47 protein-coding genes and 1 tRNA gene (2 of these 48 running past the window's edge) are annotated in these 57,320 nt (G+C 68.7%); 33 read left to right on the top strand and 15 right to left on the bottom strand.

Annotated features, from left to right (window positions below):
- Positions 1 to 3,675: the 3' portion of a two-partner secretion domain-containing protein gene (locus ACFOD9_RS09935; RefSeq protein ID WP_379509923.1), read on the top strand. The gene continues 3,354 nt to the left of window position 1, outside the view; 3,675 of the gene's 7,029 nt are visible here — the last part of the coding sequence; its start codon lies beyond the left edge, outside the window; it ends in the stop codon at positions 3,673 to 3,675.
- A gap of 26 nt (positions 3,676 to 3,701) precedes the next feature.
- Positions 3,702 to 6,848, top strand: coding sequence for a CHAT domain-containing protein (locus ACFOD9_RS09930; RefSeq protein WP_379509922.1), 3,147 nt, complete (start codon positions 3,702 to 3,704; stop codon positions 6,846 to 6,848).
- Positions 6,849 to 6,962: 114 nt separating this feature from the next.
- On the opposite strand, the gene ACFOD9_RS09925 is transcribed toward ACFOD9_RS09930, so the two are convergent.
- A complete protein-coding gene (locus ACFOD9_RS09925; RefSeq protein WP_379509981.1) occupies positions 6,963 to 7,226 on the bottom strand; it encodes a PAAR domain-containing protein in 264 nt (87 codons plus the stop codon).
- A 145-nt stretch (positions 7,227 to 7,371) separates the two neighbouring features.
- Here ACFOD9_RS09925 and ACFOD9_RS09920 point away from each other — a divergent pair, with 145 nt between their 5' ends.
- The 16 genes from ACFOD9_RS09920 to ACFOD9_RS09845 all read left to right on the top strand — a co-directional run bounded on the left by ACFOD9_RS09920 (position 7,372) and on the right by ACFOD9_RS09845 (position 30,917).
- Positions 7,372 to 8,541, top strand: a complete 1,170-nt coding sequence (locus tag ACFOD9_RS09920; protein WP_379509921.1) for a type VI secretion system protein TssA — start codon at positions 7,372 to 7,374, stop codon at positions 8,539 to 8,541.
- A gap of 72 nt (positions 8,542 to 8,613) precedes the next feature.
- Positions 8,614 to 9,129 carry a type VI secretion system contractile sheath small subunit gene (gene tssB, locus ACFOD9_RS09915; protein ID WP_379509920.1) on the top strand — a complete coding sequence of 172 codons (516 nt, stop codon included), beginning with the start codon at positions 8,614 to 8,616 and terminating at the stop codon, positions 9,127 to 9,129.
- Positions 9,130 to 9,133: 4 nt separating this feature from the next.
- A complete protein-coding gene (gene tssC / locus ACFOD9_RS09910; RefSeq protein ID WP_379509919.1) occupies positions 9,134 to 10,627 on the top strand; it encodes a type VI secretion system contractile sheath large subunit in 1,494 nt (497 codons plus the stop codon).
- Between the two features lie 32 nt (positions 10,628 to 10,659).
- Positions 10,660 to 12,492: a type VI secretion system contractile sheath large subunit gene (tssC, locus tag ACFOD9_RS09905; protein WP_379509918.1), complete on the top strand. Its 1,833-nt coding sequence runs from the start codon at positions 10,660 to 10,662 to the stop codon at positions 12,490 to 12,492.
- Positions 12,493 to 12,498: 6 nt separating this feature from the next.
- Positions 12,499 to 12,969 carry a type VI secretion system baseplate subunit TssE gene (gene tssE / locus ACFOD9_RS09900; RefSeq protein WP_379509917.1) on the top strand — a complete coding sequence of 157 codons (471 nt, stop codon included), beginning with the start codon at positions 12,499 to 12,501 and terminating at the stop codon, positions 12,967 to 12,969.
- Positions 12,970 to 12,976: 7 nt separating this feature from the next.
- Positions 12,977 to 14,791 (top strand): type VI secretion system baseplate subunit TssF, encoded by a 1,815-nt coding sequence (gene tssF / locus ACFOD9_RS09895; protein ID WP_379509916.1) that lies wholly within the window; start codon positions 12,977 to 12,979, stop codon positions 14,789 to 14,791.
- Entirely contained in the window at positions 14,791 to 15,894 is a 1,104-nt protein-coding gene (gene tssG, locus ACFOD9_RS09890) for a type VI secretion system baseplate subunit TssG (protein WP_379509915.1), read from the top strand. The genes tssF and tssG overlap by 1 nt, the downstream gene beginning before the upstream one ends.
- Positions 15,895 to 16,074: 180 nt before the next feature.
- Complete coding sequence (gene tssH, locus ACFOD9_RS09885) at positions 16,075 to 18,720, top strand: type VI secretion system ATPase TssH (RefSeq protein WP_379509914.1); 2,646 nt, start codon at positions 16,075 to 16,077, stop codon at positions 18,718 to 18,720.
- Between the two features lie 86 nt (positions 18,721 to 18,806).
- Positions 18,807 to 19,283 (top strand): Hcp family type VI secretion system effector, encoded by a 477-nt coding sequence (locus ACFOD9_RS09880; protein ID WP_379509913.1) that lies wholly within the window; start codon positions 18,807 to 18,809, stop codon positions 19,281 to 19,283.
- An 87-nt stretch (positions 19,284 to 19,370) separates the two neighbouring features.
- Positions 19,371 to 21,224, top strand: a complete 1,854-nt coding sequence (locus ACFOD9_RS09875) for a type VI secretion system Vgr family protein (RefSeq protein WP_379509912.1) — start codon at positions 19,371 to 19,373, stop codon at positions 21,222 to 21,224.
- A 27-nt stretch (positions 21,225 to 21,251) separates the two neighbouring features.
- Entirely contained in the window at positions 21,252 to 21,866 is a 615-nt protein-coding gene (locus ACFOD9_RS09870) for a DUF6931 family protein (RefSeq protein WP_379509911.1), read from the top strand.
- A gap of 9 nt (positions 21,867 to 21,875) precedes the next feature.
- Entirely contained in the window at positions 21,876 to 23,351 is a 1,476-nt protein-coding gene (tagH, locus tag ACFOD9_RS09865; protein ID WP_379509910.1) for a type VI secretion system-associated FHA domain protein TagH, read from the top strand.
- A gap of 42 nt (positions 23,352 to 23,393) precedes the next feature.
- A complete protein-coding gene (gene tssK, locus ACFOD9_RS09860; RefSeq protein ID WP_379509909.1) occupies positions 23,394 to 24,737 on the top strand; it encodes a type VI secretion system baseplate subunit TssK in 1,344 nt (447 codons plus the stop codon).
- Positions 24,734 to 26,155 carry a type IVB secretion system protein IcmH/DotU gene (icmH, locus tag ACFOD9_RS09855; protein WP_379509908.1) on the top strand — a complete coding sequence of 474 codons (1,422 nt, stop codon included), beginning with the start codon at positions 24,734 to 24,736 and terminating at the stop codon, positions 26,153 to 26,155. The genes tssK and icmH overlap by 4 nt, the downstream gene beginning before the upstream one ends.
- Before the next feature lie 17 nt (positions 26,156 to 26,172).
- The gene (gene tssM, locus ACFOD9_RS09850) at positions 26,173 to 29,619 is read left to right on the top strand and encodes a type VI secretion system membrane subunit TssM (RefSeq protein WP_379509907.1); all 3,447 of its coding nucleotides are present in this window, start codon (positions 26,173 to 26,175) and stop codon (positions 29,617 to 29,619) included.
- Between the two features lie 251 nt (positions 29,620 to 29,870).
- Positions 29,871 to 30,917: an LLM class flavin-dependent oxidoreductase gene (locus tag ACFOD9_RS09845; protein ID WP_379509906.1), complete on the top strand. Its 1,047-nt coding sequence runs from the start codon at positions 29,871 to 29,873 to the stop codon at positions 30,915 to 30,917.
- 54 nt (positions 30,918 to 30,971) lie between these two features.
- Here the strand turns inward: ACFOD9_RS09845 and ACFOD9_RS09840 are convergent, their stop codons facing one another.
- Positions 30,972 to 31,622 carry a TetR/AcrR family transcriptional regulator gene (locus tag ACFOD9_RS09840; RefSeq protein WP_379509905.1) on the bottom strand — a complete coding sequence of 217 codons (651 nt, stop codon included), beginning with the start codon at positions 31,620 to 31,622 and terminating at the stop codon, positions 30,972 to 30,974.
- Positions 31,623 to 31,855: 233 nt separating this feature from the next.
- On the opposite strand from ACFOD9_RS09840, the gene ACFOD9_RS09835 reads away from it, so the two are divergent.
- Positions 31,856 to 33,088, top strand: a complete 1,233-nt coding sequence (locus ACFOD9_RS09835; RefSeq protein ID WP_379509904.1) for a cytochrome P450 — start codon at positions 31,856 to 31,858, stop codon at positions 33,086 to 33,088.
- Positions 33,089 to 33,135: 47 nt separating this feature from the next.
- Positions 33,136 to 33,498, top strand: a complete 363-nt coding sequence (locus ACFOD9_RS09830) for a limonene-1,2-epoxide hydrolase family protein (RefSeq protein WP_379509903.1) — start codon at positions 33,136 to 33,138, stop codon at positions 33,496 to 33,498.
- A gap of 131 nt (positions 33,499 to 33,629) precedes the next feature.
- On the opposite strand, the gene ACFOD9_RS09825 is transcribed toward ACFOD9_RS09830, so the two are convergent.
- Positions 33,630 to 33,706, bottom strand: a tRNA-Pro gene (locus ACFOD9_RS09825).
- A 218-nt stretch (positions 33,707 to 33,924) separates the two neighbouring features.
- Here ACFOD9_RS09825 and yajC point away from each other — a divergent pair.
- From yajC to secF, 3 genes are read left to right on the top strand one after another with little or no spacing between them, the layout of a single operon-like run.
- A complete protein-coding gene (gene yajC / locus ACFOD9_RS09820; protein ID WP_379509902.1) occupies positions 33,925 to 34,254 on the top strand; it encodes a preprotein translocase subunit YajC in 330 nt (109 codons plus the stop codon).
- 53 nt (positions 34,255 to 34,307) lie between these two features.
- Positions 34,308 to 35,915 carry a protein translocase subunit SecD gene (gene secD, locus ACFOD9_RS09815; RefSeq protein WP_379509901.1) on the top strand — a complete coding sequence of 536 codons (1,608 nt, stop codon included), beginning with the start codon at positions 34,308 to 34,310 and terminating at the stop codon, positions 35,913 to 35,915.
- A 14-nt stretch (positions 35,916 to 35,929) separates the two neighbouring features.
- Positions 35,930 to 36,907 (top strand): protein translocase subunit SecF, encoded by a 978-nt coding sequence (gene secF, locus ACFOD9_RS09810; protein WP_379509900.1) that lies wholly within the window; start codon positions 35,930 to 35,932, stop codon positions 36,905 to 36,907.
- Here the strand turns inward: secF and ACFOD9_RS09805 are convergent.
- Both ACFOD9_RS09805 and ACFOD9_RS09800 read right to left on the bottom strand, forming a co-directional pair.
- Positions 36,904 to 38,091: a glycosyltransferase gene (locus ACFOD9_RS09805; protein ID WP_379509899.1), complete on the bottom strand. Its 1,188-nt coding sequence runs from the start codon at positions 38,089 to 38,091 to the stop codon at positions 36,904 to 36,906. The two genes, secF and ACFOD9_RS09805, sit on opposite strands and share 4 nt — an antisense overlap.
- A complete protein-coding gene (locus tag ACFOD9_RS09800) occupies positions 38,088 to 38,663 on the bottom strand; it encodes a helix-turn-helix domain-containing protein (RefSeq protein ID WP_379509898.1) in 576 nt (191 codons plus the stop codon). The genes ACFOD9_RS09805 and ACFOD9_RS09800 overlap by 4 nt, the downstream gene beginning before the upstream one ends.
- 104 nt (positions 38,664 to 38,767) lie before the next feature.
- On the opposite strand from ACFOD9_RS09800, the gene ACFOD9_RS09795 reads away from it, so the two are divergent.
- On the top strand, positions 38,768 to 39,238 hold the full coding sequence (locus ACFOD9_RS09795) for a DUF6456 domain-containing protein (protein ID WP_379509897.1): 471 nt from the start codon (positions 38,768 to 38,770) through the stop codon (positions 39,236 to 39,238).
- A 7-nt stretch (positions 39,239 to 39,245) separates the two neighbouring features.
- Here ACFOD9_RS09795 and ACFOD9_RS09790 read toward each other — a convergent pair whose 3' ends face one another.
- Positions 39,246 to 41,039: an ABC-F family ATP-binding cassette domain-containing protein gene (locus ACFOD9_RS09790; protein ID WP_379509896.1), complete on the bottom strand. Its 1,794-nt coding sequence runs from the start codon at positions 41,037 to 41,039 to the stop codon at positions 39,246 to 39,248.
- 178 nt (positions 41,040 to 41,217) lie between these two features.
- Between ACFOD9_RS09790 and ACFOD9_RS09785 the strand changes: the two genes are divergently transcribed.
- The 3 genes from ACFOD9_RS09785 (at position 41,218) to ACFOD9_RS09775 (ending at position 43,679) form a co-directional block, all read left to right on the top strand.
- Positions 41,218 to 41,511: a PepSY domain-containing protein gene (locus tag ACFOD9_RS09785; protein ID WP_379509895.1), complete on the top strand. Its 294-nt coding sequence runs from the start codon at positions 41,218 to 41,220 to the stop codon at positions 41,509 to 41,511.
- Between the two features lie 102 nt (positions 41,512 to 41,613).
- Positions 41,614 to 42,291 (top strand): response regulator, encoded by a 678-nt coding sequence (locus ACFOD9_RS09780; RefSeq protein WP_379509894.1) that lies wholly within the window; start codon positions 41,614 to 41,616, stop codon positions 42,289 to 42,291.
- Positions 42,292 to 42,359: 68 nt separating this feature from the next.
- Complete coding sequence (locus tag ACFOD9_RS09775) at positions 42,360 to 43,679, top strand: sensor histidine kinase (protein ID WP_379509980.1); 1,320 nt, start codon at positions 42,360 to 42,362, stop codon at positions 43,677 to 43,679.
- Between the two features lie 40 nt (positions 43,680 to 43,719).
- Here ACFOD9_RS09775 and ACFOD9_RS09770 read toward each other — a convergent pair whose 3' ends face one another.
- Positions 43,720 to 44,061 (bottom strand): chorismate mutase, encoded by a 342-nt coding sequence (locus ACFOD9_RS09770; RefSeq protein WP_379509893.1) that lies wholly within the window; start codon positions 44,059 to 44,061, stop codon positions 43,720 to 43,722.
- 78 nt (positions 44,062 to 44,139) lie between these two features.
- Here ACFOD9_RS09770 and ACFOD9_RS09765 point away from each other — a divergent pair, with 78 nt between their 5' ends.
- Positions 44,140 to 45,156, top strand: a complete 1,017-nt coding sequence (locus tag ACFOD9_RS09765) for a polyprenyl synthetase family protein (protein ID WP_379509892.1) — start codon at positions 44,140 to 44,142, stop codon at positions 45,154 to 45,156.
- A 193-nt stretch (positions 45,157 to 45,349) separates the two neighbouring features.
- Here ACFOD9_RS09765 and ACFOD9_RS09760 read toward each other — a convergent pair whose 3' ends face one another.
- Positions 45,350 to 45,895, bottom strand: a complete 546-nt coding sequence (locus ACFOD9_RS09760) for a hypothetical protein (protein WP_379509891.1) — start codon at positions 45,893 to 45,895, stop codon at positions 45,350 to 45,352.
- Between the two features lie 70 nt (positions 45,896 to 45,965).
- On the opposite strand from ACFOD9_RS09760, the gene hrpB reads away from it, so the two are divergent.
- The 4 genes from hrpB (at position 45,966) to rmuC (ending at position 51,010) form a co-directional block, all read left to right on the top strand.
- A complete protein-coding gene (hrpB, locus tag ACFOD9_RS09755; RefSeq protein ID WP_379509890.1) occupies positions 45,966 to 48,407 on the top strand; it encodes an ATP-dependent helicase HrpB in 2,442 nt (813 codons plus the stop codon).
- Between the two features lie 66 nt (positions 48,408 to 48,473).
- Positions 48,474 to 48,752 carry an ETC complex I subunit gene (locus tag ACFOD9_RS09750; protein WP_379509889.1) on the top strand — a complete coding sequence of 93 codons (279 nt, stop codon included), beginning with the start codon at positions 48,474 to 48,476 and terminating at the stop codon, positions 48,750 to 48,752.
- A gap of 104 nt (positions 48,753 to 48,856) precedes the next feature.
- Positions 48,857 to 49,426: a peptide deformylase gene (def, locus tag ACFOD9_RS09745; protein ID WP_379509888.1), complete on the top strand. Its 570-nt coding sequence runs from the start codon at positions 48,857 to 48,859 to the stop codon at positions 49,424 to 49,426.
- An 81-nt stretch (positions 49,427 to 49,507) separates the two neighbouring features.
- Entirely contained in the window at positions 49,508 to 51,010 is a 1,503-nt protein-coding gene (rmuC, locus tag ACFOD9_RS09740; protein ID WP_379509887.1) for a DNA recombination protein RmuC, read from the top strand.
- A 154-nt stretch (positions 51,011 to 51,164) separates the two neighbouring features.
- On the opposite strand, the gene ACFOD9_RS09735 is transcribed toward rmuC, so the two are convergent.
- From ACFOD9_RS09735 to ACFOD9_RS09705, 7 genes are all read right to left on the bottom strand, one after another.
- Entirely contained in the window at positions 51,165 to 51,983 is an 819-nt protein-coding gene (locus ACFOD9_RS09735; RefSeq protein ID WP_379509886.1) for a TrmH family RNA methyltransferase, read from the bottom strand.
- Positions 51,984 to 51,987: 4 nt separating this feature from the next.
- Positions 51,988 to 52,260, bottom strand: a complete 273-nt coding sequence (locus ACFOD9_RS09730; RefSeq protein WP_379509885.1) for an HPr family phosphocarrier protein — start codon at positions 52,258 to 52,260, stop codon at positions 51,988 to 51,990.
- Positions 52,261 to 52,291: 31 nt separating this feature from the next.
- The gene (locus ACFOD9_RS09725) at positions 52,292 to 52,696 is read right to left on the bottom strand and encodes a PTS sugar transporter subunit IIA (RefSeq protein ID WP_379509979.1); all 405 of its coding nucleotides are present in this window, start codon (positions 52,694 to 52,696) and stop codon (positions 52,292 to 52,294) included.
- Between the two features lie 73 nt (positions 52,697 to 52,769).
- Positions 52,770 to 53,747 carry an RNase adapter RapZ gene (gene rapZ / locus ACFOD9_RS09720; RefSeq protein ID WP_379509884.1) on the bottom strand — a complete coding sequence of 326 codons (978 nt, stop codon included), beginning with the start codon at positions 53,745 to 53,747 and terminating at the stop codon, positions 52,770 to 52,772.
- A gap of 44 nt (positions 53,748 to 53,791) precedes the next feature.
- Entirely contained in the window at positions 53,792 to 54,208 is a 417-nt protein-coding gene (locus ACFOD9_RS09715) for an HPr kinase/phosphorylase (protein WP_379509883.1), read from the bottom strand.
- Positions 54,205 to 55,764, bottom strand: a complete 1,560-nt coding sequence (locus tag ACFOD9_RS09710; protein ID WP_379509882.1) for a sensor histidine kinase — start codon at positions 55,762 to 55,764, stop codon at positions 54,205 to 54,207. Before ACFOD9_RS09710 ends, ACFOD9_RS09715 begins: the two co-directional genes overlap by 4 nt.
- Entirely contained in the window at positions 55,757 to 56,524 is a 768-nt protein-coding gene (locus ACFOD9_RS09705) for a response regulator transcription factor (RefSeq protein ID WP_379509881.1), read from the bottom strand. Before ACFOD9_RS09705 ends, ACFOD9_RS09710 begins: the two co-directional genes overlap by 8 nt.
- Positions 56,525 to 56,791: 267 nt before the next feature.
- Here ACFOD9_RS09705 and ACFOD9_RS09700 point away from each other — a divergent pair, with 267 nt between their 5' ends.
- A protein-coding gene (locus tag ACFOD9_RS09700; protein WP_379509880.1) for a phosphoenolpyruvate carboxykinase crosses the window boundary here: on the top strand, positions 56,792 to 57,320 show its beginning. The gene runs 1,088 nt beyond the window's last position; only the first 529 of its 1,617 coding nucleotides appear in the window; its start codon is at positions 56,792 to 56,794; the stop codon falls past the right edge of the window.

Raw genomic sequence — 57,320 nt, 5'->3', positions numbered from 1 at the left:
GGCTCGCTGGCGCTGGCCGGCGCGCAGACGACCGGGGCCGGCGCGGCGCTGCAACTCACCACCACCGGGGCGGGCGGGGCCGATGTGACGAGCAGCGGTGCGCTGCTGGCCAGCGGCGACCTGACGATTTCGGCGCGCGGCAAGATCGGCATCGGCAATGCGACATCGACCGGCGGGCATATCGACCTGACGGCAATGTCCGGCCTGCTGTCGGCCGCCGCGCTCGATGCCGCTACCTCCGTCTATGCCCATGCCGCCACGTCGGGGCAGATCGGCGCGATCACGGCCGGCACCTTTGCGGACCTGCGCGCCAATTCGCTGATCTTCGGCGCGCTGGACCTGGGCACCAGCCTCTCGGCGGTGGCGGCGAACGGCAGCCTGGCCTCGGCGGGCGGGACGGTGGGCGGCGGAGCGACGATTTCGGCCACGCACACGATCCCCTCTGCCGGCACGGTGACCATCAACGCCCCGCTGACCGTGGGCACCACCGCGCCCGGAACGCTGCTGGTGAGCGCATCGGGCGATATCGCCGCGGCCAGCCTGCACAACCTTGCCGGCAGCGTCAGCCTCGTTTCCACCGGCGGGAGTGTGGGCGGACTGGCCCCGGCCAGCGCGCTTGACCTGGACGGCACCGGCGATGTCGCGGTGAGCGCGCTGCTCGATGCGCGCGTGGGCGCCGGCACGGCGACGGCCGGCACTTTCTCGCTGGTCGCCGGGCGCGACGCGGCCGGGGCAAGCCTGGTTGCAGGGGCCGACGTGGTGGTCGATGCCGGGCGTGATGCCAGCCTGGGCGCGCTTTCGGCCGGCGATGACGTGGACATCAAGGTGACCGGAACGGCCACCCTCGCCAGCGCGGTGACCACTGGCGCCGGGGCTGACGGCCCGGGCGAACCGGCGGCGCTGATCGGCCGGACCATCCGCCTGCGGATCGGCACGCTGGGCGGCGCGCTTGCCGGCGGCGGGCTGGTGGTGGGCGGGCTGACGGCAGCGGCGATCACCCTTGCCGCCGACCAGGGCGACATCCGCCTCGGCAGCCTCACCGCCCAGGCCGGCGACATCACCGCGACCGCAACCCTTGGTTCGGTGACGGGCCTGGCCAGCGGCTATGCGGCGCCCTCGGGCGGCCCCAGCCTGACCACCGCCGGCACCGTCATCATCGCCGATAGCGGCTCGATCGTGCTGGGCACGGTTTCGGCGCCGACCATCACCAGCAGCAACGTGGGTGCGCTCCAGATCGGCAATGCCCTGGTGGGCACGGCCACCCTGACCGCCTGGACCGACCTGGTGCTGGCCGCCGGCACGGCGAGCGGGGCGGTGTCCTTGCGGACCACCACGGGCACGGCGGGCGGCTTTGCCACGAGCGGAATGCTGGCACCCGGCTTCGGCGCGGCCAGTCTGGCCGCTTCGGCGGCGAACCGGCGGATCCAGGTCGATGCCCTGAACGGGGTCGCCCAACTGGGCGTGCTGGCGGCGGGCACGGGCGCGGGCGCACTGGCGGGCGACCAGCTGGCGGTGAACGCGAGGGCCATGACCCTTGCCAGCGGCTCGGCGGCGAACGGGGGCATGGCCTTGCGCGCCAGTACCGGCGGCATCGTGCTGGGCGCGGGCACGGCGCGCGGCAATCTTGTCGTCAATGCCCGGACCGATGCGGGCGTGACCAACGGCGCGGCGGCAACCGGCTCGCTGGTGATCCTGGCCGGCGGCAACGTGACCGCAGGGTCACTTGGCGCAGGGCGCGACGTTGCGGTGCGGGCCGGCGGCGATGCCGCGCTGGCCAGTGTCACGGCCGGCGACGACATCGATCTCCAGGCCGCCGGCACGCTGACCCTGGGCAGCGCCACGACCACTGCGGCGCCGGGCAGCGACGACAGCTTCGCCGCGCTTGATCCGGCCCAGGCCGGGACGGCCGGCGGCGTGGTGCCGGGCGCCGAGGACGCGGCTCTGGCGGGAAGCAATGTTCGCCTGCGCGCCGCAACGCTCGATCCGGCGCTGAGCGGGGGCGGGGGCACGGGGCTGATCGTCGGCACCGGCTCGGCCGGTTCGTGGAGCGCCAGCGCAGCGGTCGGCGACCTGCGGCTGGGCAGCCTGACCGCGACCACGGGCGACATCGCCTTGACGGCCACGCTGGGTTCGGTGACGGGCCTCGCCAGCGCCTATGCCGCGCCCACCGGCGGGGCCGCGGTAACCACGCCGGGCAAGTTCCTGCTGGGCATTTCCGGCAGCGGCGCGCTGGGCACGGTCAGCGCCGGATCGGTGACCATGCTGGGCGCGGCCAACAGCCTGCGGATCGGCTCGGTCACGGCCGGATCGCTTACCCTTTCCGCCACCAACACGATTGAGCTTGGCCGCGCCGCGATCACTGGCAGCGCGAATCTGGCTACCACAGGCGGGCCGGCGGCGGCCGATGGCCCGGGCGGGTTCGGTGGCGCAGGCCTTATGGCAACGGCGGGGAACGTGGCGGTGAGCGCGGCGAAAACCATCGCGCTAGCCGCGGCCACCGCCAGTTCGCCGACGGGCATGATCACCGTTGCTTCGGCCGGGATCGATCTGCAGGCGCAGGTTCGGGCCGGGCGCGTGGTGACCCTCGTCAACAGCGGCAGCGGGGGCACATTCGTCGGAGCGATCCCCGGTTCGCCCACGCCGCCGGGAGAACAGGCCGGCTATGTCCTGACCCAGGCCGAGATGGACCGGATCGAGGCGCCCACGGTGGAAGTCAATTCGCGCGGACAGGCGCTGCAACTGGGCGCCTATGCGATCGGGGCCAGTACCGGGCCGACCGCGCTGCGGTTCCTGGGGACCGGCGCCGTGGCGATCCTGGGCCTGGTTTCGGGAAGCGGGACCGGCGCGCTCCAGATCGGCGGGGCCAGCGGCTCGGCGCCCGATCCGCTCAACCCGGTGGACCCCGCCAGCCTGGCCGCCAGCATCGCGGGCCATGCCGCGGCCGGCAAGCTGATCGCCTTCGACCAGGGCACGGTCGATCTGCGGGCGCGGCGGATCACCTTCGCCTCGAACACGCTGATTGGCGACTATGCCGCGGCCAGCGATGCCCAGGCGGCGCTGGACGTGGCGAACCCCGGCTCGCTGCTCTATCTCGGGGCGGGGCTCGAACCGGGGCTGACCTATCTGAGCGCGCGGACCCTGCAGGTCAGCTATGCCGATTTCGCCCTGTTCCAGAACACCCAGGCCACGACAGGCGGCGGCGTGGCGCTCAACCAGCTGGCCACGCCCCAGCCAGGTGCGCGGGCGCTGGCCCTGTTCAGCACGGGCAACACCGGCACCAACAGCTTCGCCCTGTTCGGATCGATCAATGGCTTCGTCGGCCGCCCGGCGGGGCTGCTCCCCAATGGCGCGCTGGAGATCTACACCGTGACCGGGGCGAACCGGTTCATCCGGGTGCGCCAGGCCAATTCGCGGGTAAACGGCTGCGTGATCGGTTCGCCCGACAAGGGCTGCCTGATCATCGATGCCCCTCGGCCCGATCTCAACCTGCAGGACGAGCGCAAGATGCAACTGTTCGCCCAGGACGATGGCGACGGCGCGCTGATCAATCCCTTGGTCGGGCGCGGCAACGAAGGGCTGATCGTCGGCGTGGCCGATGCGCCCCTGGCCGTGCCTGCCGCTCCCGAGTGCAATCCGGCCGAGGCCGATTGCCCGGCGCCGCAAGGAGCACGGTAATGGGCGCGGCAGGCCAGGGATCGGGCATGAGCCTTCGCGCCGGGATCGCCCTGGCGGCCTCGGTTGCGCTGGGCGCGCTGGCTGCCGGCCCGGCCCGGGCGCGGAGCCTGGCCGACCATCAGGCGCCCGAACGCTTCGTTCTGGGAACCAACGGCACCTCCGACGTCTGCGTGGCGACCCGCCAGTGGACCCAGGGCAGCGGACCGATCCTGCGGGCCGAGGCCCAGCCCTTCGCGATCACCTGCAATGGCCTGGCCGCGGCCGAGGCCCAGGCCTATGTCAGCCCGGCGGGCGCGCCAAGTCCCGGCACCGACCTGTGCGGGGGCATGGTGACCGTAACCCTGGCCGGGATCGGCCCGGCCGAGGCGCGGCGCTGCTTCGACCAGCGGCTGGGCAAGCTGGCGATCGACCTGCGCTTCACCGTGAAGGGCCACACGTTTCATGGCGCGGCGGTGGAGCCGAGCCTGGGCGTTCTGGCTGCCGCACTGCGGGTGATCGTCAGGGGTGATCGGCCGCCGGCGCCCGGCGTTGCTCCGGCCAGCGGGATCGACCTTGCGGCCATTCCCGCCGCGCCCCAGGGGCTGGTCGTCACCCAGGGCGGAAACGTCACCCCCGAGGCGGCGTTGAGCGAGGGGCTGGCGGCGATGCAATCGGGCCGGATGCTCGATGCCTCGCGCATCCTGAACGACGCCCTCCGCGCCTTCGCCGGATCGGAGGCCGGCACCCGGATCGACCTGCGGCTGGCGGCGGGCCTCGCCGATTCCAACCTCAGCCAGTTCGAGCTGGCCGACCAGCACTTTGCCGTGGCCGGCGATCTCCTGCGCGCCAATCCGGGGATCGCGAGCGGTGCCCAGCGCGAGAAGCAGTTGCTGACCTATCGCGGGCTGCACCTGATCAACCAGCGCCAGTGGACCGAGGCGATCGCCGTCCTGACCAGCGGAGCGGCGAGCGACGAGACCGGGACCACGCTTGGCCCCGAAATGGTCAATCGCCTGAACGAGGAAGCCGCGGTCGGGCAGGACGCGCTGCAAAGCTCGCTCAGCGATGCCACGCTGCTGTCGCGCAACCTGGTCGAAGCGCAGCGCGACTGGGCGCTGAGCGTAGCCTATCTCGGGCTCGGCCGGGTGGCCGAGGCGGACCGGGCGCTGGATGCCGCCGCCGGCGCGGCGCGGGTTTCGATCCAGCGGATCGCGCCGGAGCGGATCGTGTGGATGCGCGCCGCGATCGAGCGGCAGAAGGGCCGGGTGCTCTCGCGCCAGGGGCGGATCGACCCGGCGCTGGTCCATCTCGACTGCGCGATCGCGGCCCTGCGGGGGCGCGTGCCCGCGGCGGGGGCGTGTGTGTTCGGCTCGGGCCGGCCGGTGCCCGATACCTACCAGAACGCGGCCCTGCTGGTCGAAACCCAGTTGGAGCGCGCCAGCATTGCCGCGCGCAGCGCTGGGCATTCGCCGGCCTCGGTGCTGCGCGACTATGACGCGGCCCTGGCCTCGCTCGCCAATCTCACCGGGGCGGGCTATGTCTCGCTCGCCTCGCTGGAACGCTATTTCGCGCTGCTGACCCGGGCGCCGGCCAGTGCCGAGCGTGACGAGGATTTCTTCCGCGCCATGCAGATGACCGGCGAGCCGGCCATCGCCCGCGAATACGCGCAGTTGCAGAAGGTGGTCTCGGCCAGCCCCGAAGTGGGCGACCTGCTGCGCCAGCGCAGCCTGCTGGAGCGCCAGCTGATCCGCCTGCGGACCGCGATCACCGATGCCGAGGGCGGCGATGCGGCCATGCGCGATCGTCTCGCCCAGGATCGCCAGGCGGCCGATGGCGCCCTGGCCGAGGTCAACGCGAAACTGCTCGCCACCAACGGCATCGGCGCCCTGCAGGATACCCCGGCCACCGTGGCCAGCATCCGCGCCGCGCTGGGGCCGGGCGAGGCCTATCTCAAGCTCGTCGCGCTGGACCAGGCGATGTTCGGCATCGTGATCGGCAAGGAGCAAACCGCGATCTATCAGGTCGGCCGGAGCCTGGCCGAGGTGGAACGCCTGGCCGAGCGGGTGCTGGCCAGCGCGCGGGCCGGCGAAGGGGTGATCCGGCCATTCGATGTCCAGGGCGCCGCCGATCTCTATGCGATGATCGCCGGGCCGGCCGCGGGCAACCTCGTCGCGGCGAGCCGGGTGATCTACAACCCGGCCGGAGCCTTGCGCCGCCTGCCGCTGGCGATCCTGGTCGATGATCGCGCCTCGGCCGCGGCCTACGGGCGGCAGCGGCTGAAGGGGGATTACAGCCAGGTGGCCTTCGTCGCCCGGCGCGCGGAGACCGCCGTGGCGCTTTCGCCCCGCGCCTTCCTGCGAAGCCGCCTCGACCTTGGTCCGTCGAATGCGCCCTTGCCCTTCCTCGGGCTGGGCGAGAACGCGGAAGCCGAGCCGGCGCCCTCGGCTGCGCTGGCCGCGCGGCGGATGCCGTTCGATTGTTCGGTCACCTATGGCGAATGGGCGCAGCGGATCGCCGGGGCGCGGCCGGTCAGTGCCCACGAGATCGGCGTGGCCGCCCGGGCGCTGGGCCTGGCCGACGCGCCCGAGATCGTGCGGGCCGATTTCACCGACGTGAACCTGGTGTCCGGCCCGGCCAGCACCCGGCTCGACCAGTACCAGATCCTCCATTTCGCCACCCACGGCCTGCCCGAGACCGAGGTGCCGATGGACCAGTGCGTGATGCGCCTGCCGCCGGCCCTGGTCACCACCCTGGCCGCGCCCGAGGCCGACGGCACGGTGGCCTCCGACGGGTTCCTATCCTTCGACGAGGTCGCGCGGCTGCGGCTCAACGCCAACCTGGTGGTGCTTTCGGCCTGCGATACCGCCGCCAGCGCCAGTGCGCGAACCGCGCTCAGGGCCGGGGTGGAAGGGTCCTCCCAGGCGCTCGACGGGCTGGTGCGCTCATTCATCGCCGCCCGGGCCCGTGCGGTCATGGCCACCTTCTGGGCCGTGCCGGCGATCCCGCAGAGCGATGACCTGATGGCCGCCTTCTACAGCGCGGGGCGCACCGGCTCGATCGCCTATGCGCTCAAGACCGCTCAGGGCGTGCTCGAAGCCCAGCCGCGCTTCTCCCACCCCTATTTCTGGGGCGCCTACTTCGTGGTGGGCGACGGGGCCAAGTCGATGCTTTCGCCGCGGGTCGCGGCACGATGAGGGAAAGGGGGACGGCTGCCGATGACCATGATCGCAGGGCCAGCCACAAGTCGCGCAATCCGGCGCGAAGATCGATGGGCGGCGATCGGCCGAGGGCCAGGCGCCCTGGCCGCGCTATCCGCCCACCATCACCGTGGGGCAGCCCAGCACCAGCACGCCGCCATGCGCGGTCAGGTCGCCAATGCGGGCCTGGGGCATATTCATGGTGATCACCGTGCCGCTGCCCTTGGCGATGGTATCGGGCGGACCGGCGCAGACGCACATATCCGAGACGCGCGCGGCGGGCAGGCCGCCGATCATGACCGTGGGCGCGCCGGGACCGGTGACCGGCCCGCCGACATGGGGCACCGTTCCGGTGACCATCGGGCAAGTGTGCATATCGGTCAATCGCGAGGCCGGGGGCATGATATCAGTCTCCGTGACAGCCTATTAGCATGGTTTCCAGTACGATACAAAAACAAGTGGAGTGTTTCTGCAAACCGGCTAGGTTCACGGCCAAGTAACGCGCGGATGGGGTGGTATCGTGCTGGTCGATGAAGAAAGGCGTGAGGCGCTGCTGGCGCCGATCTTCGAGAGCGTCGGGATCGACGGTCGTGAGGATGAGGGCGCGGCGGGCGATCTGCTGCGCGAGATCCGTTCGCAGCGCAAGGCGCTGGTCCGGCTCGAACAGGCCGCGGCCATGGTCGACGAGGATGTCGACATTCCCGAAGGCGCCTGGGACTGGGAAACCATCGGCGAGAACGCGCTCGACTATCTGGCGACCCACGGCAAGGACCTGGAAGCCGGGGCCGTGCTGATCGAGGCAGCCGCGCGCGGCGAAGGGCTGGGTGATCTGGCCGCCGCGCTGGAGGCCGTGGCCGACATGGTCGAGGCCTGGTGGGACCAGGGTCTGTTCCCGGTCGAGGATGATGACGGCGTGGAAACCCGCTTCCAGCCGCTCTCGGGGCTGAGCGGCGGGAGCCAGGACAAGGACGGCGCGCTGATCCTGCCCTTGCGGCGGCTGACGATCGCGCCGTCGGGGCTGCGACTGCTCGACAAGGTGCGCGGCGATGGCCTGATGGAGAGTTCGCAGTCGCTGTCCGGCGATGCCAAGGCCGCCAGGATGGAAGAGGCCCAGCAGGCCTATCATCGCATCACCGAGGCCGTGCGCCGCACCCCGGCCTCGCAGCTTGCCACCGTCGCGGCGACCGCGCAGCGCTGTGAGCAGGCCTGGCAGCGGATGATCGGCTTCATCGCCGAGCGAACCTCGCCGCGCCTGCCGGCCGCTTCGCGGCTGACCGACGAATTGCGCGGGCTTTCAGCCTGGCTTGCCTCGCTGGCGCCGGAACAGGCCGGCGCGGACGGCGTGGCCGCGGCCCCGACAGGCGATGCGGACGAAGGGGCGGCGCCAGCCGGCGGTCCAGCCGGAGGTAATGCCGGCGCTGCCGCGGGCGGGGGCTTCGTGGCCGGGCGGATCACCCGGCGCGAGGATGCCCTTGCCGCCGTGTCTGCCGCGGCGGATTACTTTCAATTGCACGAACCGTTGTCGCCGCTCGGCTCGACCCTGCGCGAGGTTGACCGACGCGCGCGATTGAGTCTTCATGACTTGTTAGCCGAATTAATTCCCGACGATTCGGCCAGGAACGACTTTTACTGGCGATCGGGTATTCGACCGCCAGCCCAGCCCAGTAATGATATCTGGGGTGATCAGTAATTTACGGGTCGGCGCCCGGCGCCAGCCCACCACGCGAGAACAGGCCAGCCTCTAACAGATCAGGAGACGAATATGTCGGACTCTGTGCATGACAAACTGAAGCGGGTCCGCAAGCCGCGGGTCCATATCACCTACGACGTGGAGACCGAGGGTGCTCAGGTGGTGAAGGAACTGCCTTTCGTCGTCGGCGTGATGGGGGATTTCTCGGGCGACAGCGCGGTCGCCAAGAAGTCGCTCAAGGAGCGCAAGTTCATCGATCTCAAGAAGGACAAGTTCGACCAGGTCATGGCGCGGATCGAACCGGGCGTGAAAATGAAGGTCGAAAACACGATCGAGAAGAACGGCAAGGAATTCGAGGTCAACCTCAAGTTCAAGTCGATGGACGATTTCGAGCCGGAAAAGATCGTCGAGCAGGTCGAGCCGCTTCGCAAGCTGATGGAAACGCGCAACCGCCTGCGTGACCTGATGGCCAAGGCCGACGGCTCGGAGCAGCTCGAAAGCCTGCTCGAACAGATTCTCGCCGACCAGGACAAGCTGGGCGAGCTGCAGAAGCAGCTTGGCATCGGCGGCAGCGATTCAGCGGAGTAAGATGATGGCCGACGGTGAAACCCAGGGCGCTGCCAGCGCCCAGACGACCACGCTCGACGCGACCACCAGCCTGCTTGACGAAGCGATCAGCGTCACCAAGCAGACCGAGCCGGGCCGCGTCGAGGAATTGATGCGGACGCTCGCCGAAGAAGCGATGAGCGGCACGGTCCAGTTCAACAAGAACATGACCGTGACCCTGCGCGAGGCGATCGCCAAGATCGACGAGCAGATTTCCGCGCAGCTCGCCGCGATCATGCACCAGGACAAGTTCAAGACCCTAGAAGGCTCGTGGCGCGGGCTCAACTATCTCGTCAAGAACAGCGAGATCGGCGAGAGCCTGAAGGTCCAGGTGCTCAACGTCACCAAGAAGGAGATCGCCAACGATCTCGCCAAGGCGACCGACTTCGACCAGAGCACCCTGTTCAAGAAGGTTTATGAAGAGCAGTTCGGCATGGCCGGTGGCCAGCCGTTCGGCGCGCTGGTCGGCGACTTCTACTTCTCCAAGAGCGCCGACGATGTCGAACTGTTGCAGAACATCGCCAGCGTGGCCGCCTCGGGCTTCACGCCGTTCATCTCGGCGGCGGACTCCAAGCTGTTCGGCATGGACAGCTACACCGAGCTGTCGAACCCGATGGACCTCAAGCAGCAGTTCGAGACCGCCGACTATATCAAGTGGAACTCGTTCCGCGCCTCGGAAGATTCCCGCTTTGTCACCCTGACCATGCCCAAGGTGCTGGCGCGCCTGCCCTATGGCGCGGATACCAAGCCGGTCGAGGCTTTCGCCTATGAGGAAGCCCCGCGCGAGCATGGCGCACCCAAGCCCATGGCGCATGACGACTATTGCTGGATGAACGCAAGCTATGCGCTTGCCGCGCGCATGACCGATGCCTTCGCCCAGTATGGCTGGTGCACCGCGATCCGCGGGGCCGAGGGCGGCGGCAAGGTTTCCAACCTGCCGACCCACGTGTTCCATTCCGACGACGGCGATCTCGATTCCAAGTGCCCGACCGAGATCGGCATTACCGACCGCCGCGAAAAGGAACTGTCGGACCTCGGCTTCCTGCCGCTGTGCCACTACAAGAATACCGACTATTCGGTGTTCTTCGGGGCGCAGACCACGCAGAAGCCCAAGAAGTACGACCGCCCCGAGGCCACCGCGAATGCCGCGATCTCGGCCCGCCTGCCCTATATCATGGCGACCAGCCGGTTTGCCCATTACCTGAAGGTGATGGCGCGCGACAAGATCGGCTCGTTCATGGAGGCGAGCGATTGCGAGGTCTGGCTCAACCGCTGGATCGCCAACTATGTCGACGCCACCGAGGGCGCCGGCCAGGAAGCGCGGGCCAAGTATCCGCTGCGCGAGGCGCGCGTGGAGGTGCGCGAGGTGGAAGGTTCGCCGGGGTCCTACTCGGCCATCGCCCACCTGCGCCCGTGGCTGCAGTTCGAGGAACTGACCACCTCGATGCGCCTGGTGGCGAGCATCCCCAAGGCCTCGTGAACGCCTGATCGCCGGAGCGGGCCAGACCTATGGTGGCCGACTGCGCCAAAAGTGCCGGTCCTTCCGGCGATGATGCCGGAAGGACCGGCCCGGCGCAGGACGGTCTGGCGCCGGGGCCGGGCGACTGGTCGATCGAGGGCGGCCCGCGCAAAGCTGCGCCAGGGGATTCCGGTGCGGTTTCCGGCGGCCTTGCCGAAGCGGATGGCCTTGTCGGTTCGCACGCCGAGCCCGGAACCGATGCCGGCCTTGCGGGCGACGCGGTATCGGCGGGAGGGCCGTCAGCAAGCGGCTCGGCGGCTGGCGACAGCGTGACCGGCGGGGACATGGCCGATGCGGGCTTGCCGGATCAGGACCTGGCCGAAGGCCCGTCGGATCCCGATGATCCGCTTGCCCTTGCGCTGGCCGCGACTGGGGATGCGGAAATAGCGGTCCTTTCCGGGGCCGCCGGCCTGGCCGCTGGCGAGGAACCGCCTCGCGCTGACGTTTTGCAGAATAGCTTCGGGAGGGCTGGTCCCGATCCGGCGGAGGCGGCGCGCCGCGCCGCGGTTCGCGCTTCGGCCGAGCGGCTGATTGCCGCGCTTGACCGGGCCTTGGGCGCGACGCTCGACGCCATCCTCCATCACCCCGAGTTCCAGCGCCTGGAGGCCTTGTGGCGCGGGGTCCACTGGCTGGTTTCCGGGCTTGAAGACCCGATGGTCAAGGTCCGCATCCTCGACGTGCGCTGGACCGAGATCGCCCGCGACCTCGAACGCGCGCTCGATTTCGACCAGTCGCGCCTGTTCGACCTGGTCTACAACCAGGAATTCGGGATGCCGGGGGGCGAGCCCTATGGCGTGATGCTGGTTGATCATGCGGTGTCGCACCGGCTTGGCCGGGAAACCCGGGTGGATGATATCGCCGTGCTGGAAAGCCTGGCCGACGTGGCGGCGGCGGCGTTCTGCCCGTTCATCTTCGGCGCCGATCCCACCGTGCTGGGGCTGGAGGACTTCGCCGAACTGGACCTGCGCCAGGATCTTTCCCCGACCTTGCAGGACCCGGCCTTCGCCCGCTGGAACCGGATGCGCGCGCGGCCCGACAGCCGCTTCCTCGGCGTGGTCATGCCGCGGTTGCTGGCCCGGCCGCTTCACCGCGGGCGTGACCATCCCCGGCTCGGCTTCGTCTATGACGAGGGCGCCGAGGGGGCAAACGATCTCCTGTGGCTCAACGGGGGCTTCGCGCTTGCCCATGTCGCCACCCGGGCGATGAGCCGCTACCGCTGGCCCGCCGCCATCCGTGGCACTGTCCCGCGCGGGGAAGGGGGGCTGATCGACGGCCCGGCCCGCCAGTTCCTGCCGAGCGACCGGGAAGGCCTGGTGGCCCGCTTCGCGGTGGAGAACGCCGTTTCGGAAGACCAGGAAGTGGCGCTCAACGAGGCCGGGATCATTGCCATCCGTGGGCTCCACCTCACCGGCATGGCCGCGTTCCTCAACCTGCCCAGCCTGCACAAGCCCCCGCGCTACGACAACGAGGCCGGCACCATGAACGCCAAGATGGGGGCCATGCTCAACTACATCTTCTGCGTGGCCCGCTTTGCCCACTACATCAAGGTCATGGCGCGCGACTGGGTGGGCAAGTACCAGGGCCGCGACGAGTGCGAGCAACTGCTCCAGACCTGGCTGAGCAGTTATGTCACCGGCAGCGACGATGCGACCCCGGAAACCCGGGTGCGCTATCCGCTGCGCGAGGGCCGGGTCAGCGTGGTCGAGATTCCCGGCAAGCCCGGCAGCTTCGGCTGCGAGGTGGCGATCCGCCCGCATTACCAGCTGGACCAGATCGCCTCGGAATTCCGCCTGACCACGGTGATCGCTTCAGGGCAGGGAGGCTGACGCGACATGGCCAGAGGCATCACCCACAGCCTGCTCGATCGCCTGGTCGACGATGAACCCGAACGCGCGATCGAGCCGGCCGAGAGCGACGCCCGGGCGCTCGAACGCTACAAGGTGGGCCTGCGCCGCGACCTGGAGGCCTTGCTCAATTCCAAGCGGCCCGACCTTGCCGCCTTCGAGCGCTATCCCGAGATCGAGCAGACCGTGACCGGCTTCGGCATCGCCGACATCAGCACCGAGGACTTGGCCACCCAGGGCGCGCGCGACCGGGTTCGGCGCATGGTCGCCCAGGCGATCCGCATCCACGAGAGCCGGCTGACCGATGTCGATGTCGAGATCGACGACGGGCCGACCTCCACCGGCATCCGCCTGCGGATCAGCGCCCAGCTGAGCCTCACCCGCGGCAAGGATACCGTGGTATACGAAGCCAATGTCCGGCCGGGCGACCGCGCCATTGCCGTTAGCCTGACAGGTTGAAACCGACGTGATCGACGAACTGATCGAATACTACCAGCGCGAACTGGCCTTCCTGCGGAACAACGCCGGGGCTTTCGCCGACGCGCATCCCAAGATCGCCTCGCGCCTGCGGATGACCCGCGAATCCCTGGAGGATCCGCACGTGGGCCGGCTGATCGAATCGGTCGCCTTCCTCAACGCGCGGCTGCGCCACAAGCTCGACGAGGACTATGCCGAGCTGTCCGATGCCCTGCTGCTGACGCTCTATCCCCACCTGCTCCAGCCGCTGCCGTCGCTGATGATCACCCGGCTCGAACCCGGCCCCGATCTCGACAAGCCCGCGCTGGTGCCCGCCGGCACCCAGCTGCTGACCGAGGATGTGGACGGCGAGCCATGCCGCTATCGGCTGTGCAGCGATGTCACCCTGCTGCCGCTGAAGCTGACCGGCGCCTCGATGATCGGCCCGCCGTTCGAAGGCCCGGCGGTGGGCATGGGCGCGGCGCGCGGATTGCTGCGCCTGACCCTGGAGACCACCCGGCCGGAAATCGCCATCTCCGCGCTGGAACTGGACTCGCTCAGGTTCTTCATCAAGAGCGATGCCCGCCGCGCCCAGATCCTGCTGGAGCAACTGGGCGCCAACCTGCTCGGCGTGGCCGTGGCGCAGAACCCGGCCGATCCGCGCGCGGTCCTGCTCGAACCGGGGGCGGTGCGCCTGCTGGGCCTTGACGAGGACGAGCTGCTGCTCCCCCAGCGCGAGACCGACCGCAAGACCTATGCCCTGTTGCAGGAGCATTTCGCCTATCCCCACAAGCACCTGTTCTTCGAGATTGCGGGCCTTTCGCGCCGCACTCTCGACCTTTCCGGCAACCAGCTGGAACTGTTCCTCTATTTCGACCGCCTGTCGCCCGAGCTTGAGCGGGTGGTCCGGCCCGACGATTTCGAGTTGTTCGCCGCGCCCGCGGTCAACCTGTTCGAGATGGATGCCGAGCCGATCCATCTCGATCATTCGGCGCTGGAATACCGGATCATTCCCAGCGCCCAGCGCGAGGACGCGATCGAGGTTCAGGCCGTGGGCGAGGTGATCCTCCAGACCGCCGGGGGCGAACGAATCCCGGTGCCCTCGCTCTATTCGCTCGAACCCGGCTCGCCCCAGCGCGGCTCGCAATACCATGCGGTCACTCGGCGCAGCAGCTTCAGTCCGGGCGGCGGCGATGACGTGTTTCTCTCCATCGCCGATCTCGGCGGCGAGCTTCTGGCCGACGAGACCGTGGTGATCCACACCGCGATCCTGGCCACCAACCGCGACCTGCCGGCGCGCCTGCCGTTTGGCGGCGGGCGACCCTACCTGTCGGTCGCCGGCACGATCAACGGGTTGGCCGGCGCCCATGCCCTGATGAAGCCCACCGCCACCCGCCGCCCGGCGCGGCGCAAGGCGGCGAACTGGAAGCTGATCGGCCAGCTCTCGCTCAATTACCTCAGCTTCGTGGGCGGTCCGGCGGGGGCCAAGGCCTTGCGCGAAGTCCTGGCGCTCTACGATGTCGTCGAAACCACCGAGAGCGCGCACCTGCGCGAGCGGCTGGTTGGCATCGCCGCGGCGCCGGGGGTGGCGCGGCTGCGGCTGCGCGGCCATGCGGCGCTGTCCTCGGGCATCGACGTGACCCTGGAGATCGACGACGACCGGCTTTCTGGCTCGGGTTCGTTCCTGCTATGCGCGGTGATCGAGCGGTTCCTCGCGGGGATCTGCGCGATGAACAGCTTCGTGCGGGTGTCGGCCCGCCTCCAGGGCGAGGCCGAGCCGTGGAAGACCTGGCGGCCGCGCATCGGCGACCGGCAACTGGTCTGATGGCGATGGGGCAGAAGGTCGCCGTCCTGTCGGACCGCCTGCGCCAACGGCTGCGCCGTGCCACCCTGCCCCAGGCCGCGCGGGTGGTGGAGGAACTGGCCGCACGTGCGGGCCGGCCGGCGGAAGTGGGCCACGATGCGGTTCCGTCAGAGGAACCGCTGCGCTTTGCCGCCTCGGAACGGATGCACCTGGTGGCCGGCGACCTGGCGCGGGTCGAACCGGCCGGCGAGGATGGCCGGGGCGCGCCGGTGCGCCTGGTGGCCAACGTGCTGGGCCTGGCCGGGGCCAGCCCGGCCCTGCCGGCGCCCTACAGCGAGATGCAACTGGCGCGGCGCCGGGCCAGGGACTGGTCGTTCGCCGATTTCCTCAACATCTTCGATCACCGCGCCCTGTCATTCTTCTACCGGATCGTTCGCAAGTACAGCTGGACCTTGCTGGCCGAGCGCGGGCGGCGCGGGGCGGGCGATCCCGTCCAGCAGTTGCTGGTGGCCTTGGGCGGCCTTTCGGTCGAAGGGCTGCGCGAGCGGCTCGACCTGCCGGATGCGGCCCTGGTCACGCTCACCGCCCATCTCGCCGACAGCCGGCGCAGCGCGCGCAGCGTGGAGACCATCCTGCGAACGGCCACCGGCCTGCCGCTGCGGGTGATCGAGGCCTGCCCGGTGTGGATGAGCGTGCCCCGGGCCGAGCAGACCCGGATCGGGCTGTGCGGCCAATTCGCCCAGCTTGGCGACGATCCGGCCGGGGATGGCGAGGGCGGCACGGGCGGACTCGGCGGGGCGGCGATGATCGGCGCCTCGGTGCTCGACGTGCAGCACCACTACACGGTGGAGATCGGTCCGCTGGGCTATGGCGAGCTCCATGATTTCTGTGCCCGGCCCGACAAGCGCCGGGTGCTCAGCCAATTGTGCATCCTGGCGGCCGGGCTGGAACAACGTCCCTCGCTCAGGCTGTTGATTCCGGTCGATGAAATTCCCGAGTTGCAACTGGGGCGGGAAGGTTCGGAGGCGTTGCTCGGTTGGACCACCTGGCTCGGCCGGCCGGAGGGGCGCGGGGGAATTGCGGCGGACTGTGCCATTCCGATCTCCGAGGCGGCAATCTGCTGAAAAAATCGTTTGAGCGGGGGTGAGGGTTCCACTAGTCTGCAGAAGTATTCGGTCGCATTTTTTGGTGGTCGGATGAGTGAGCAATTCACCATCCTCAATCCAGTCCCGCGAGGCGGCGCGTGATCTGCGTGGTCATACGCCTTTCGGGATTGCTTTGGCATTTGGGGGTGTGTGGGGCTGATGCAGTTCAACCTGAAAAGTCTGATCGGTCGGCTTGACGATACCTGCCGCGCCGCGCTCGAAGGGGCCGCCGGCCTGGCGCTGTCGCGCACCAATTACGATGTCGAGATCGAGCACTGGCTGATCAAGCTGATGGATCGGCAGACCTGTGACATCCCGCTGATCCTCTCTCATTTCGAAGTCGATGCCGGGCGGCTCGGGCAGGATATCCTGCGCCAGGTCGATCGCTTCAAGACCGGCAACGGCCGTGCTCCGGCGATCGCGCCCAACGTGGTCAAGCTGCTGCGCGAGGCCTGGCTGGTCGCATCGGTCGAATATGGCGCCAGCGCGGTGCGCTCTGGGCACCTGCTGGTCGCGCTCCTCGGGAATGACGAACTGGCCCGCGTGGCGCGCGATGCCAGCTCGCACTTCGCTAAGATTCCGCCCGAAACGCTCAAGGATGCCTTGGTCAAGATCACCGCGGCCTCGGAAGAGGCGGCTGGAAGCCTGGCCGCGCCCGCCGCGGGCGAGGGGGCTTCCTCCGGTGGCGGCGGCGGTTCCGGCGGGATCGCGTCGGGCGGCTCGCTCGACAAATTCTGCATCGATCTCACCCAGCAGGCGCGCGAGGGCAAGATCGATCCGATCTTCGGGCGCGATCCGGAAATCCGCCAGATCGTCGACATCCTCACCCGTCGCCGCCAGAACAACCCGATCCTGACCGGCGAGGCCGGGGTGGGCAAGACCGCGGTGGTCGAAGGTTTCGCCCTCCGGATCGTCCAGGGTGACGTGCCGGAGGCGCTGAAGAACATCCGCCTGCTCTCGCTCGACCTCGGGCTGCTCCAGGCCGGGGCGGGGATCAAGGGCGAGTTCGAGAACCGCCTGAAATCGGTGATCGAGGAGGTGAAGAAATCGCCCACCCCGATCATCATGTTCATCGACGAGGCGCATACCCTGATCGGCGCCGGCGGGGCGGAAGGCCAGAACGACGCGGCCAACCTGCTCAAGCCCGCCCTCGCGCGCGGCGAGATGCGGACCATCGCCGCCACGACCTGGGCCGAATACAAGAAATACTTCGAGAAGGATCCGGCGCTGACCCGGCGCTTCCAGGTGGTCAAGGTGGAGGAACCGGCCGAGGGGCTGGCCGTGGCCATGCTGCGCGGGCTGGTGCCGGTGCTGGAGAAGCACCACGGGGTGCGAATCCTGGGCGAGGCGCTGGAGGCGGCTTCAACCCTTTCGCATCGCTATATCACCGGGCGGCAGTTGCCGGACAAGGCGATCTCCCTGCTCGATACGGCCTGCGCCCGGGTGGGCATCAGCCAGGCGGCAACCCCGGCGCCGGTGGAAGACCTGGAACGCCAGCTTGGCCTGCTCGCGTCCGAAGTCGCCATGCTGGAGCGCGAGGCCAAGGGCGGGGCCGACGTGGCCGCCGCGCTGGAAGCCAAGGCGGTCGAGCGGGCCGATATCGAAGCCCGCAAGGCCGAACTGTCCGAGCGCTGGCAGACCGAGCTGGCCGCGGTCAACAAGGTCATCGCCGCGCGCGACGCGGTCACGGCAGCTGCCGCCGGCAGCCCCGAGGCTGAAACCGCCGTCGCGGCCCTGCGCGAAGCCCAGGCGGACCTGGCCCCGATCCAGGGCGAGACCCCGATGATCTTCGACGTGGTCGATCGCAACGTGGTGGCCGAAGTGCTGGCCGGGTGGACCGGGATTCCGGTCGGCCGCATGGTCAGTGACGAGATCCGTTCGGTGCTGTCGGTGGCCGATCAGCTGGCCAACCGCATCAAGGGCCAGTCCTACGCGCTCGACATCATCGCCCAGACCGTGCGGACCGCCCGCGCGGGCCTCGCCGATCCGCGCAAGCCATTGGGGGTGTTCCTGTTCTGCGGGACCTCCGGCGTCGGCAAGACCGAAACGGCCCTTGCCCTTGCCGAACTGCTCTATGGCGGCGAACAGAACGTCACCACCATCAACATGAGCGAGTTCAAGGAGGAGCACAAGGTCTCCACCCTGGTCGGCGCGGCCCCGGGCTATGTCGGCTATGGCGAGGGCGGGGTGCTGACCGAGGCTGTGCGGCGCAAGCCCTATTCGGTGATCCTGCTCGACGAGATGGAGAAGGCCCATCCGGGCGTGCAGGACGTGTTCTACCAGGTGTTCGACAAGGGGATGCTCAAGGACGGGCAGGGCCGCGACATCGATTTCAAGAACACGCTGATCATCATGACCTCCAACGCCGGGACCGACACGATCGAGGCGCTGTGCCGGGATGCCGAGGTCCTGCCCGATCCGGAGGAACTGGCCCAGGAACTGCGCCCGGCCCTGCTCGATTACTTCAAGCCAGCCTTCCTCGGCCGCGTGGTCACCGTGCCCTACTTCCCGCTGCCGCCGCACATCCTGCGCGAAATCGTGGTAATCAGCCTCGAACGCATTCGCAAGCGGATCGAGGCCAACTATGCCGCTACTTTCGGATGGGACGATGATCTCCTTGACGCTCTGGTGGCGCGGTGTACTGAAGTCGAAAGCGGGGCGCGCAATATTGAGAACATATTGAAGCGGGGGCTGCTGGCCGATCTGGCGGGGCAACTCCTCGAATTGCGTGCGGAAGGCCAGGATGTCAGCCATGTCCAGGTTGGCCCGGGCGCGGACGTTGACTACGCGATCACGATTACCTGACCTGCAAGTTATTGTTTTGGATCGATCATTACGGCGCTAGGTCATGAATTGGCCAATGCCCCGGGAAAGTACCGAAGGAGGAACATATGTCCATTTTCCTGAAGTTCGACAGCATCAAGGGCAGCTCGACCGACGCCAAGTTCAAGGACCAGATCGAGCTTCACAGCTTCCAGTGGGGCGCGGGCGTGGCCACCAGCAACTCGCATGGTGGTGACCGCACAACCGGCAAGGCCAGCGTTTCCGAGATCACCGCGACCAAGTCGGTCGACAAGTCGACCGAACTTCTGTTCAAGTCGCTGCTGCTGGGCAAGTCGGTCGGCAAGGGGCTGATTTCCTTCACCGCCACCAGCAATGGCGAGAACGTCGCCTATGCCACGCTGACGGTCGAGGAAGTGATCATCTCGGGCCTGAGCATGAGCTCGGGCGGTGGCAACGATATGCCGTCGGAATCGATCTCGCTGAACTTCACCAAGTTCGACTGGTCGTTCACCGGCCGCGATGCCAAGCAGGGCGGCAGCCCGACGCACCTGATCTACAGCATCATGGAATCCAAGCTCGGGTAAGTCTATGGATCAAGGCCCGGACTCGCCAGGCGGCGTGGTCCGGGCCAGCCCGCGGCCGGGCTGCCAGCGGATGCCACAAGGAACGCCATGGCAGAACATTTTCTCAATCTCCGCGAGCTCGCCGGCGAGCCGGTGGGCGATTATGCGCTGTTGAGCTTCCATGGCCGCGAAGCCATTTCCGAGCCCTATGAGTATACGATCGAGCTGCACACCCTGGCGCGGCCCGATCTGACCAAGTGGATCGGCCAGCTCGCCGAATTCGACGTCAGCCCGCAATATGGCCAGAGCCGGGTCTTCGCCGGACGGATCTATGCCGCGCGGATGATCAATGCCGATGGCAATCCGCGCGTGCAGGTCAGCATCGGCCCTGCCTGGCAGGCGCTGGCCTATACCCGTGGCACCCAGTTCTTCCAGGACCGCACCAGCATCGACATCCTCGATGCGATGACCACCGACCTGACCGGCTATGTGAAGAAGCTGAACGTCAGCCCGGCGCCGCCGGCGCGCGGCTATGCCGTGCGCTTCGACGAGAGCGAGCTGGCCTTCCTCGATCGGCTGCTGGCCCATGACGGGATCATGTATTTCTTCGAATATGACCGTCGGGCCGGCAATTTCCGCAACAAGATGGTCATCACCAACCAGCCGGCCGACTATATCGAGGTGGCCGGCGGCGCGATCCACAAGTCGGACGGTTCGCTCCATTCGCTCGAACGCCAGTTCACCGCCGCGCCGCGCGGATCGAGCCACGCCTCCTACAACCAGAACAAGCTCGACCAGCCGTTCATCAAGCCCGGCGTGTCGAGCGCGAGCTGGGGCGCGGTCTATTCCAGCACCTACGATACCCTGGGCCACGAGGCCAAGGCGCCCGGCGATCTCTCGACCCGCGCCACGGCCGAGGACCAGTACCAGGAGCAGATCGCCGACGTGGTCTCGGGCAACTCCACCGAGCCGACCTTCTGCGCCGGCGGGCGGGTGCAACTGCACGATGCCGGGATGCCGGTACCGCAGCGGGTGGTCCTGACCAGCGTGATCCATTCCGCCTTCGATGGCTGGGCGCTGCCCGATGCCGCGCCGTCGTCCTACAGCAACCGGTTCACCGCCATCGACGCCAACCGCACCTGGCGTCCCCCCGTAGGCCAGCCCGATCGCCACGCGCGCGGCCCGGTGCTGGGCCTGATCCAGGACGAGACCAGCGCGATGGGCCTCACCATCGTCGACGACCAGTGGCGCGTGCCGGTCAAGTTCCCCGGCACGCGCGAGTTCGATCGCAAGGGGAACAAGCATTACATCTGGCTGCCGGTCCAGCAGCAATGGGCGCATTCAACCCACGGGGCGCAGTTCATCCCGCGCATCGGCACCCAGGTGATCGTCGATTTCCTCTATGGCAATCCCGACCTGCCGTTCGTCGCGGGCACGCTCTACAATCCCGCGCAGCCCTATCCCTTCGACCCGACCTCGACCCCGACCCAGACCGGCTGGCGCTCGGTCACCGACGGCAATGGCGAGATCGTCCAGCAGTTCCGCTTCGAGGACAAGCCCGGCAAGGAGGAGATCTATCTCTCCACCGACCGCGACTATCGCCGCGAGATCAAGCACGACGATTGGGGCACGGTCGACAACAACCAGACGCTGGAGGTCAAGAAGGACCGCTCGCGCAAGGTGGGCGGCAAGGAGACCGTGGAGGTCACGGATACCCGCACGATCACGGTAACCGGCAAGAACAAGCTGGAATCGATGAACGAGATCGAGCTGGTCGTCGGGCCGTGCAGCATCAAGCTGACCACCTCGGGGATCGAGATCAAGGCGCCGCAGATCAAGATCAGCGCCGATGCCAAGCTGGAGATGCAGGCCGGCGGCCAGGCCACGCTCAAGGCGCCGATGACCCAGGTCAACGCCGATGCCACGCTCATCCTCAAGGGCGGCATGGTTTTGATCAACTGATGCCCGAAATCTGATATGACATCCGCCATGGCCACCGCACCCGCCATCCCCCTGCGCTTCCAGCGCGCCGAGTTCGAGAGCAAGGCCGATCTCTCGCCGCAGGGGCGGGCGGTGCTTGCCGCCAATCCGCATCCCACCCGGCTGATCGAAGCGCTTGGCGCGGCGAAGCTGGATCGCGATGCGGTCCATGCCCTGGCGCTGATGCTGCCGCACCGGCAGGTGGTGTGGTGGGGCTGCCTCGCCGCGCGGCTCCTGCCTGATCTTGACCGGCGCAAGACCGATCTGGCCGCCATCGCCGCGGCCGAGGCCTGGACCCAGAATCCCGCGCCGGCCCAGGCCGAACAGGCCGCCCAGGCCGCCGACCAGGCCGACCGCGACCTTGGCCCGGCCTGGGTGGCCACCGCCGCCGGCTGGGCCGGTCCCTCGCTCGCGCCGCGCGGCCAGTCGGCCGTCCCGCCGCCGCCGCACCTTCCGGGCACCGCCGTCCGCACCGCGCTGGTCCTGCTGATGCTCGAGCCGGCCCTGCAGGGCCGGGTCTCCCATGCCGACTGGCTGGAACTGGGCCTGGCCCTGATGCGCGGCGAAAACGGGTCAGCCGCGCAAGGGCAGCTGCGCCGCCGCCTGTTCGAGCCGGCAGCCTGACGCACGACCATGTGGACCCTGCTCCTATCCCGCGCCTCCGATCCGCCGGGCACCTATTTCGACCGCCGCCAGCTCGATGCCGGCGAGATGAAGATCGGGCGCAGCGCCAAGACTTGCGACATCGTCCTGCCCAACGACGATGGCCTGATCTCGCGCGAGCATTGCACCGTGCTGGCCAGCGGGCTTGATCTGTTCGTGACCGATACCAGCAAGAATGGGGTGGCGCTCAACGATCCGGCAGCGCGGATCGTGCCGCACCAGGCCGTGCCGGTGCGCCCGCATGACCGGCTGATCATCAACGATTTCGTGATCACTATCGTGACCGCCGCCGAAGGGGCCGGGGTCGGGCTGGTGGCGCCGCCGCCGCCGCCGGTGCCGGGGTTCGACGCGCCGCCCGCCGGGGGCCATGACGTTTGGTTCGATCCCCCCGCCGATCCGATCTGGCAGGATGGCCCCGGGCTGGGCGGGGGCATGGATGGCGGGCTTGGTGGCAGTTTGGGCGGCGGGCTTGGTGGCGGCCTGGGCGGCGGGGCGGTCCACGATTTCCTCGCCGGGGGCAATGCCTTCTTCGACGATCCGCTGGCCGGCGCCGGCGATTCGCGCCACCCGCCCGACTTCGGCTTTTCGCAAGGCATGGGGGAAGCCTTCGTCCGCCCGATCATGGCCGAACCGCTGCCCGGCGCGGCCGACTATGCCATCCCCGAGGACTGGGCGGCCACGCCGGTGGGCGGGGCGGCGCCCGACCCGTTCGGCACCCCCGATCCCTTCGCGCCCGATCCGTTCGGGGCGCCGCCTGCCGCCCCGCCGCCGGCGCCCGGTTTCCGGGCGGGCGATCCGTTCGCCGGCTTTGCCGAGCCACCCGCCGCGCCCCAGCCTGCCGTCCCCCCCGCCGGGGCCACCGCCGGGCAGCAGGGCGGGGCGGACTGGGCGGCCTTCCACGAAGGTGCCGGCCTCTCGCCCGAGGAGCTTCAGCTTCCCCCCGATGCGATGTATCGGCTCGGGGTGATGTACCGCCAGGTGGTCCTCGGCCTGTGCGACATCCTCCAGGACCGCGCGGCCTTCAAGGACGAGTTCCGGGTTGAGCGCACCCAGCTTTCCATCGGGCGCAACAATCCGCTCAAGCACCTGCCGGCGATCGATGCGGCAAAGGTGCTGATCGGCAAGTCCCTGCCCGGCTTCATGGACACCGAGGAGGCGGTTCGCACCTCGTTCGAGGACCTGAAGAAGCACCAGCTGGCCATGCTGGCCGGCGTCCAGCGCGCCCTGCTGGTGGCCTTCGACCGCCTGTCGCCCGCCGAGATCGAGAAGTTCACCGAAAAGGCCGCCGCCCACAAGAAGGGGCTGTTCGGCCACAAGCCCGATACCTGGGGAACCTATGTCACCGTGTTCGAGGCGCTCAAGCGCGATGCCACGTCGAATGCCAACGGCGTGATGAGCGTGGCCTTCCGCGAGGGCTATGAAAACTTCATGAAGCAACTACGGTAAGTTGGGTCCGGTTTTCGGGGCGCCACACGGGGGATTCTGGTTTTGACTTGGGAAAACAAGCCAGTCTGGTCGGAAGGGATGTTCCTGCGGCCGCAACATTTCCAGCAGTTCGAGCGCTTTGTCGGCGCCCAACTGGAATCTCGGGTGCGGCCGCTGGTTTCCCACGGCTATGGCCTGGCCGATCTCCAGTTCGCGCCGGGGCCGTTGCAGACCGGCAAGCTCCAGCTCGCGCGCTGCGCCGGGGTGTTCGACGACGGCACCCCGTTCCGCGTGCCCGAGGAAACCGCCGCCCCGCTCCCGCTCGAGATCACCCGCGACACGCGCGATTGCATCATCCACCTGTGCATCCCGGAAAGCCGGGCCGGCACCGCCGATGTCGCGCTCGATGCCTCTGCCCAGGCCGAGACCCGCTATCGCGCCGAGGAATTCGAGGCGGCCGATACCGTCTATGGCGGCGCCTCGCGGGTGCCGCTCAATGTCGGCCGGCTCCAGCTTTCGCTACGCTCGGAGGCCGAGGGGCTGGATGGCTATACCACCCTGCCACTAGCCCGCGTGGTTGAGCGGCGGGCCGACGATTCGGTCGTGCTCGATCCGGGCTTCATCCCCTGCGGGCTGGTGGTCGGCGCCAGTCCGGTCCTCTCGGGCTTCCTCACCGAGCTGGAAGGGATGCTCCACCAGCGCGGCGAGGCGATCGCCGGGCGGCTCGGCACGCCGGGCGCCAAGGCCGTGGCCGACATCACCGATTTCCTCATGCTGATGACGATCAACCGGGCCGAGGCGCTGATCAAGCACCTGATGGTCATGCCCGCGGTCCATCCGGCCGATTTCTACGGAATGCTCTGCGCGCTCGCTGGCGAGGTTTCGACCTTCACCGCCAGTTCCAACCGGCCCCAGTTCATGCCGCTCTATTCGCACCGCGAGCAGCGGGTCTGCTTCGATGCGGTCATGGCCGACCTGCGCCGCTCGCTCAGCAAGGTGTTCGAGCAGAGCGCGGTGGCCATCCCGCTCGAACAGCGCGCCTATGGCATTTCGGTCGGCCAGATCCAGGATCGCTCGCTGTTCACCACGGCCCAGTTCGTCCTCGCCGTGCGCGCCGGGGTCGATACCGAGCAGATCCGCGCCAACATCCCGCGCCGCGCCAAGATCGGCTCGGTCGAACATATCCGCGACCTGGTCATGCGCCAGTTGCCCGGCGCCGAACTCTATCCCATGCCGGCCGAACCCCGGCAGATCCCGTTCCGCGCGAACACGGTCTATTTCAGCATCAACAGCCGGCACGAGCAGTGGCAGGCCGTTCGCACCTCGGGTGCGGTGGCCCTGCACGTGGCCGGGGAAATCCCCGGCCTTGAACTCGAGATGTGGGCGATACGAGGCGCGCAGCCATGAGCGACGACAACGACGACGCCACCGTCTTTCGCCCCGGATCGGGCGGCGGGACGCCGGCCAGTGGGGTGCCAGGTGGTGGGGTGCCGTCCGGTGGGGCAGGGGCCACGCCGCCGCCGCCGGGCGCTCCGCAATGGGCGCCGCCGCCGCCGGCCGCCGGCTATACCCCGCCGTCGCCGCGCACGCTCCAGGCCGAGCCCGGCAATGCCCCTGTCGCGGAACTCAACTTCGCCGGGCCGGAGCCCGATCTCTATGGCCCGGAACCGCTGGTGGCCGCGGCCGGCCGGCTGATCCACCTTGCCAGCCACGTGCGGACCATGCCGATCGGCCCCGCGCTGGAGCCGCTGCGCCGGTTGTGCATTCAGGAGCTGGAAGCCTTCGCCAAGCGCGCCCGCGAGCTGGGGCTGGAGGCCAAGTCGGTCCAGCTCGCGCACTATATCCTGTGCGCCTTCCTCGATGATGCGGTGATGTCGACCCCATGGGGCGCCACCAGTCCGTGGTCGCGCCAGAGCCTGCTTGCCGCCTATCACAACGATACCCAGGGCGGCGATCGGATGTTCTCTTTTGCCGAACAGATGGAGCGTGATCCCGGCCGCGAGCCGCGGCTGGTCGAACTGCTCTATCAGTGCCTGTCGCTGGGCTTCGAAGGCCGCGCCGCGCTCGATCCGCGCGGGGCTTCGCTGCTGAATGACCGGCGCGCGCGGCTGGCGGCGCTGATCCAGCGCCAGCGCGGCGGCCAGCCGGCCGACCTTTCGCCGCAGTGGCGCGGCCAGGAGGTCTCGGCCGGGCCGTTCGCTCCCGCGATCCCGCTGTGGGCGATCCTCTCGGCCATTGCGGTGGTCGCCCTTATCATCTTTTCCGCCCTGCTGTTCCGCCTGTCGAGCAAGGCCGACGTGGCGATCGAGGGGCTGGACCGCGCGGTGGGCCACCAGGCGCCCGCCGCCCCGCCGCCCCCGCCGCAGAGCGCGACCCCGCTGTTCGAGCAGTTCCGGCAGATCCTCAAGCCCGACATCGATTCGGGCCGCCTCGAAGTGGTGCGCGAGGGCAACGAGATCGTCGTGCGGCTGCACAACCAGGGGCTGTTCGGTTCCGCCCAGGCCGAACCCGCCTCGGAATGGAGCGACACCTTCGGCCGGCTCGCCCAGGCGGCAAACCTCACCAAGGGGCCGATCCGGGTGGAGGGCCACACCGACGACCAGGCCATCCGCAGCCTGGCCTTCCCGTCGAACCAGGAACTGTCGGAGGCCCGCGCCCAGTCCGTGGCCGGCGCCATCGAAAGCGCGGGCCTGGCCGACAAGGGCCGCGTTTCCACCGCAGGCCTGGGATCCACCCGGCCGATCGGCGACAATGCGACCGATGACGGGCGGCGGGCGAACCGGCGCGTCGAACTGCGCGTCGCCAACGACATCGAGTGGCGCTGAGGCGCGGGAGCAGGGGCATGGACACGCTGAAAAACCTCTTCCGCAATCGCTGGTTCTGGCGGGTGATCGCCGCGCTCACCCTGGGCGTGATCGTCTGGTTCATCGGGCCGCTGGTTGCGATCGGCTCGTGGCGGCCACTGGGCTGGTGGCTGGCGCGACTGGTCTTCGCCCTGCTGCCGCTGGTGGTGGTCGGCGTCCTGGCCCTGCTCGCCCGGCGCAAGGCGCAGAAGGCAAACGCCGCGCTGATCGAGGCGCTCCAGCCCGATCCCGTGGCGGCCGAGCGCGACGAGGTGGCCGGCAAGCTGGCCGAGGCGCTGGGGATGCTCAAGTCGGCCCGCCTCGGCTCGCGCCAGACCTATGCCTACCAGCTGCCGTGGTATGTGGTGATCGGCCCCTCGGGCGCCGGCAAGACCACCGCGCTGCTCAACTGCGGCCTGAACTTCCCGACCGCCGTGGCCGGCGAATACCGCGCCCTGCGCGGCCAGCCGATCACCCCCAACTGTGACTGGTGGTTCACCGACGAGGCCGTGCTGATCGACACGGCCGGGCGCTATGTCACCCAGGACATCGATGCCAGGGCCGATGCCGAAGGCTGGAAATCCTTCCTCGACCTGCTCAAGGCCCACCGCCCGCTCCAGCCGCTCAACGGCATCATCGTGGCGATCCCGGCAACCGACCTTGCGGATGCCCGCAAGATGGCCGCCCATGCCGAACACGTCCGCGCCCGCCTTGCCGAAATCGGCGGCACCCTGGGCCAGGACCTGCCGGTCTATCTGCTCGTCACCAAGACCGACCTGCTCTCGGGCTTCCGCGAATATTTCGCGCGCAGCACCGATGCCGAGAGCGACCAGGTGATGGGCGTCACCGTGCCCGGTAGCGATCCCGATGCAGCCGCGATCCTCAGCGGTTTCGATGGGCTTGTAACCAGCATTTCGGCGCGCGTGGTCGAACGGATGCAGCTCGAGCCGCAGATGCACCTGCGCGCGGCCATCGCCAGCTTCCCGGCCCAGCTCGCCTCGCTGCGTGGCCCACTGGCCGGGCTGGTCGCCGCGCTTGGCCAGAAGAGCCGGTTCGACCAGCCGGCCCGCCTGCGCGGCGTCTATTTCGCCTCGGCGATCCAGACCGGCAATCCGGTTGACCGCCTGCTGCTCAGCGCCGGCCAGCCGGCCAGCGCCTCGGGCTTCAGCGTCGGGCAGGGCCGCTCCTACTTCCTGCGGCGCTTCTTCTCCGACCTAGTCTTCCCCGAACAGGGCATGGCCGGGCGCAGCCCCCAGGCGGAAAAGCGGGCGAGGCAGCGCTACATGGTCTCGATTGCCGCCTCGGTGGCCACCTTCGCGATCTGCCTCGGCATCTGGACCTGGGGCTATTTCCGCAATTCCGACCTGATCGAGACGGTCTACCAGACCACGGCCGACTATCAGCAGGCCGCCAGCCAGGGTGCCGGGATCGACCAGGACCTGGCCGTGCTGGGCGTGCTGGGCAAGGCCACGGCCGATATGCAGGCGGCCGGCGATTTCGCGCTTGGCCTGGGCCAGGGCGGGCGGCTTTCGGGCGATCTCAAGGGCATCTACGGGCGCGACCTGGGCCGGCGGCTGACCCCGCTGCTCGCCAGCCTCGCCCAGGAACGGATGGCCGCGAACACGACCCAGCCGGCCGCTCTCTATGATGATCTCAAGTCCTACCTCGTGCTCGGCGGACGTGGGCCGGAGCTGGGCGAACAGGTCGTCGCCTGGGTCCAGTCGGCCTGGGTGGCGCGGGGCGGGGCGGGATCGGAAGTCCAGGCCGGCGAACTGGCCCGCCACACCGCGGCCCTGTTCGACGGCAACTTCAAACCCACCCCGATCGACGATGGCGCGGTCGAATCTGCCCGCACCGTGCTGCGAAGCCAGCCGGCGGCGGTGCGCGTCTATGGCCGCCTGAAGACCAAGGCGCTGGAAAGCGGCGAGCAGATGTGGACCGCGCGCGAGAACGCCGGGCCGCAGCCCGACCTGTTCTTCGCCGCCGATGGCGCCTTCGCGCCGGGCGCGGGCGTGCCGGCCCTGTTCACCCGGGCCGGCTACGACAAGCTGTTCCTGCCGATCGTCGCCCAGGGCACCAAGCTGCTCGAGGAGGAGAAATGGGTGGTCGGCGATACCGGCTCGGCCCAGCTCTCGCCGGCCGAGATGGCGTCGCTGCGGTCCGACCTGGAGAAGCTCTACTTCGCCGAGTTCATTTCGCGCTGGCAGTCCTACCTCGCCTCGATCCAGCTCAAGAAGGTCGGCTCGCTGGCCGAGAACGTGCAGCGCCTGCGCGATGGGGCCGGGCCGCTTTCGCCGATCAAGCCCCTGCTCAAGGCCATCGCCAAGGCCACCGACATGACCTCGGCCACGGCCGCGGCCGGGGTGCAGATGCCGCAGCCGTCCAGCGTGCTGGGCAACGTGGCGATGAATGCCGCCGCCGCCCATGCGCCGGTCCTGTCCACCGGCCGGCCCGAGGCGGTTGCCGCCTTCCTGCCCTTGCGGACCTTCGTGGGCGGGGGCGACGGCGCGCCGGTCGATGCCCTGCTGCAAACCATGACCCAGCTGGCTGACAAGCTGAACCTGATCTCGGTCATGCCGGGCAGCGGCGGCGATGCGGGATCGCAGCAGGCGACCGAGGCCAAGGCGCTGATCCTCCAGCTTGACCAGAGCGGCTCGGGCCTGCCGCTGCCGGCGGGCCTGTGGGCCAAGGGCGTGGCCAGCGATGCCAGCGTGGCACTGGGCGGGCAGCGGCTCGCCCAGATGGGCGCGGCGCTCAGCGCCAGTTTCGGTGATGCCTGCGCGCAGACCCTGGTGCGGGCCTATCCGATCCAGCCAGGGGCGGCGGTCGATCTCGCCGTTGCGGACTTCACGGTTTTTTTTTCCCCGCAGGGCCGGTTCGCCAGGTTCGTGGCGGATGAAGTCGGGTCCTATATCGACCGCGCCGGCCCGGTCTGGACCGCCAAGCCCAATGCCGCCGAGGTGGGGCTGACCGAAGGCAATGTCCGCGCGCTCCAGGCGGCCGATGCGATCACCCACACCTTCTTCGCCGCCGATCCCAATTCGCCCCGGCTGACCTACCAGATCGAACCGGTTGCCCTCAATGGAGCGGCGGCGGTCACCATCGAGGCCGATGGCCAGAAGCTGACCTATGACGGCAAGTCGCCGATCCCGGCCACGTTCAACTGGCCCGGCTCCGGCGGCGCCTCGGTCAACTTCGCGCCGGCGGCGGGCGGGGCACCGCAGACCCGCACCTGGCCGGGTGCCTGGGCGGTGTTCCGCATGGCCAAGGTCGCCGCGATCCGCGCCGGAGCCAGCCCGGTGATCGGCGAAGGCAGCCTCACCCAGGCCGGGGCGCGGTTCGATTTCCGCATCCGCACCTTTGCCGGGGCGAACCCCTTCGTGGTCGATCCCTTCGTCAAGGTCAGCTGCCCCAATAGCCCGAGCGCCGCGCCCGTGGGCGCCTGATGGTGGTGTAACGCTGCCCGCGCGGCAGGGCGGCGCGGCTTCCATCGTTTCCATGTCCGACGGCAAGGGCGGGCTTCAGGCCCGCTCCTTGTCATGGCCCCGCCGTGCCTCGCGCGCTGGCGGGCGCGACGCTTTGCGGTTGACAGGCCCGGCGCACGATATGTAGTATATGCTTCATAACGAAGAATCGCCATACCACTGGCCGGACCTGGGCTGCCAGCCCGGCCCCGATCTCACACGGGAGCAGGACCATGCGTTTCGCTGTCACATACAACCTCGAATACGTCCCCGAAGTGCACAAGACCCCGCAGAACTACTGCAACCAGATCCTGGAGCAGTCGGTCCTGCTGGAGAAGCTCGGCTTCGATGGCGTGTGGTATTCCGAGCATCACACCGGCCGCTATTCGTTCGGCAATCCGGCGGTCATGGCCACGGCCGCCGCCATGCGGACCAGCCGGATCAAGGTCGGCACGGGCGTTTCGCTGCTGCCGCTGCACCAGCCGGTGTTCCTCGCCGAGGAATATGCCCTGCTCGACGTGCTGAGCGGCGGCCGCCTCGAATATGGCATCGGCCGCGGCTACCTGAAGCACGAATATGACTGGGTGGGCGTGCCCGCCGAGGAAAGCCACGGCCGTTATCACGAAATCATGGATTTCCTGGAACGCGCCTGGACTGAGGACGGCAAGATCGATTTCGACGGCCAGTATTACCAGATCAAGGGCTACGATTGCTTCCCCAAGCCGATCCAGCAGCCGCTCCCGCCAATTTATGCCTCGGCCGGGGCGACCATGGAAAGCTTCCGCTGGGCGGGAGAGCGCGGCTATCACCTGGGCACGGTGTTCTTCCTGCCCGACATCAGCCACCTGCCCGAGGGGATCGCCAGCTACAAGGAGGCGCTGGTCGCCAATGGCCATGAACCGGCTACCCGCGAGGTCATGGCGATCACCCAGATGTATTGCCACGAAAACCACGAGACCGCGCTGCGCGACGGGCGCACCTATGCCAACAACTACTACCGCCACTTCGCCAAGCTGGGCGGCGTGGGTCCGCAGAACCCGGTCTACACCTATTACAACGAAGCCGACGCGCTCGACATGAACGCACGCGGGCAGACCCTGATCGGCAGCCCCGATGCCCTGTGCCAACAGATTGCCCGCTACCAGCGCGACTATGGCCTCGACTACCTGATGATCGAGGTGGCGCAGGGCGGCGCGCCGCACGAAAACGTGTGCCACGCGCTCGAAGTCTTCGCCCGCGAGGTCATGCCCCATTTCCAGAAGGAACTGGTCAGCGCTTGATCCTGTGAGCCGGTCCGGGGGACTTGCCCCGGCCGGCTTTCGGCGACGGCTGGATCAGCCCTGCCAGAGCGATTGGGAGATCATCGTCATGATGGTCTCGCGCACTGCGTCCTTTGATGCGCCACTGCCGGAAAACAGGAGCGGGCGCAGGATCACGCTGGCCGCGACCATGCCAAAGGCGAGGCGCACGGCGATATCGGCATCGAATGGCGGCTTTTCCCCTCGCGCGGTGTAGCTGGCGAGAATCTCGCGGGCCGCCTGTTCGAAAGTGCGTTCAAGGCCGGCAAGCGGCACCGATTCCTGATCGTCACCATTGGGGTTCACCAGGGCGAGGGCCGTGAATACCTCGCGGTGCTGGTCGAAGAAGTCGAACAGTTCGCCCGACATATGCTTGGGATCACGCGCTGTGGCGGCATTGTCCATCACCTTCTGGCGCTCTTCCACGAAGCGGTGGATGATGTCCTCGAAGGGTGCGGACACCGCGGCATCATAGAGGTTGGCCTTGCTGCCGAAATGCCGGAACAGCAGGGTTTCGCTGACATCGGCGACCCGGGCGATCTCCTGGGTGGTGGTGCCGGCATAGCCGCGGTCGGCAAAGAGCTGGAGCGCGGCGGCGCGGATCTTCTCGAGAATCTCGGCCTGGCTGCGCCGCGGCCTCCGCCGTCTGGGCGCCTCGGTCTTGGTCATCTCTCCAACAGTTCCCATCGCGGCCCGCCTTCAGCCAATTTTCCAGAAATCGCGGCGCTTCTATCTGGATAGGCGGGAAAGTCCAAGCTCGCGAACCGGCGGCCCGGCCGGCTTGCCCGAACGGGCATTGACAGCCGGTGGCAGCGTAAGTAGTAAATACTACACGATGGCGGCAGGGGCGTCGTCTCACACTTCCCGGCAGGGAAGGGGGCGGCGCCACACAAGGACCGCAACGCGAGAGGATGCACTCCATGGCCGTTATCACCGCGCTGGACGCGGATCGCCTGATCGATGCCGATGCCTATCATCGCCACGGTTATCCCTGGGAAATCTGGGCACGGCTGCGCCGCGAAGCCCCCCTCAGCCGCATGGTGACCTCCAGCGGCGAGGCCTATTGGGCCGTGACCCGTTACAAGGACCTCATCGATATCGAGCGCAACGCCGCGGTCTTCCTCAACGAGCCGCGCATGGTGATGGATGCCAGCCAGGGCGAAATCCCGATCCGGATGATCGTCAACATGGACCCGCCCGATCATGGCGCCTACCGCAAGCTGGTCAACGCCCGCTTCATGCCGCGCAACATCGCGGCGGTGCAGGATTTCGTCGACGAGGTGGTCAACCGCACGCTCGATCATGCCATGGCGCTGGGCGACCAGGTGTTCGATCTCCAGGAAGTCTTGTGCAATCCCGTGCCCACGGCGGTCATCTCGCGGTTCCTGGGCGTGTCCGACGATCTGGCGCCCAGCATCCATGACTGGACCAACCAGTCGCTCTATCCCGGCGATCCCGAGATCGCGCGCGGCCGCCCGCCCGAACAGGTGCGGACCGAGGCGATCCAGGCGATGTTCGCGGTCTACCGCGACCTGTTCGAGGAGCGCCGCGCCGCCCCGCGCGACGACCTGCTGACCGACCTGCTCAATTCGCGCATCAACGATGCGCCGATGCCCGACATCGAGCTCTATTCCTGGTGCTACATCCTGACGCTCGCCGGGCACGAAACCACCCAGAGCACCTTCGGCGCGGCGATCCACACCTTCATGCAGCATCCCGACCAGCTGGCCCTGCTGCGCGCCGATCCCGACCTGATCCCCGGCGCGATCGAGGAAGTGCTGCGCTATGTCTCGCCGGCGATCCATTTCTGCCGGACCGCCCGCCACGATGTCGAGATCAACGGCCAGACCATTCCGGCCGGCGAGCCGCTGGTCCTGTTCTATCCCTCGGCCAACCACGACGACGCGGCGTTCGAGCGGCCCGACGAGTTCGACATTACCCGCACCAGCAATCGCCATGTCGCCTTCGGTTCCGGGCCGCACCAGTGCCTCGGGATGCATCTGGCGCGGCTAGAGCTGCGGATCATGCTGACCCGGTTCCTCGAACGGGTGGAGAGCGTCGAGCCGGCGGGCACGCCCACGGCGGTTCATTCCTGCGTGGTGGGCGGCTTTCGCAAGTACCCGGTCCGCATGAAGGTTCGCCCGCGCGCCTGATGCGGCGCGCGCGGCCGGCGACAGGTTGCCCACAGGGAGAGCGACGAATGGGGAACAGCGAGCGGGTCCTGGCCTATATCCGAGCCTGGGAAGAAAAGTCGGTGGAGGATATCCTTGCCCGGATGACCCCGGATGCGGTCTGGCAGAACACCGGCCTGCCCGATGCGATCGGGCACGATGCGATCCGCGCGGTGGCCGCCGCTTTCCTGGGCGATGCGGAAGTGGTCGAATTCACCGTCCATGCCATTGCCGAAACCGCCGACGGCAAGGTGTTCACCGAGCGGACCGACCGGTTCGAGGGGCCGCGGGGCAATTTCGTGATCCCGGTCAACGGCGTGTTCGAATTTTCGGGCGACCTGATCTGCGCTTGGCGCGACTATTTCGATCCCGGCCCGTTCAAGGCCGGCTAGACCGCGCCACCGAAACCCGCCGTCACTGCCGAGCGCCGCTCCCGATGGGGCGGCGTTTTGCGTGGCCGCGTGCTGGACGCGCCCGCCACCCAGCCGTGCTTGCGGGGGTTGCTTGTGGATCTTTGGAAAATTGGTCGGGACGAGAGGATTCGAACCTCCGACCCCCACACCCCCAGTGTGATGCGCTACCAGGCTGCGCTACGTCCCGACCGGAGCGGCGCCTATAGGCAGCAGTTCGCGCCGATGCAAGCGCTCTGCGTTGCCCTGTGTGTGATGGTGTGTGCGGTGGCGGTGGAGATGGGGGCAGGGCGGCGCGTGATATGGGCCGGCGCGTTGCCACTGGCGGGCATTGCTGCTAACCGCCCGGCGATTGAATGCCTTATCGGCCCGCCCGGGCCACCTTGCGACGAAAGCCTTGTCCCGCCCATGAGCACTGCCACTCTCGCCATCCTTTCTGCCGCCGCCGCGGGTGCGCCGCCGGCCTGGACCACGTTCATCCCCTTCGTCGGCATGGGCCTGGTGTTCTACTTCTTCCTGCTGCGCCCGCAGATGCAGCAGCAGAAGGCGCAGCGGGCCAAGATCGACGGGCTCAAGAAGGGCGACCAGGTGGTGACCGCCGGCGGCCTGATCGGCCGGGTGCTCAAGGTTGACGACGCCCATGTCGAGCTTGAACTGGGCGTCAACGTGAAGGTCCGCGCCGTGCGCTCGACCATTGCCGACGTGCTCCAGCCCGCCGGCAAGCCCGCGAACGACTGAGCCTCGCCGACTGACCGTCGCGACAGGACCATCAAGGCGAGGATCGCCCGACCATGCTCGATTTCCCCCGCTGGAAGCAGGCGTTCTACTGGGCGATTGCCGCCCTGGCCATGCTGGCCGCGCTGCCCTCGCTGTTCGCCTTCTCCAACCTGCGCTGGCCCTCGGTCCTGCCGCGCCCCGAGGTCAACCTCGGGCTTGACCTTGCCGGCGGCAGCCACATCCTGCTTGAGGCCAATCCGGATCAGGTGAAGCGCCAGCGGCTGGAAGCGATGGACGAGAACGTCCGCCAGAAGCTCAAGACCGAGGCGCCCGATGTGGCCGTGGGCGACATCTCGACCCTGGGCGGCACGGTCAGCTTCATGGTCGAGAACCCGGCCCAGCTCGACAAGGCCCGCGAGGCCGTCCTCCCGCTCACCCGGGGCGTGGGCATGAGCGGCCAGCGCGACTGGGACATCGGCGTGCTCGATGGCAACCGCATCGTCCTCACCCCCACCCAGGCCGGGATCGACGCCGATGTCGGCCGGGCGATGGATACGGCCACCGAAGTGGTCCGCAAGCGCATCGACGCCCTGGGCACCCGCGAGCCGACCATCATCCGCCAGGGCGCCCAGCGCATCGTGGTGCAGGTGCCGGGCCTCAAGGATCCCGAAGCGCTCAAGAGCCTGCTCGGGCAGACCGCCAAGCTCGAATTCAAGCTGGTCGATTCGACCGCCAGCCCGACCGACATCGCCCAAGGCATCGTGCCGCCCGGCAGCGAGATCGTCCCCTGCATGGACGCCCGCTCGTGCGGCGGGGTTCCGGCCATCGCCGTGCGCCGCCTCGGCGGGATCAAGGGCGACCAGCTGACCGACGCGCGCCAGTCGAACAACAGCCAGACCAACGAACCCATCGTCAACATCACCTTCAATGCCGAAGGGGGCGCCAAGTTCGCCCGGCTCACCACCGAGAACACCGGCAAGCCCTTTGCGATCATTCTCGACAACAAGGTGATCTCGGCCCCCCGCATCAATGAGCCGATCCTGGGCGGCAGCGCTCAGATTTCGGGCAGCTTCACCACTGAAAGCGCCAACCAGCTGGCGATCTCGCTGCGCTCGGGCGCGCTGCCGGTCGATCTCAAGGTGGTCGAGGAGCGCACGGTCGGGCCTGATCTTGGCGCCGATTCGATTCGGAAGGGCGGCATCGCCATGCTGGTCGGCACGGCGGCGCTGATGACCTTCATCCTCATCACCTACGGCCGCTTCGGGGTCTATGCGATCTTCGCGCTGATCGTGAACGTGATGATGATCCTGGGGATCATGGCCGTGGCCAACACCACGCTGACCCTGCCCGGCATCGCCGGCTTCGTGCTGACCATCGGCGCCGCGGTCGATGCCAACGTGCTGATCAACGAACGCATCCGCGAGGAACGCCATCGCGGCCGCCGCGTCTTCCAGGCGGTGGAGATGGGCTACAAGGAAGCCAGCCGGGCGATCTTCGATGCCAACATCACCAACGTCATCGCCGCCGCGCTGATGTTCTTCTTCGGCTCCGGCCCGGTGAAGGGCTTCGCGGTGGTGCTGGTGATCGGCATCTGCACCTCGGTGTTCACCGCCGTGACCATGACCCGGATGTGGGTGGCCAACTGGCTGCGCCGCACCCGTCCCGCCGATCTCGTGCTGTAAGGGAGAGCCTCGCCATGAAATTGCTCAAGCTCGTCCCCGATCACACCAACATCCGCTTCCTGCGCTGGCGGGTGCCGTTCTACGTGGTCAGCGTCCTCCTGATGGCGGCCTCGATCGCGCTGGTCGCTACCAAGGGGCTGAACATGGGCGTCGACTTCGTCGGCGGCCAGATGATCCGCGTGACCTTCGTCCAGTCGCCCGCCGCGCCCGTGGCGCAGCTGCGCGGCGAGGTTGCCAGCCTTGGCTATGGCGAACCGATCATCCAGCAGTTCGGCAAGCCCAACGAGGTGTCGATCCGGATGAAGCTGCCGGCCGGGTCCGACCATGACGCAGGCCTGGCCGATGCCATGGCCAAGCGCATCACCACCGACATCAAGGCCCGCCATGCCGATGCGCGGATCGATGGCGTCGATTCGGTGTCGGGCAAGGTCTCCAAGGAGCTGGGGTGGACCGCGTTCCAGGCGCTCGGCCTCGCCGCGCTGGCGGTGGCCGCCTATATCTGGCTGCGTTTCGAATGGCAGTTCGGCGTGGGCGCCCTGCTCAGCCTGGTCCACGACGTGACCCTGACCCTGGGCCTCTTCGCGCTGACCGGGCTGGAGTTCGATCTCAACATCGTGGCGGCCCTGCTGACGCTCATCGGCTATTCGCTCAACGATACCATCGTGGTCTACGACCGCATCCGCGAGAACCTGAAGAAGTTCCGCAAGATGCCGATGCCCGAATTGCTCGATCTCTCGGTCAACGAAACGCTCGCGCGCACCCTGGTTACCTCGCTGTCGATGCTGATCACCCTGGTGGCCCTGCTGCTGCTGGGGCCGGACGTGATCTTCGGCTTCACCGCGGCGATCACCTTCGGCATTTTCGTTGGCACCTACTCCTCGATCTACATGGCCTCGCCGATCCTGATCTGGCTCAAGGTCAACCCGAAGAGCTTCGTGCCGACCGAGAGCGACACCGACCGCCAGGAACGCCTCGCGCGCGAACGGGGCTAACGGCCTGCCAGCCGCTGCCAATGGGAAACCAGGGCAGCGGCATTGGCTTCCCAACTGAACCCTTCGGCCCCGCGCAGCACGGCTTCGCGCGGGGGCGGTTCGGCCAGCAGTTCGGCCACCGCCGCCGCGATTTCGGCGCCATCGCGCCCGGCAAAGCGGCCGAAGGCGGGATTGGTGATCAGTTCGCGCGCGCCGGGGATCGGCGTGGTCACCACCGGCGTTCCGCAGGCCAGCGCCTCCACCCAGGCATTGGCAAGGCCTTCGCTGGCGCTGGGCAGCACGAAAACGTCGGCCGCGCCCAGCACCACCGGCAGCTCGCCATGGGGAACCGGGCCAAGGAAACGCACCCGCTCGCCCAGGCCCAGCCGCTCGGCCCGGGCGCGCAAGGACGGCTCGTCGGCGCCGCCGCCGGCCAGCACCAGGATCGCCCCCGGAAGCTGCGCCAGGGCGTCGATGGCGAAGCGCTGGCCCTTGCGGTCGATCAGTGCGCCCACGCTGGCCAGGATCGACGCATCGGCCGGCAGGCCAAGGCGCGCGCGGCAGTCTGCCCGGTCGAGCGGGCGGAACAGGGTGCGGTCCAGCCCGGTGCGGTGCAGGGCGATGCGTTCGCGCGGCATTCCCAGCGCGGCCATGTCGTCGGCCAGGCCTTGCGAAACCGCCAGCAGGCCTTGCGCGGCCTGTCCCGCGCCAAGCACCTGGCGCGCGGTATCGCCGCGCGCGCCCCAGTGGTGGATGTCGGCGCCGCGCGCCTTGATCGAGACCGGCAGGCCCAGCGCCTTGCCGATCCGAACGGCCGCCGGGCCATCGGGATAGAAGAACTGGGCATCCACCACGTCGAAGGGGCGCTCGGCATGGAGCCGGCGCGCCAGCGGCAGCACGGCGCGCGCCACGGCCATGGCGTTGAACCGCCCGCCGATCACCGGGATCAGCCGGAAGCGGGGCCGGATCACGCGAACCCCGCCGCGCTCCTCGCTATCCGGCAGGGCGGCCAGCGCCCGGTAGCGCGGGTGGAGCGAGAGCGGGAAGGGGGGCAGGCCAAGCGGACTGGCCAGGGTCAGATCGACGTCGCCGCGCCTGGTCACCGCTTCCATCTGGCGCGCCACGAAGACCCCGAAATTGGGCGCGGCCCGGTTGGGATAGAGCGTGGCGAGCGAGAGCACCCGCAGGCGCGCGCCGCTGCTCACAGCGGGCGCACCAGCATCTCCGCCACGGCCAGCCACACCGGGTTGTCGATGATCACCTGGCGCTGGCCGCGCCCCGGCGGCAGGATGGCCACGCGCCGTCCGTCCCGGTCGATCAGCCGGCCGAAGGCGAAGCGCCCGCCCGGGCGCGGGGCCAGGACATCGCGGTTGACCAGCCGGCCCCAGGTCCTGTCGTCACCCACCTGGCGCAGCCACAACTGGTCGCCGGCCTGGTATTCGCCGCCGCTGGTCTCGACCGCGAGAGCCACCAGCGGGCCATCCTCGGCCAGTTGGGTGGGCAGGATCGCATCGCGCGGGACGGCCAGCGGTTCGGCCCCGCCATCGGCCAGCCGCGCCACGATTTTCGGCTGGCTCGCCTCGGCGCCGCGCACCAGCAGTTCCGGCTCCACGCCCAGCGCCGCGCCGATCCGGTTCATCCAGGCGAGCGAGAGCTGGCGCATCCCGGTTTCGAGCCGCCCGATGGTCTGCGCCGTGGTCGGCGGCAAGCAGCGGGCGGCAACGTCGGCCAGGGTCAGCCCCTTTTCCTTGCGGATGTCGCGGATGCGGTTGATCATGGCTGGCTCCTTGCTCCAGAGCTAACCATATTGGTTTTTTCGCTTTCCTACAAGCATGGCCGCCGGGCACCTGTGCCCCATCAGCCACGAAGGGGGACGAATCGATGCGGCAGGAACTGGTGGAGCGCGAGTTGACGGCGGCGGGTCCCGGCACGGCGGCCCCGCGCAAGGGCCGGCGCAGCGTGACCGTGAACCTCGCGGAAAGCCCGGTGACCTGGCTTCACGCCCACGGCCACATCGACGATCGCCAGCTCGCCGCCGGCGAATGCCTGCGCCGCGATTTCGAGATGGCCCAGCTTGGCCCGTCCTTGACCATGAGCTGGGAACCGGTGCGCCTGTCGGGCGGTGGCGGCGCGCGGATGAACCCGACCGAGCGCCAGATGGCCGCGAAGGAGCGCTTCGACGGGGCCGTGGCCAGTGCCGGCAACGGGCTGGCCGACATCCTGTGGCGGGTGGTCTGCTCGGGCGAGAGCCTGGCCATGGCCGAACGCGCCCTGGCCTGGCCGGCGCGCAGCGGCAAGCTGGTCCTGCGCTTCGCGCTCGACCGGGTGGCCAGCTTCTACCGGATCGGCTGAGGGGCAGTCAGCCTTCGACCTGCTCGGCCAGGTCCAGCCAGCGTTCTTCCGCCGCCTCCTTGTCGGCGCGGACCTTGTCGAGCGCGGCCATGATCGCGGCGAATTTCGCCGGATCGCGGGCATAGAGATCGGGATCGGCCAGTTGCGCCTCGCCCCGGGCGATGGCGGCGTCGAATTCGGCGATCCGCTCGGGCAGGGTGTCGTAGTCGCGCTGGTCCTTGTATGACAGCTTGCCCTTCCGCGCCGCCGGCGGCGGGGCTGACGGCGCGGCCGGGGTGGCGGCGGCCTTCGGCGTGGGGCGGGCCGGCGCCGTGCGCGCCTTGCGCTGGCGTTCCCACTCGGCATAGCCACCGGCCACGATATCGACCCGGCCCGAACCGTCGAGCCCCAGGGTGACGGTGACCGTGCGATCGAGGAAATCGCGGTCGTGGCTGACGATCAGCACCGTGCCGTCATAGTCCGCGATCACTTCCTGGAGCAGGTCGAGCGTTTCGAGATCGAGGTCGTTGGTCGGCTCGTCGAGCACCAGCAGGTTCGAGAGGCGGGCGAATTCGCGCGCCAGCAGCAGGCGCGAACGCTCGCCGCCCGAAAGCGTGCCGACCCGGGCATCGACGAGGCCGGGATCGAACAGGAAGTCCTTGAGATAGCCCTGCACGTGCTTGCGGACCCCGCGCACGTCGACCCAGTCACCCCCTTCGGCCAGCACGTCGCGCACCCGCTTCTCGGGGGAGAGCAGGCTGCGCTGCTGGTCGATCATCACGCCGGTAAGGGTTTTCGCCAGGGTAACCGTGCCCTCGTCGGGCGCGAGTTCGCCGGTGAGCAGCTTGAGCAGCGTGGTCTTGCCCGCGCCGTTCGCGCCCACCAGGCCGATCCGGTCGCCCCGGGTGATCCGCAGCGAGAAGTCCTTGATGATCGGGCGCTCGCCAAACCTCTTGGACACCTTGTCCGCCACGATCACCGCCTTGGACTTGGCATCGTCGTTGCCCAGCGCCAGCTTGGCCGTGCCCTGGGGCGAGAGCATGGCCGCGCGCTGGGCGCGCATTTCCCACAACTTTTCCAGCCGGCCCTGGTTGCGCTTGCGCCGGGCGGTGACCCCGCGTTCGAGCCAGTGGGCCTCGATCTTGAGCTTGGCGTCAAGCTTGTCCGCCGCGCGGGCTTCCTCGGCGTAGACCTGTTCCATCCACGCCTCGTAGCCGCCGAAGCCGATTTCCTTGCGGCGCAGCGAGCCGCGATCGAGCCAGATGGTCGCCTTGGTCAGCCGCTCAAGGAAAGTGCGGTCATGGCTGATCACCACGAAGGCGCCGTTATAGCGCGAGAGCCAGCCCTCCAGCCAGTCGATCGCGGCCAGATCGAGGTGGTTGGTCGGCTCGTCGAGCAGCAGGAGGTCGGGCTCGGAGGCCAGCGCGCGGGCCAGGGCAGCGCGGCGCCGCTCGCCCCCGCTGGCGCTGTCGGCCTTGCGGGTCATGTCGATGCCGAGCTGGCCGGCGATGGCTTCCACCTCGTGGCGCGGTGGGGCATCGGGGCCATGCAGCGCGAAGTCGAGCAGGGTGTCGTGGCCGGTGAAGAACGGGTCCTGTTCCAGGGTCACGATCCGCGTGCCCGGCTGGATCGCGCGCTTGCCCTTGTCGGCCTCCACCGCGCCCGAAATCAGGCGCAGCAAGGTGGTCTTGCCCGCGCCGTTGCGGCCGATCAGGGCCAGCCGGTCACGCGGGGCGATATGAAGGTCGAGGTCGCGGAAAAGCCAGCCCGAGCCCTGTTGCAGGCTCAGGCCTTCCCACGAAAGGATCGGTGCGGCGGCCATCGCGGCGCGTTAGGGGAGGGGCCGCGCGTTGACAAGCATCCGCATCGACAGGCATCAGCATGGACAGGCATCCGCATGGACAGGGGTGGCCGCACCGCCATGCCTTGCGCTCCCGATGCGCTTCGTTTTCCTTTATTCACTAGCCGTTCAACGCCTGCCGGATATCCCAGTGCCAGTCATGAAGCGCCTTGTCCTCCTTTCCGCCCTTGTCGCCGCCGCGCTCGCGCCGGCGGCCGATGCCGCCAGCCCCGGCGACGCGCAGGGGCAGGTTCGCCGCGAAATGCGCGCCGGCACGGTCCTGCCGCTGCGCCAGATCGAGCAGATGGTCCTGCCGGCCATGCCCGGGATGCAGTATCTCGGGCCGGAGTACGATCCCATCGCCATGGCCTATCGCCTCAAGTTCATTCACGAGGGCCGGGTGGTCTTCGTCGATGTTGATGCCCGCTCGGGCCAGATCATCTCGCGCCATTGAGCGGGCCGGGGACTTGGCGGATCGCTTGACGCTCCCCAGCTTTGACCGCAAGACCCGGCCATATCCGGCGCCTTGCGCCGCGCCGCAACAGGGAACAGAGCGATGCGTATCCTGATCGTCGAGGACGAACCCACGCTGGGCCGCCAGCTCAAGACCACGCTTGAGCAGACCGGCTATGCCGTCGACCTCTCCACCGACGGCGAGGACGGCCACTACATGGGCGCCTCCGAGGACTATGACGCGGTCGTGCTCGATCTCGGCCTGCCCGAGATCGATGGCCTCACCGTGCTGGGAATGTGGCGCAAGGAAGGCCGCAGCTTCCCGGTGCTGGTGCTGACCGCGCGCGATTCCTGGTCCGACAAGGTGGCCGGGCTGGATGCCGGCGCCGATGATTATCTCGCCAAGCCGTTCCAGACCGAGGAACTGATCGCCCGCCTGCGCGCGCTCATCCGCCGCGCCTCGGGCAATTCGTCAAGCGAACTGATCGCCGGCAACGTGCGGCTGGATACCCGCTCGGGCCGGGTCACGCTCAAGGGCGAGCCGGTCAAGCTCACCGCCCAGGAATACAAGCTCCTGTCCTACCTGCTCCACCACAAGGGCAAGGTGGTCAGCCGCACCGAGCTGATCGAACACATCTACGATCAGGACTTCGATCGCGATTCCAACACCATCGAGGTTTTCGTCACCCGTATCCGCAAGAAGCTGGGCGCCGATGTGATCACCACGATCCGCGGGCTGGGCTACAGCCTCGACGATCCGGCCGAAGCCCGGCGTGGTTAAGATGCGTGGCTGACGAAGCCGCATCCCCCCAGCCGACCCGCCCCCACACCGGCTCGCTTTCCCGCCGGATGATGCTCATCGCGGCGGGCTGGATCTCGATCCTGCTGCTGCTTGGCGGCATCGGGCTGGATCGCACGCTGACCGGGCTGATCACCCGCAATTTCGATGACCAGCTGGGCTATATGCTCACCGCCATGGTCGGCTCGGCCGAAATCGGTCCCGATGGCGAGGTGTTCTTCAACCGGCCGCTGGGCGACCAGCGCTTTCTTGAACCCAATTCCGGCCTCTACTGGCAGATCAGCGGCAAGGGCCACGATGATTTCCCCTCGCGCTCGCTGTGGGATCGCACGCTCAAGGTAGATACCGGCCACTTCGATACTGTCCCCCACGTCTATGACAGCGCCCAGTTCCAGGGCGAGCCGCTGCGGATCATGGAACGCTCGATCATCCTGCCCGGCAACGACACCAGGTGGTGGTTCGTCGTGGCGCAAAGCCGCACCGCGCTGGATGATCAGATCAAGCGCATCCGGCTGATCCTGGTCTGGTCGTTCATCGTCCTGGGGGCGGGGCTGTTCCTGATGGCGGGCCTGCAGACCTGGTATGGCCTTGGCCCGTTGCGGCGCGTGCGCCGGGCGATCCAGAAGATGCGGACCACCGGCGCCAACCGCGTCACCGATCCGCTCCCGCTCGAAGTGCAGCCCCTGGTCGATGAACTCAACGGCCTGCTCGCCCATGCCGAACGCCAGGCCGAGGAAGCGCGCACCCATGCCGGCAATCTCGCCCACGCCCTGAAAACCCCGCTGACCGTGGTGATGAACGCGGCCACCGCCCATGCGGCCGATCTTGCCGACACGGTGATCCGCGAGGCGGCGGTGATGCGCCGCCAGGTCGATCACCATCTCGCCCGCGCGCGCGCCGTGGGCCGCCGCGCCGTCGGCCTGTCGCGTGCCGGGGTGTGGGACAGCGTCGAGGCCGTGCTGCGCGCGGTCACCCGGCTCCACGAGGCCACCCGCTTCGACCTTGATGGCAACCGCGAGGCGGCGGTCGCCATCGAGCGGCAGGATCTTGACGAGATCCTCGGCAATCTCATCGAGAACGCGGCCAAATATGGCGGCGGCTCGGTCTTCGTCACGGTCGACGCCGCGCCGGCTGATCCGCGCTGGTGCGAGATCTGGGTGGAAGACGATGGCCGCGGCATCCCGCCCGAAGCGCGCACCCGCATCTTCGATCGCGGCGCGCGGCTGGATACCGGCAAGCCGGGCACGGGCCTGGGCCTGGCCATCGTGCGCGACGTCGCGGAAATCTACGGCGGCGCGGTGGACCTGGGCGTGAGCGAGGACCTGGGCGGGCTGCTGGTTCGCCTGCGCCTGCCTCGGGCGCAGGGTTAGTCAGCCTGCCCGCTGCGGCAGGAGGCCGCTTCGTGGCCGTTCAGCGCCCGTCCTTGGCCTGGTGATGGTGGCGGATCACCTCGTCGATGATGAAGCGGATGAACTTCTCGCCGAAATCGGGATCGAGCTGGGCATCTTCGGCCAGGCGGCGCAGGCGGGTGATCTGGCGTTCCTCGCGGCCGGGATCGGACGGCGCAAGATCGTGCTCGGCCTTGTAGGCGCCCACCGCCTTGGTGATGCGGAACCGCTCGGCCAGCATATGGATCAGCGCGGCGTCGATATTGTCGATGCTGGCGCGGAACGAGGCCAGGATCGGATCGGGAGCGGGATCGGCGGGCTGGCCGGGGCGAGGGGCGGCGGCGGGGGCGGTTTCCTGGGTCATCGTCTTGCGCGCTAGCACGGGAATGGCTGCGAATCCAAGCTTGCCATCCGCGCTGCCAGCGCCCAAGGGAGCCGCGCGATGAGCGCAGACGTGATCCCCCTCCGCCCCCGCCCGAGCGAGCCTTCGCTGGCCCCGCTGCTGGCGCTGACCGCGCCCGGCATGAACGCGGTGAACGCCATCATCCTCGATCGGATGCAGAGCGAGATCCCGCTGATCCCGGCGCTGGCTGGCCATCTCATTTCCGGCGGCGGCAAGCGGATGCGCCCGATGCTGACCATCGCCGGCGCGGCCCTGTGCGACTATCAGGGCACCCGCCACCACAAGCTCGCCGCCGCGGTCGAATTCATCCACACCGCCACGCTCCTGCATGATGACGTGGTCGATGGCTCGGATATGCGTCGGGGCAAGGAAACCGCCAACATCGTCTATGGCAACCCGGCCACCGTGCTGGTCGGCGATTTCCTGTTCACCCGCAGCTTCGAGCTGATGGTGGAGGATGGCAGCCTCAAGGTGCTCAAGATCCTCTCCAGCGCCAGCTCGATCATCGCGGAAGGCGAGGTTGACCAGCTCACCGCCCAGCGCAAGGTCGAAACGGGCGAGGAGCATTATCTCCAGATCATCGGCGCGAAAACCGCCGCCCTGTTCGCCGCCGCCACCCGCATCGCGGCCGTCGTCGCCGAACGCTCCGAGGCGGAAGAACAGGCGCTCGATGCCTATGGCCGCAACCTGGGCATTGCCTTCCAGCTGGTCGACGATGCGATCGACTATGATTCCGAAGCCTCGGAAATGGGCAAGGGCAAGGGCGATGATTTCCGCGACGGCAAGATGACCCTGCCGGTCATCCTCGCCTATGCCCGCGGCACGGCCGAGGAACGCCAGTTCTGGCAGGACGCCATCGCCGGTTTCACCACCGCCGATGAAGACCTTGCCCACGCGGTCGCCCTCATCGCCAAGTACGATACGGTTTCCGCCACCCGCGAACGCGCCCGCCACTACGCCCAGCGCGCGATCGACGCCATCGCCGGCTTCCCGGCCGGCCCGGCCCGCAGCGCCATGGCCGAAGCCGCCGAATTCGCCGTGGCGCGGCGGTATTGACCTATCGTCGTCCCGGGTTCGACCCGGGACCGCTGGCCAACGCGAAGCTGGGATGCTCGTCTGAAGCGCCTGGTTCACGGTCTCGGAACCGACACCGGTCCCGGGTCAAGCCCGGGACGACGCTACCGACAGTCGACGAAAACCCGTCACCCCGAGCTTGATCCGGGGGCCGTCTCCTGGCATTCGCCTCGGCCTACCGCACCGGCACCATCAGGTGGGCATAGGGCGTTCCCGCCCACATCACGTAGGGCGCCTTGGTGTCGGGCCGCGGACTGGCCGGATAGCCCGCCAGCAAGGCCTGCGATCCCACCACCATCACGTGCGGCCCGGTGCTGATCCACGCCCCGTCGGGCCTGGTCGCATAGGGATCGACATTGCTCGCATCGGTCCCGCCTTCCAGCATATACATCAGCCCCGGCTTGCCCTCCGGCGGCGGCTTGTGGCCCATCCAGGCCATGGCCCAGTCCATCGCGTTGGCATCCATGCACATCGGGTCCGGCCCCGGCGTGGCGGGGTTGTCCGGCATACAGGTGAAGCCGTTGGTGCCCGGGCGCAGGGTGGTCATCGAACCATCGGCATTGGCGCGCACGATGGTCGCATGGGCAGCGACCGCCACCGGGGCGGCGGACATCGCGCTGCGGACCGGATCGGCACGCGGCGCTGCCTTGGGGCTCGCCTGCGCGGGGGCGATGGCAAGGCTGAAGGACAGCGCGATCAGGGCACGAGCAGAGGTCTTCATGGCATCCTCCTGTTGGCAGCGCCTTGCCCGGCGCTGGCCCTCCCGGCCCGAAACGCATAACGCGGGCAAAATGTCCCGCAGCACGCTCCCGATCCACGCCGTCCTGCCTGATTTGCTCGCCGCCCTGCGCGCGCGCGCCGCGGCGGTGCTGATCGCGCCGCCCGGCGCCGGCAAGACCACGGCCGTCGCGCCCGCGCTGCTGGCCGAGCCGTGGTGCACCGGCAGCGTCATCGTCCTCTCCCCCCGCCGCGTCGCCGCCCGCGCCGCGGCCGAGCGCATGGCCGAACTCATGGGCGAGGCTGCCGGCGAGACCATCGGCTATCTCACCCGCCTCGACAGCAAGCGCTCCGCCAGAACCCGCGTGCTGGTGATGACCGAGGCGATCTTCGTGGCCACCATCCTCAAGGACCCCGAACTGTCCGGCGTTTCCGCCGTCCTGTTCGACGAGGCCCACGAGCGCCACCTCGACAGCGACCTTGGCCTCGCCCTCGCGGTCGAGAGCCAGCAGGTCCTGCGCGACGACCTGCGCCTGGTGGTCATGTCGGCCACGCTCGATGGCCAGCGCTTCGCCGCCCTGCTCGATGGCGCCCCGGTGATCGAGAGCGAGGGCAAGGCCTGGCCGTTGGCGATCCGCTGGCTCGGCGCCCGTCCCGAGCTGCGCCTCGACGATGCCATGGCCTCGGCAATCGCCACCGCCTGGCGCGAACAGGGGGAGGGCGACCTGCTCGCCTTCCTGCCCGGCGTCGGCGAGATCGAGCGGCTGCGCGAGAAGCTGGTGCAGCGCCTGCCCCAGGCGCTTGTATTGCCGTTGCATGGCCAATGCGACCCCGCTGCCCAGCGCGCCGCGATCCGCCGCGATCCCGAGGGGCGGCGACGGATCGTCCTCGCCACGGCCATCGCCGAAACCTCGCTAACCCTCGATGGCGTAAGCATTGTCGTCGATGCCGGCCTCTCGCGCCGGGCCGAATTCGACAAGGCCGCCGGCGTCACCCGCCTCGTCACCCACCGCGCCAGCCAGGCCAGCGCCGCCCAGCGCGCCGGCCGCGCCGCAAGGCAGGGGCCGGGCGTGGCCTACCGCCTGTGGGAGGAAGCCGCCCATGCCGGCCGCCCGGCCTTCGAGCCGCCCGAGATCCTCGTCTCCGATCTCGCCCCACTGGCACTGACCCTCGCCCAATGGGGTGCGGGCGATGCGGCCGCCATGGCCTGGCTCGATCCCCCGCCGCCCCCGGCCATGGCCGCCGCCCACGCGCTCCTCCTCAGCCTCGGTGCGCTTGACGAAGGCGGGCGGATCACGCCGCACGGTAGCGCCATGGCCGCCCTGCCGCTGGAGCCGCGTCTCGCCCATATGCTGCTCCACGCCGCCCGCCACGGCGCGGCCGGGGATGCCGCAGCCCTCGCGCTCCTGTTGCAGGAACGCGGCCTCGGCGGGCGCAGCGACGATCTGCACCTGCGCTTCGATACCTGGCAGCGTGATCGCTCGCCCCGCGCCCAGGCCTCGCGCAAGCTGGCCGAACGCTGGGCGCGGCAGGCTCCGCAAGGGTCGGGCGATGGCCTGCCACTGGCTGCGATCCTGGCCGAAGGCTTCCCCGACCTCATCGCCCGCCGCCGCGATCCTTCGGGCGAACTGTGGCTGACCGCCGGGGGCAGGGGGCTGCGGCTCGATCCGGCCAGCCCGCTGATCCGCGCCGAATGGCTGGCCGTGGGCGAGGCCCAGGGCGAGGCCAGGGGCGCGCGGATCACCGGCGCAATCGCGCTGACAGAGGCCGAGGTCACGCGCTGGCTCGGCCACCGGATCGAGCGGGCCAGCACCCTGCGCTGGGTGGCCGAGGAGCGCCGGGTGGAAGCCCTGCTGGAGCAGCGTCTGGGGGCCATTGTCCTCGCGCGCGGGTCCGATCCAAACCCCGATCCGGCGGCGATCGCCCGCTTCCTGGCCGACAAGGTCCGCGCCGAGGGGCTGGGGTTGCTTCCGCTGTCGCCGGCCAGTCGCGCCCTGCTCACCCGCGCCGCCCACGCCGGCCTTGCCGCGCTGGCCGAGGAAGCCTTGCAGGCGGAGGTCGGCGATTGGCTGCTCCCGCTGCTTGGCCGCCGGCTGGATGACCTGCCCAGGGGCAAGCTCCACGAGGCCTTGCTCGCCCGGCTGGACCATGCCCAGCGCCAGCAGCTCGATGCGCTGGCCCCGCCCAGCTTTCGCAGCCCGGCGGGCACCAGCCATGAAATCGACTATGCCGATCCCGGCGGCCCTTCGGTGGAGGTCCGCGTCCAGGCGCTGTTCGGGCTGGATCGCCACCCCACCTACGGCAAGCCCCCGCAACCGCTCCTGCTCAAGCTGACCGATCCGGGCGGCAAGCCGCTCCAGACCACCCGTGATCTTCCCGGGTTCTGGCGCGGTTCGTGGCGCGATGTCGTCAAGGATGCCAAGGGCCGCTACCCCAAGCACCGCTGGCCGGACCAGCCGTGGACCGAGGATCCCAGCCTCAAGACGAAGAATGCCTTCGAGCGGCAACGCAAGTAGCGCGTTTGCGCGAAGCGGATAACCTTCCCCCTTGATTCCCGCGTCGTTTCGCCCGAAAGCGCCGACATGACCGCCCGTATCTATCAGCGCCCGAAGAACGCCATGCAGTCCGGCAAGGCCCGCACCGACACCTGGGTGCTCGAATTCGCGCCGGCCGAGGCCCGCCGCGCCGATCCGCTGATGGGCTGGTCGGGCTCGGGTGATACGCAGAGCCAGGTCGTGCTCCAGTTCGCCAGCCAGGCGGAGGCCCAGGCCTATGCGGATCGCCACGGGATCGCGGCCCGCGCTGCTGCCACGCCGCCCCGGCGCCTCAAGCTGCAGGCCTACGCCGACAATTTCCGCTGAACCGGAAAGGGTGGGTGGGCCGATAGTCGCACCTGTCGGGCACATCGGAAATCTTGGGCGCCGGGCGTCTTGCGAGTTGCGCGCGCTCCGCTTATCTCGCGGCCATGGCTATCCGCGAAATCATCGAAACCCCCGATCCGCAGCTCAAGCAGGTCTCGACCAAGGTTGAATCCTTCGACGAGTCCCTGCGGACCCTTGTCGCCGATATGTTCGAGACGATGTATGATGCCCCCGGCATCGGCCTCGCCGCGATCCAGGTCGGCGTGCCGCTGCGGGTGGTGACCATCGACCTCCAGCCCGAAGACGAGGACGCCGAGCCGGAAACCTGCACCGCCCATGGCGATCACGAACACACCCACCAGCCGCGCAAGCTGGAACCGCGGGTGTTCATCAACCCCGAGATCGTCTCGGTGAGCGAGGACCTGGCGATCTACCAGGAAGGCTGCCTCTCGGTCCCCGAGATCTACGCCGAGGTCGAACGCCCCGCCACGCTGCGCGCCCGCTGGCAGGACCTTGATGGCAAGGCCCACGAGGAAGACATCGACGGCCTGCTGGCCACCTGCCTCCAGCACGAGCTGGACCACCTGGAGGGCATCCTGTTCATCGATCACCTCTCGCGCCTGAAGCGCAACATGGCGCTCAAGAAGCTGGAAAAGCTGCGGAAGGCGGCCTGATCCGGCCCGTCCGCGCAGGCCACTTGCCATGCGGGTAATTGGCGGATAAGTTCATGGTTCGTTCCATTTAGGGGCAGCGCCGTGAACGCCGAAATCCTCAGTTTCTTCACCCTGCTGCTCGGCCTTGGCGCTGGGGTTGCGCTTGGCTGGTTCCTGGGCAACCGGCCCGTGGCGGAATGGCGCGAACGCTTTGCCGCGCGCGATCTCGATGCGCGCGAGCTGGATGAGAAGTTCCGCCGCGCGATCACCGAACTGGCCACGGCGAGTGAGCGGGCGGCGAGGGCCGACGATCTGGCCCAGCGCGCCGACGAGGCCGCCCGGCGGCTGGAGCAATCGCGCGCCGATCATGCCGCCCAGCTCGAAGCCGCGCGCCTCGCGCGGGAACAGGTGCTCCATGAAAAGGCCGTCATCGGTGCCGAACTTGCGGGCCTGAAGGCCGATGCGGCCAATTTCGAGGAGCAGAAGCGCCTGTTGATCGAAGCGCAGGAGGCGCTTCGCAAGGAATTCGAGAACGCCGGCAACCGCGTGCTCGAAAAGGCGCAGGAAACCTTCCTCCGGCGCGCGCAGGAACGTTTTTCCGAAAGCGAGAAGGCCAGCGCCGAACGCATCGCCACCCTGCTCGCGCCGGTCGGCCAGCGGCTGCAAAGCTACGAGGAGCAGGTCGCCGGGCTGGAAGCGAGGCGGGTCGATGCCTTCGGCCAGCTGTTCGGCCAGATCGAGGCGCTGCGCGCCGGCCAGGAACAGGTGCGGGCCGAGGCGCAGCGGCTGGGCAATTCGCTCACCAATGCCCCCAAGGCGCGGGGCCGCTGGGGCGAACGGGCCTTGCAGAACGTGCTCGAACAGTGCGGCCTATCCGAACATACCGATTTCGTCACCGAGCATTCGGTCAACACTGATGACGGCCGCCTGCGCCCCGATGCGATCATCCGCATCCCCGGCCAGAAGAGCCTGATCGTCGATGCCAAGGTTTCCCTGAACGCCTACCAGGAAGCCTTCGAGGCCAATGACGATGCCGTTCGCAAGGCCGCGCTGGATCAGCACGCCCGCTCGATGCGGAGCCACGTGCAGACGCTGGGCGCCAAGTCCTACCAGAGCCAGTTCGACGAGGCGCCGGACTATGTGGTGATGTTCGTGCCGGGCGAGCATTTCGTTGCCGCCGCATTGGAACACGATCCGGAACTGTGGGACTTTGCCTTCCGCAACAAGGTCCTGCTGGCAACGCCCACCAACCTGGTGGCGATCGCGCGCACCGTGGCCGAAGTCTGGCGCCAGGATACCATCGCGCGCGAGGCGGTGGAGATCGGCAAGGCCGGGGCGGAACTGTACGACCGGCTGCGCGTGGCCTCGGAACACCTCAAGCGGGTGGGCGGCGGGCTCAATTCGGCGGTGGAGAACTACAACCGGTTCGTCTCCAGCTTCGAACGCAATGTCCTGACCTCGGGCAAGCGCCTGCGCGACAAGGGCATCGCCATCGGCGCCCGCGAGATCGAGGACGTGCCCCTGGTCGACAGCACGCCGCGCTATGCCGAGATCGCCGGGGCCGGAAGCGAACCCGAGGTGTTGCCGATCCCCGAAACGGAGTGATCCGGCGGGCCGCTGCCCACGGCAAAACAAAACCCCCGCCGTTGCGGGCGGGGGTGAAAGGCAAATGGGAGGGGCAACGCCGAAGCGTCACGCTGCCGTCCTAGCCGCAACTTGCTGTGCGCCCGGTGAACGGGCGGCTAGGTGGTTTTCGCGGTCAGGCCTGGCTTTCGGGTGCCAGCGCGGCAAGCGCTTCGTAGGCGAGGACGGCGCCGGCGATGGCGGCGTTGAGGCTGTCGGCCCGGCCGCGCATCGGGATCGTTACCCGCAGGTCGCAGGCCTGCTCGTAATCCTCGGGCAGGCCGCGCGATTCGTTGCCGATCACCAGGAAGCAGGGCGCGGCATAGGGCGCGCCGCGATAGGGCACGGCCTCGCGCAGCGAGGCGGCGACCAGCTGGCCCGGTCCGGCGCGCAGCCAGGGCAGAAACTCGTCCCAGCGTGCCCGCGCCAGCCGCTGGGTGAAGATCGCCCCCATGCTCGCGCGCACGGCTTCCACCGAAAAGGGGTCGGCGCAATCGTCGAGCAGGATCAGCCCGCCCGCGCCAACCGCGTCGCAGGTTCGCAGCATGGTGCCCAGGTTCCCCGGATCGCGCATGGCCTGGGCCACCAGCCACAGCGGCGCGGCCGCGCGGTCCAGCCCGGCAAGGGCCGTGTCGAATTCGGGGAAGACCCCGGCAACGGCCTGGGGATTGTCCTTGCCGGTGATCTTTTCGAGAATGTCCTCGCCGGTCTCGATCACCTCGCCGCCGGCGGCCAGCACGTCGGCTTCAAGGGCGGCCAGCAGGGGATGGTCGTCGCGCCCGCGGGCCATGACCAGCAGTTCGGGCAGGCGCCCGCTCTCGCGCGCATCGGTCAGCAGGCGCAGACCTTCGGCAAGGAACCGGCCCTCGCGCTTGCGATGCTTCTTGTCCCTGAGCGAGCGCAGGAACTTGACGGTCGGATTGGAAAAGCCCGTGATGAGGCGGCGGTCGGCCACTGGTTCAATCTTCGCCGAAGCCGTCCTTCACCAGACCCACCAGCTTGGGCAGGATCTGGTCGGCAGTCTCGCCCTCGACGCATATCTCGATGGTGTCGCCCTTGGCGGCGCCCAGCATCATCAGGCCCAGGATCGAGCCGCCATTGGCGCTGGTGCCATCCTTGGCCACGGTGACGGCAAGGCCATCAGGCAGCCGCGACACGGCATTGACGAACTTGGCGCTGGCCCGCGCGTGCAGGCCCCGCTGGTTCACGATTTCGACCACTTCGCTTGGCATCGCCCCCAAGATCCCCTTTTATCGCTGCCCCTCAGGCGTCCTGGCCCAGGAACTCGCTTGCGATCGTGATGTAGTTGCGCCCGGCATCGCGGGCTGCGACCGTGGCATCGACCACGTTCATGGTCCGCCGTGCGCCGGCCAGGCGGATCAGCATGGGCAGGTTGATCCCGGCGATCACTTCCACCCGGCCCGCCTCCATCAGCGAGATCGCGAGGTTCGATGGGGTGCCGCCGAACAGGTCGGTGAGGATGATCGCGCCCTGGCCGCTATCGACCGCGCGAATCGCATCGGCGATTTCCTTGCGGCGGCGCTCCATGTCGTCGTTCGGGCCGATGCACACGGTGGCCACCGCTTCCTGCCGGCCGACCACGTGCTGCATGGCGTGAACGAATTCCTCGGCAAGCCTGCCGTGGGTCACGAGGATCAGCCCGATCATGAAGGGATAGCGCTCCGAATGGCCTCGGCTGGTGATGTCCGCCATGCGGGACGCCGGGGGTATTTGACCTTGCTCACGACTTGCCGCCTTCTACCAGATCGGCGGCGCGCGCGCTCAGGTTGCGATGCAGCAATGTGGGCGAAAATCCCGCCTCGCGCAAGGCCGCGGCCATCTGTTCGGCCACGAAGACCGAGCGATGCCGGCCGCCGGTGCAGCCGAAGGCCACGTGGACATAGGGTTTGCCCTGGGCTTCGTAGCGCGGCAGCAGCAGCAGCAGCAGGTCGCGGATGCGGGCGAAAGCCTCGCCATAGGCGGGATCGCGCGAGATATATTCGCCCACCGCGGCATCCTGTCCGGTCAGCGGGCGCAGCACCGGGTCCCAGTGGGGATTGTCGAGGAAGCGCATATCGAACACGAGATCGGCCACTGGCGGCATCCCGCGCGAAAAGCCGAAGCTGGACAGCGTCACTGTCAGCCGGGGCGGGGTTTCGGGGGCAAACCGCTCGCGGATCACCTGCTGGAGCTGATTGGCGGTGAAATCAGTGGTGACCACCACCATGTCGGCCCAGCGTCGCAGGGGTTCGAGCAGTTCGCGCTCGGCGGCGATGCCCGAGCTGGCGGGCATATCGCTGGCCATGGGGTGGCGGCGCCGCGTCTCGTTGTAGCGGCGCTCCAGTTCCTGTCCCGAACAGTCGAGAAACAGGGTGGTCACCTCTAGGTCGGCCCGGCCGGACAGCGCCTTCACCCGTTCGATGATCCGGTGCGGATCGAACCCGCGGGTGCGCGAATCGAAGCCGATCGCCAGCGGGACGCGCGTATCGCGCTGGGCATTGTCCTTGGGCGAGACGAGCTGTTCGAGCAGGCGGATCGGGAAATTGTCGATCGTTTCCCAGCCCAGGTCCTCCAGCACCTTGAGCACGGTCGACTTTCCCGCGCCGAGCAAGCCGGTAACCAGCAGGACCCGCTGGCGGCCATCGACGGCGCACTGGCCGGCCTCACGGGAATCGCGGCCGGATCCGCCTTCGGAATCGCTCTCGGACTCTGCGCTCATTGGCGCTGATGTGGGCTTGCGCGCCGGGCTTGTAAACCGGCCCTTCAATCGCGCCCGAAACGGGCCAGCGCGGCCAGCGCCCTGAGCGCGAGCACCGGACTGTCGGGCCACAGCCGCACCAGGGGCAGGGCGAGGCCGAGCAGGGGCACCACGTCCGGCCCGTGGGGCAGCCGCTCGGCCGCCTGGTCAAGCCGCGCCACCAGCGCCACCGGCACCCGCTGAGCCACCGGATAGCGCAGCAGGCCGACATTGCGAACTTCCAGAAGGCCGGCAATCGCCGGGGCCGGGCTGGCCAGCAGGTGGCCGCCCTCCACCACGAGCGCCACGCCATCGTCGCCCACCAGCGTGGCGCCGCGATCGATCAGGGCCAGGGCCAGGCTCGACTTGCCGCTGCCCGGCGCCCCCTCGATCAGCAGCGCGCGGCCTTCGATCGCCACGCAACTGGCCTGGTGCAGCATCATTCGGCCTCCGGAAGTTCGATGACCAGGCAGGCGCCCGGCTTGCCATCGGGCCGGTCCTGCGCGGTGAGCGTGCCATCGTGGGCCTGGACGATGGTTCGGGCAATGGCGAGGCCAAGCCCGCTGTGGCTCCCGAAATCCTCGCCTTCCGGGCGCACCGAGTGGAACCGCTCGAACACCTTGTGCCGTTCTTCCGGGGCGATGCCCGGCCCTTCGTCGCACACCGAAACCCGCACCCGCCCCCCGGCGCTGCTGGTGGCGAGAACGATTTCCCCGCCGGGGGGCGAGAACGAGGCGGCATTGTCGAGCAGGTTGACCAGCACCCGCTCGAGCCGTGCCGGATCGCCCAGCGCCCGGCAGCGCTGGCCATCGTGGCGCAGCTCCAGCCGGGCCGGTTCATCAACTCCGCGCTCGGCCCGGCTGCGGGCCAGAGCCTGGGTGAGGGCGATGAGATCGACCGGCTCGAACCGGGTGCGTGAGAGTTCGGCATCGATCCGGCTGGCATCGGCGATCTCGGTCACCAGCCGGTCGATCCGGCGCACGTCGTGGGCGGCGATGCGGATCAGCTCCGCGCGCAGGGCCGGGTCCTCCACCTTGTCCAGGGTATCGACCGCGCTGCGAAGGCTCGCGAGCGGGTTCTTGATCTCGTGGGCCACATCGGCGGCAAAGCTTTCCACCGCGTCGATCCGCTGGCGCAGGGCCGCGCTCATGTCGGAGACGGCGCGGGCGAGCAGGCCGATCTCGTCGCCGCGCTCGGGCAGGCGGGGGACCACCACCTCGCGCTCGCGCCCCAGGCGCACGCGCTGGGCGGCGCGGCTCAGCAATTGCAGCGGCTGGACGATGGTGCGCGCCAGGAACAGCGAGAGCTGGATCGAGATGACCAGCGCGATGCCAACGATGATCGCCAGGGTTTGCCGGGCATAGCGCACCTTTTCCACGATATCGCGGGCGTTGCGGGTGGTGAGCAGAACCTCGCCGCGCTCGCCATAGGGCACGGCGGCGGTGATCACCGGGGTGCGGTCGGGCGCGGCGCGCAGCCGCACCGCCGCCTCGCCGGTCTCGCGCGCCTCGCGGATTTCGGGCCAGGCATCGGCGGTGGCGATGGCCGGCTCGACATAGTCGGGCGGGGCTGCGGCGCCCGACAGGCGGTCCATCGCGGCATCGAGCCCGCGAGCGACCTGCATGGTCCACGGCTCCTTGGCCGGATCGGCAAAGGTGAAGGCCGGCTCGTCGGCGATGACGAAGGAATCGGCCAGTTGCCGGCCCCGGGCATCGTAGACCCGCAGGCGCAGCACCTGCTCGCTGCCGATCCGCGCGATCAGCGGCTTGCGTTCGCTGCGCGGAGTTTCCGCCAGGGCATCGGCCACGATCAACGCCTCCGAGCGGGCCAGCTTGAAGCGTTCGGCGATCAGCTGCTTGCGGTAGGTATCAAGGTAGATCACGCTGGCGCCCATCAGCCCGAGCACGATCAGGTTGACCGCAAGGATGCGGCTGGTCAGCGAAAACCGCCGGGTCCAGAACAGCCGCCCCGGGGCGCCCTGGGCCGGACCCTCAACCATCGGCAAAGGAATAGCCCGCGCCATAGAGCGTCTCGATCCCCGAGAACTGCGGATCGGCCTCGCGGAACTTGCGCCGCAGCCGCTTGATGTGGCTGTCGATCGTGCGATCGTCGACGAAGACATCGTCGCTGTAGGCCGCATCCATCAGCTGGTTGCGGCTTTTGACCACGCCCGGCCTGGTCGCCAAGGCTTCGAGGATGAGGAACTCGGTGACGGTGAGCGCCACGGGCCGGTCGTCCCACAGCACCTGGTGGCGCAGCGGGTCCATGACCAGCCGGCCACGGCGGACCACCTGGCTTTCGGCCTCGCTCGCCTCGTCCCGGGGCTTGCCGGGCAATTCGGTGCGGCGCAGGATCGCGCGGATGCGGGCGACCAGCAGGCGCTGGCTGAACGGCTTGGCGATATAATCGTCGGCGCCCAGCGCGAGCCCGCGCGCCTCGTCGATCTCCTCGTCCTTGGAGGTGAGGAAGATCACCGGCAGCCGGCTTTTCTCGCGCAGCGCCTGAAGCAGGGCGAAGCCATCCATCCGCGGCATCTTGATGTCGAAGATGGCCAGGTCTGGCGGATTCTCCAGCAGGCTCTTCAGCGCGGTCTGCCCGTCGGTGTAGAGCCGGGTGGCGAAGCCTTCGGCCTGGAGCGCGATCGAGACCGTGGTGAGGATGTTGCGGTCATCGTCGACCAGCGCGATCGTGTGCTGGCGCGCCTCGCCCGATGGCGGGGCATCTGCCGGATGGTAGTGGGCATCGTGGCTTGGGGCCATGGCGGACAACTTCTCGATCGGCCGATTTGCGGGTGGGCCGCGCGCGGTAAAAATAGGCTGGTGGCGTGGCTTAGCCGGGCGGCGCGCCCTGTTGCAACCGTGCTGCACTCCTGCGCGGAACCGCCTGATGGATTTGACGCTTCTTCACCGCTGGACTATGCGCGGCCCCGAATCTCGCATACCTATGCACCGATCGGACAACGGGCTTTGCCCGGCGCTCGTTCGGCCCCGCGCCACCGGCCTCAGCGCCACCGATCCAACGTGGAGATGACATTGACCTCTGCCCTTTCCTTCCCGCTCGATAAGCAAGGCATTTCCACCCACGCGACGATCTTCGCCAACCTCGGCACCGCGCCGCTGGTCGAACACGCTGTTCGCAACGGGGAAGGGCAGTTGGCCAAGGACGGCCCGTTCGTCGTCGCCACCGGCCAGCACACCGGCCGCTCGGCCAAGGACAAGTTCATCGTCCGCGATTCGGTGACCGAGGACACCATCTGGTGGGGCAAGACCAACGTTCCCATGACCCCGGAGCACTTCGCCAACCTCAAGGCCGATTTCCTCGCCGCCCTGGGCCAGAAGGACAAGCTCTACGTGGCCGACCTGTTCGGCGGCTCGCAGGTCGATCACCGCGTGAACGTGCGCGTGATCAACGAATTCGCCTGGCACAACCTGTTCATCCGCACCCTGCTGGTGCGTCCCACGGCCGATGATCTCAACGGCTTCATCCCCGAATACACCATCATCGACCTGCCCAGCTTCCGCGCCGATCCCGAGCGCCACGGTTCGCGCAGCGAAA

It is taken from the genome of Novosphingobium bradum (genome assembly GCF_042646485.1).
In the GTDB taxonomy this organism is placed as follows: domain Bacteria; phylum Pseudomonadota; class Alphaproteobacteria; order Sphingomonadales; family Sphingomonadaceae; genus Novosphingobium; species Novosphingobium bradum.
The sequence above is the reverse complement of the archived record's forward strand: the minus strand, read 5'-3'. Positions and strand labels throughout refer to the sequence as shown.

Excerpts from the sequence above, each read along its gene's own strand:
- ACFOD9_RS09930 (WP_379509922.1), top strand. The coding sequence starts at position 3,702 with ATGAGCCTTCGCGCCGGGATCGCCCTGGCGGCCTCGGTTGCGCTGGGC.
- ACFOD9_RS09925 (WP_379509981.1), bottom strand. The coding sequence starts at position 7,226 with ATGCACACTTGCCCGATGGTCACCGGAACGGTGCCCCATGTCGGCGGG.
- tssB (WP_379509920.1), top strand. The coding sequence starts at position 8,614 with ATGTCGGACTCTGTGCATGACAAACTGAAGCGGGTCCGCAAGCCGCGG.
- tssC (WP_379509919.1), top strand. The coding sequence starts at position 9,134 with ATGGCCGACGGTGAAACCCAGGGCGCTGCCAGCGCCCAGACGACCACG.
- tssE (WP_379509917.1), top strand. The coding sequence starts at position 12,499 with ATGGCCAGAGGCATCACCCACAGCCTGCTCGATCGCCTGGTCGACGAT.
- tssG (WP_379509915.1), top strand. The coding sequence starts at position 14,791 with ATGGCGATGGGGCAGAAGGTCGCCGTCCTGTCGGACCGCCTGCGCCAA.
- tssH (WP_379509914.1), top strand. The coding sequence starts at position 16,075 with ATGCAGTTCAACCTGAAAAGTCTGATCGGTCGGCTTGACGATACCTGC.
- ACFOD9_RS09880 (WP_379509913.1), top strand. The coding sequence starts at position 18,807 with ATGTCCATTTTCCTGAAGTTCGACAGCATCAAGGGCAGCTCGACCGAC.
- ACFOD9_RS09875 (WP_379509912.1), top strand. The coding sequence starts at position 19,371 with ATGGCAGAACATTTTCTCAATCTCCGCGAGCTCGCCGGCGAGCCGGTG.
- ACFOD9_RS09870 (WP_379509911.1), top strand. The coding sequence starts at position 21,252 with ATGGCCACCGCACCCGCCATCCCCCTGCGCTTCCAGCGCGCCGAGTTC.
- tagH (WP_379509910.1), top strand. The coding sequence starts at position 21,876 with ATGTGGACCCTGCTCCTATCCCGCGCCTCCGATCCGCCGGGCACCTAT.
- icmH (WP_379509908.1), top strand. The coding sequence starts at position 24,734 with ATGAGCGACGACAACGACGACGCCACCGTCTTTCGCCCCGGATCGGGC.
- tssM (WP_379509907.1), top strand. The coding sequence starts at position 26,173 with ATGGACACGCTGAAAAACCTCTTCCGCAATCGCTGGTTCTGGCGGGTG.
- ACFOD9_RS09845 (WP_379509906.1), top strand. The coding sequence starts at position 29,871 with ATGCGTTTCGCTGTCACATACAACCTCGAATACGTCCCCGAAGTGCAC.
- ACFOD9_RS09840 (WP_379509905.1), bottom strand. The coding sequence starts at position 31,622 with ATGGGAACTGTTGGAGAGATGACCAAGACCGAGGCGCCCAGACGGCGG.
- ACFOD9_RS09835 (WP_379509904.1), top strand. The coding sequence starts at position 31,856 with ATGGCCGTTATCACCGCGCTGGACGCGGATCGCCTGATCGATGCCGAT.
- ACFOD9_RS09830 (WP_379509903.1), top strand. The coding sequence starts at position 33,136 with ATGGGGAACAGCGAGCGGGTCCTGGCCTATATCCGAGCCTGGGAAGAA.
- yajC (WP_379509902.1), top strand. The coding sequence starts at position 33,925 with ATGAGCACTGCCACTCTCGCCATCCTTTCTGCCGCCGCCGCGGGTGCG.
- secD (WP_379509901.1), top strand. The coding sequence starts at position 34,308 with ATGCTCGATTTCCCCCGCTGGAAGCAGGCGTTCTACTGGGCGATTGCC.
- secF (WP_379509900.1), top strand. The coding sequence starts at position 35,930 with ATGAAATTGCTCAAGCTCGTCCCCGATCACACCAACATCCGCTTCCTG.
- ACFOD9_RS09800 (WP_379509898.1), bottom strand. The coding sequence starts at position 38,663 with ATGATCAACCGCATCCGCGACATCCGCAAGGAAAAGGGGCTGACCCTG.
- ACFOD9_RS09795 (WP_379509897.1), top strand. The coding sequence starts at position 38,768 with ATGCGGCAGGAACTGGTGGAGCGCGAGTTGACGGCGGCGGGTCCCGGC.
- ACFOD9_RS09790 (WP_379509896.1), bottom strand. The coding sequence starts at position 41,039 with ATGGCCGCCGCACCGATCCTTTCGTGGGAAGGCCTGAGCCTGCAACAG.
- ACFOD9_RS09785 (WP_379509895.1), top strand. The coding sequence starts at position 41,218 with ATGAAGCGCCTTGTCCTCCTTTCCGCCCTTGTCGCCGCCGCGCTCGCG.
- ACFOD9_RS09780 (WP_379509894.1), top strand. The coding sequence starts at position 41,614 with ATGCGTATCCTGATCGTCGAGGACGAACCCACGCTGGGCCGCCAGCTC.
- ACFOD9_RS09775 (WP_379509980.1), top strand. The coding sequence starts at position 42,360 with ATGATGCTCATCGCGGCGGGCTGGATCTCGATCCTGCTGCTGCTTGGC.
- ACFOD9_RS09770 (WP_379509893.1), bottom strand. The coding sequence starts at position 44,061 with ATGACCCAGGAAACCGCCCCCGCCGCCGCCCCTCGCCCCGGCCAGCCC.
- ACFOD9_RS09765 (WP_379509892.1), top strand. The coding sequence starts at position 44,140 with ATGAGCGCAGACGTGATCCCCCTCCGCCCCCGCCCGAGCGAGCCTTCG.
- ACFOD9_RS09760 (WP_379509891.1), bottom strand. The coding sequence starts at position 45,895 with ATGAAGACCTCTGCTCGTGCCCTGATCGCGCTGTCCTTCAGCCTTGCC.
- hrpB (WP_379509890.1), top strand. The coding sequence starts at position 45,966 with ATGTCCCGCAGCACGCTCCCGATCCACGCCGTCCTGCCTGATTTGCTC.
- ACFOD9_RS09750 (WP_379509889.1), top strand. The coding sequence starts at position 48,474 with ATGACCGCCCGTATCTATCAGCGCCCGAAGAACGCCATGCAGTCCGGC.
- def (WP_379509888.1), top strand. The coding sequence starts at position 48,857 with ATGGCTATCCGCGAAATCATCGAAACCCCCGATCCGCAGCTCAAGCAG.
- ACFOD9_RS09730 (WP_379509885.1), bottom strand. The coding sequence starts at position 52,260 with ATGCCAAGCGAAGTGGTCGAAATCGTGAACCAGCGGGGCCTGCACGCG.
- ACFOD9_RS09725 (WP_379509979.1), bottom strand. The coding sequence starts at position 52,696 with ATGATCGGGCTGATCCTCGTGACCCACGGCAGGCTTGCCGAGGAATTC.
- rapZ (WP_379509884.1), bottom strand. The coding sequence starts at position 53,747 with ATGAGCGCAGAGTCCGAGAGCGATTCCGAAGGCGGATCCGGCCGCGAT.
- ACFOD9_RS09715 (WP_379509883.1), bottom strand. The coding sequence starts at position 54,208 with ATGATGCTGCACCAGGCCAGTTGCGTGGCGATCGAAGGCCGCGCGCTG.
- ACFOD9_RS09710 (WP_379509882.1), bottom strand. The coding sequence starts at position 55,764 with ATGGTTGAGGGTCCGGCCCAGGGCGCCCCGGGGCGGCTGTTCTGGACC.
- ACFOD9_RS09705 (WP_379509881.1), bottom strand. The coding sequence starts at position 56,524 with ATGGCCCCAAGCCACGATGCCCACTACCATCCGGCAGATGCCCCGCCA.